Genomic DNA, 51,167 nt, shown 5'->3' on the forward strand with positions numbered 1-51,167 from the left:
TTATCTGCAGCTCCTGTGGATGTCGGGTATCGCTGAGACGAACGCGCGTTGATTGGATAGCTCAAATATGAGCTTTGAGGTACGCCCTCACCTTTGGAACGGTGGTTTAGTCGATGAGCTGCCCCATCAAGGTCTGGTTGCCGGGGGAGCTATGCGGACGATGCTCGTTGTAATCGCGCCGCCACGCCTCACATTTTACTTGTGCATCGTCCAAGCTCAAGAACCAGTATGCGTTGAGGCATTCGGCCCGCACCCGGCCATTGAACGCCTCCGCGAACGCATTATCGGTCGGCTTTCCGGGCCTACTGAAGTCCAGCACCACATCATGCTGATAGGCCCATAGGTCGAGATCCTTGGAGATGATTTCCGGGCCATTATCCAGGCGAATGCGCTTGGGACGACCGTGTACCGCGGCAATGCGGACGAGCAGTCAGAGCCGCGGTAGCTCGTCCGTACGTCGGGCGCTGGAGAAAGCCGCGTGCGGAAGATGTTCATGACCACGTCCATGCCGATCCCCGAACGATCGCATGGATCCAGCATGTCGCGAACCGCAAGCGGGAGCACGGAGTCACTCACCGTCATGGTAAAACCGGCATTCATTATCGTTGGCTATGTCCATGGCGAGGTATTCCTCAACACTCCAAGAGATGACGGCGAGCCTATCGTTCGATCAGTCGCGCATGCCGACCTGAAACCAGAAGATAGAAACCGGCCGATCGATGATGGTCATTTCGAACGTAGGTCGTCCGCCGGCTTGGTCGCGTGCAGCATCGCCAATCCTGCTTCGGTCATCTGAAAGCTGCTTCCTGCTCGGGAGGCGACATGCCCCGCTTGAATCAGCGTTGCCAACTCCCGCTGGATCTTCGATCCCGTGATCGGCTTGCCATAGGTGCGAGAGATGTCACCTATCACGAAGGTACCCGCACCGTCGGGGCCGGATAGTGCTCGAAGGCAATCGCGCAAACGCTTTCCCCCCGATCCTGGTGGACGCCCCCCTGCGTGCTTGCGCTTGGGGGCAGGTTCGGGTGCACCGATGGACGCTGCGAGATCGGCTAGCGCGCGGTTAAAATTCAACAGCAGGTTACGCATACGACAATCGCAGTGGCCTGAGCTGAGCGGACGAGGTTCATCAAAGCTTCGGCGCAGCTAGGGCAATCGCCTTCACCTTCCTCAGTACGTCGAGCAGCAGGTTCAGGTCCTGACTGGTAAGACCGCTGGTGTCGTCGATCACATCATCGTGCCCGTGAAGGATGGCGAAGGTATGCAGCCGTCCCATGGCGTCGCCGAGTTTTACGATAGTGTGCTCATCGTCTTGCCCCCCGAACATAGCCCTCTTCCCTCCCCTCACTAAGCAGCTTGTTTAGCTGGGCCTTGATGCTCCCACCCCCGAGATGTGACTGGACCATCTCGAACCCCTCCCGGTTCAGTTGCCGGCTGATCTCACTGATCGTTTGGCATGTACCGGACCTGGCAAGCTGGAAGGCTCGCTCTGCCGTGGTCACTCCATCGTTTCTGCTCATGATCTGCCTCTTGCCGTTCTCCCGGTTCGTCAGCCGATTCGAATCGGGCGGGGTTAGAGAAGGTGGTCCGTTCGGCGGTGCAAGAGCAAGGCCTAGGTTGCGTGTTCGCAGGCTGCCACCAAGTTTGCTTTTGCGAGCCATGATGGAAGCCTTCGATCTGTCGAGCGCAGTCGCGATAGCAGGCACCTTGTAGCCTTCATCGATCATAGCGCAAAGGCGCGCATCGTCATGATCGGTCCAACGACGGCTGGAGTTCAATCCTGGATGGTATGCATCAGCCCCGCTGGACGCGTCAGGCGGGATTATTATCTCAGTTGCGCTGCGTAAACTTGCCAGCCGGCCATTCCAGCAAGGTATCGGTAGACCGGTGATCCTGCCTATCCCCGCGGCCCGTTCAGTTTCTCATGCATTCTGATGCTCTGCCTGAAACGAGGTACACGCTTCTGAGCAGCCTGCATCCGCTCCCCCGTTGCCGGGTTTATCGAGTGCCTGGCGTCGAGAACCTTGGTTTGAAATGAGCCGAAGCCACGAAGCTCTACCCGGCCGCCTTGCGCAAGCTGCGTTGAGATTGATTCGAAGAAGGCATCGACGAACTGCTGCAACACTGCATCAGGAAGATCGGGGTGCCTCGCTGCTAAGCTGCTGATGAGTTCCGATTTTACCACGAACGGTCGGTAGGCTATGCGATCTGCAACGCAACCCGCTGGAGCGTTCGACGCGCATTCGATTGTAACATGTAGGATGCTGCAAGTTAGCGTTTTTGTTTAGCGGTACATCAGACATCCCATTCGCTTGGAGACATCCTGGACAGGCAAAGCGAGCAACTGACCGGCACCTCGGCGACCATCCCGGTGGCGACATTGGACGCAGCTTGCGATCAACACGCTTGCCGGTAAGCACCCGCCAATGGGTGAGATCGAACGGCTGGTGCCGTCCAGCGTTGTTGAACAATGGGTGTACCATCTGCGCCGCCAGCGAGCGCGGGCGCGAGATACACTGTGGCTGCTGGATCAGGGGTTCACCGTCCACGATGGCAGAAACGGCGTACCCACCGCTGACGCTAGCGCGCGCTGCCGGACTGAGCAGGAAGTCATCATCTCCGAGGTCAATGCACTGCTCGAGCTATATGACAGCATCAACCTCCACCGACCAGCAGCGGGGGTGGAAGGGGCGTCATTGTGACGAAAGAACCAGCATGGTTGTCTGCCGCCCGGACGAAGCTTGGCACCCACGAGGCACCCGGCGCGGCCAACAGCTCGACGATCTTGGGCTGGGCCAAACGCCTCGGCACCAAGGTGCTTGGCATGATCTACAATGCTGACAGCGTGCCTTGGTGCGGTGTCTTCGTTGCCACCTGCCTGGCGGAGGACGGCATCGAAGCGCCCCCGATCGCCGTGCGGGCGACATCCTGGGCAACATGGGGCCAGCTGCTTCGTCCCGAACGCCTCGCTCCCGGCGCAGTGCTCGTGTTCGAGCGTATGGGTGGCGGGCATGTGGGCTTCTACGTCGGCGAGGACCTGGCCGCTTATCACGTGCTTGGCGGCAATCAGGCAGATGCCGTCACCATCGCCCGTATCGCCAAAAGTAGATGCATCGCACGCCGGTGGCCAGCCGATCGTGCGGTGATCGGTCGGCCGGTACAGATGGCTGTAAAGGGTAAGCCGATCTCCAGCGCAGAGGCCTAACGACCGGCTCAACGGCTCCTGGCTAGACTAGTCGTTCTCGATCAAAGCGGCAGCCCCTCCCGAAAGGCCGCCAGGCCGCGGGTTTGCCGGGCAAGGAAGCGGGTCGGCGCTCGGCGGACTGTCTGGCCCCCGCTTACGCGATATTCGCAGCGCGCCCGTCTTGGACAAAGCCAAACGGATGCGCTCTCGCGAAGAACGACGAGCAGCTGAATCATGGAACGGCATGCGGCGCCTCCTGACTAGGTGTCTTATGTAAGCGAAGCACTGGCCACATTCCACCCAAGCCAAAAGCCAACATCGGGAATTTCTCAGAAAAGCTCATCGAGCATCAGGTGGAAGTGCAGCTTGCGCCGATCGGGATCGGCAATGCCATATTGCTTGAACAGCCTGGTTTGTAACGACGGACCGAACTCGCCAAGGCTGTTCCATAAAATTGCCAGATCCTGATAGCGATCGGCGATACCGACCCGTCCGGTGTCGATGAAGCCGACGACCTTTCCCTCATGGATCAGGAGATTGTCGAGCGAGAAGTCTCCGTGCGTCACCACCGGATCTGGCGTGAGCGGCAAAAGCTCTTGTATGGCGTTCCAGACCTGTTCGGCGGTCCAGCCCTGCCGCTCCTCATCGAACTCATCGACCTCGACGAGGCCGGCATCGATCCGCATCGCTGCGCGGTAGAGCCTGAGCGCATGATCGCTGTTGAAGGGACATTCGCCGATCGGAATGGCGTGTAAGCGGCGCAGGAAGGCCGCCAGCGCATCGACAACGGCAAAGCGGTTATCAGGGGTGGAGAGAGCGCCTGATGCGCTGTGCGACCCTGTAGCGCCGTGGTCAGCAGCCATGCCTGATCGGAGTGCGGACGAACTGTATCATGGCGGGCACCGACACATAGCCGACGAGCCAACGCAGCCTTACCATTTCGTCGGTTATATCCTCGGCAACGGCACCCTCACCGTGCTTGAGAAACAGATCGAGGGCGCCGGGCTTGCCGTGGAGGCGATAGACTGTTCCGCCAGACTGGCAGACAGCATCGCGTGCCCACCGATAGCCTGCCACTTCGGCGGCCATGGTTGCAGGAACCGATGCGGCATCACAGACCCGTTCCCGCTTGCCATCAGCCATGAAATTGCCTGTGCGCCATGTGGCATGATCCCCGCTGCCCAAAAGAGTGCCGGCAAAGCCGACCCGATAAGTTGGGGAGAAGTTGCCCGAAGGCCCAGCTTCGCTCTACCGATCGGTCCGATCGAGCAAACGTATTGCGGGCTGCAGAAGGGTTTAGGCGGAAGTTCGTGCTATCAAAGATGAATAGGCAGCACGTCCCTGCCGCGCCTCGGCGCCCGCGCGGGTTCGTTCGGCCTGACCTGCCAGTTCATCCCACCTTGCTGCGCAATGCAGCGCTCTGTTTCTCACATTGGGCAGGATCGAACCCGCCGCAATCGCCCGCTCGGCGTCAGCCCGTTCCCGGTACAATTTCGCTTCGTCTGCCATCAGATCCTCCTATACCGCGTCATCGGCGGCTTTGCCCAGCAAAGGGTACAGCACGCGCTTTTCAAGCGCGATCCGGGTGTCCATCATCGCCAGGATGGTTGCCGCGTCGCGTCGGAAACCCTGCCAATCCTGCGCAATAGCCGAGGAGTTCCATTTGCCGACGTGCGCGGACGATCGCGCCCGATCGTCGGAACCGTCAAACCGTAACTGGCGCACTCGGGCAGCCTCGGTGCCGGCCAGCGTATTGAGCAGCGCAGGGTAGACCGCCTCTGTCAAAAACCTGGTGCGGGCGGTGCTTGCCTTACCCAGTCCCAACCGCGTTCGTGTCACGGCGTCGCGATCGATCTCATTGCTCACGATCAGTTCGCGCATCGTCGCCATCAGTGCCAGCAGTTCGCTATGCCGCTGCTCTAGGGTCTTAAGCACCTCTCCCCCCTATCGTTCACCAAACTCAAGTGTTCTGCCAAGCTGCCGCTCGCATCGGGCGCAGTCTGTGCGGTATTTCGACGTCCCGCCTGGCCCCCGCCAGCGCCGCGGCACAGGCTGTCCTGGCCGCATAGAGGGTCCGCTGGAATCAGCCGCTTGCTGGAACTCGTCACATTGCGATGCAGTTTCCTTTCCAACCCCACGAAAGATCGCACCAGTCAACCGTTTGATCAAACGCTTAATTGCCGACCTTGGTCGTGCAGCGCACCGTCCTGGATTTCACCTCGGCAGCAGCCGCACGGCATCCGTCGATCGTCTCGCGATTGCCCTTCGCCAGATTAGCGGCGCTGACGATCGCGTCCCAACTAGCCGGTGAGGCACGTCGCATGAGATGTTTGCCGGCCTCCCAGGGCGTACGCTCATCAACGATGCGCGCCGCCATACGCTCGGGCCACACCCAGCCTGACGGCGCGAGCCGCGCGATCGGCCCAGCCATCATCGCGTAGAGGAACACGCCCAGCATTAGACCGCCCAGACCAGTCCACAGCACCAAGCGGTTCTGCTTATCGCCACGCCGCTCCGATCCCAGGCGGTCGCCCAGGCGACGGTGGTATTCGACACGATGAACCGAGCGCTCGACACGCAAGGGTCGAGGATCTCGCTTGGGCAATAGCATGTCGGCCGCCCACTGCTCACGCCTGACGAGGTTCGCACCCTCTCGCCCGATCGCCAACTCCTGTTCCTTGCGGGGCAGCGGCCGGTAATCGCCGCCAAACTGCGCTACTACGCCGATCGCGAGTTCGCCGGTCGGTATGATCAAGTCTGATCCCACACACCGGCAAGGCCGAACGGTGAGCTTTGGGGTATCAGCTCACCCTCCCCTGCCTTCTCAGCAGGCGTGCCGGCTGCGGGCACACACCGCCGGATCGGTTGGGCTTCTTCCGGAAGCCTGCGGCCGTAAGGCCGCTCCTGTGACGGCGATAGCTGGCACCTAATGAAGGCATATTGCCCTAAGGGGCAATTCCGTTTTGTCCTTTTTATGTCAGAGGCCATACGATGGGGTTAAGAGATTCTGTTAAATAGGAATTGTTAAGAAGGTTAAGGGCTGCGAAACGCGGAATATTCGGCGTGTTTTCAACATCCTGCTGGGAGGCTCGGTGGGTGAAACCCCGTGGTTCGGTGTGTGAAACCCCGATAGTGTGGTGGGTGAAACCCCGAAGCAATGGTGGGTGAAACCCCGAGTCAGACGCGTCTGAAAACTGGGTGTTCGGATCGGTTATCCACAGATGGAGGGACTGTTCGACATCCGCAGCAGCGCGCCGGGGGCCGCTGATCGACTTTGGCGGGTGGGCGAAACCCCGATAGTTGCGCCGGCGGTGGGTGAAACCCCGATAATCACCGTCGGCCGGTGAGCCGATCCATCCGGGCATCCACCTCCTCAGTGCGCCGGCGATCGGCGTCGAAGCGTGCGCGCCGCTCTTCTTCTGCCCGCATCTTCTCTGCCAAGACCAGTGTCTCCGCCTCGCCGCGACGCCTGAACTGGACGGCCGGACTCCTGTCGGTCGTCTCCGCCAGCTCCATCGCATAGTCGGGGAGCTGATCGGCCTCGATCACGCGCCGGAGCATCCGGTTGAACTCCTTGGGCTGGGCGTCGCTGCCCGTCTTGTCGCGCAGCACCTCGACCCGGCACAGCCACCCACCCTGCTGCGAACCGACGTGCTTGCGCGCGATGCGATAAAGCGCCCGCTCCAGCCCCCCGGACAGGAGGAAATAGTCGGGGTGCATGGTAAGCAGCGACTTCTCGTTAACGATGCCCTCATAGACCCAATCGGAGAGGGTCAGCGTCATCCCGCGGGGCTGTTCGGTGTCGGCGTCGGTATCGAACGTCCAGCTATCCAGCCAGTTGAAGCCCGCCTTCTGCCGTCGCTTCGTCGCCCGGATCGAGGTCGTGATAGAGGTGGTCTGGAGCCGGAGCAGCGCGGCTTGCAGCTCCTGGTAGTCCCGCCCCCCGGTGCTACGCTTGATCGCCCGCAACAGGTCGTAAGGCGTCGTCGTCAGCGTGCGCGGCAGGTCGTTCAGGCCCTGCTGCTTCATGCGGTTGAGCGTAGATGCCGCCCAGATCAGGATATCGGCGTCCCAGATCGTCGCCATGCCATAGTCGGGGATCGCCTGCACGCGCACCCACGCCTCGCCGTCCGGGCTCGTATACTCGATCGGCTTCAACCGCTTGCGCTTCTGGAGCGAGAAGAACGGTCGCTCCATGACCTCGCGCTGGTCGCGGAGCGGAAGGTCGCCCAGCGCCGGGATGAACAGGTCAAACTCGGGATTGGGATCGCGCCGCTTGCTCATGGCGCGAACCTGGTGTGCCCCCGCTTGACCAGATACTGGCGGAGCAGGCGTTCGGTGATGACGGTGAGGGGTTCCCCGCCCTCCTCGACACTGAGCTGGCGCAACGCGCGGTGCATGTCCTCTGGGATATGAATCAGCACCGGCTTCTTGCCGGGATGGCTGCTTCGCTTGGCTGGTGCCGATGTGTCAGCATCGCGTCGCGATCGGCGCGGTGATGCCGCCTGCTGCGACACGGGGACAGGCACCGCGGCGGGCGCCGGTGCCGGTGCCGGTGCTGGCTCTTCGGGCTGGTCATCGAAGATGCCGGCCAGCGCGGAAGGCTTCCTCGCCATCATGCCACCTCGCTTACTTGCTTAGTCGTATATCCGCTTAGTCGCTTAGCCTCTTCATAGGCGCTTCTCAACTCGGCCGCCGCCTTGCTGTCCGGCTCCGTCTCGGCCGCTGTCCGTCCAAGCGGCGTCGCCTTGTAATAGTCCTTGCGGAAATGGAGGCGGCTGTCGAACATTGTCACGCCCTTTGCTGCGAAACCGGCGTGAGCCTCCCGCCCCTCCCCGCCCTGGTGGGGCACCTGGGTCAGGATGACCGCAAACGGCGTGCCCGCCTGCTGGACCTGCTTCACGGTCTGCAACACCGAATGAACATCCAGCCCGCGCGGCGCGACGGGGATGATGACGAAATCCGCCTGCTCGGCCGCAAGCATGGCGATGTCCTTGGAATTCGCCGGCGTGTCGATGATGATGAGGTCGATCTTGCCGCTGCTTCGCCCGCGCGAGACGTGGAGCGGCAGGCCGGCGACGCTGCTGTCCTTCACTGTCACGTCGTCATCGTCGCGACGTTCCGACCAGTAGAGGGCCGACCCCTGCCGGTCGTCGGCATCGAGGATCACGACGGACGCCCCCTCGTGCGCCGCTTCGACGGCGAAGCCGGTAGAGAGGGTCGTCTTGGATTGACCGCCCTTCTGCGCGATCACGGCCCATACCTGCATGACTGCTACTCCCACTAAGCGGTTAAGCGACTCATACAGCTTAACCGCTTAGTCGTAAAGATAATTAGTCGCTGAGCCTTATAGGCCGGCTTGCCGCCTTCGCCACCGTCCTGCGGACATGGCGCATCGGTCCATGATCCTCGACCCGACAAAACAACGCGCCAACCGTCTATAGCCATTTGCACGCGGTCCGCACTGGGTAGCCGCACGCCTCGCACTCGCATTGAGCAGGCACGTTGCCTGCTTCTTCGGCGCATCGTCTCGCCGCCGGTATCGAGCCGGGCGTAGGGCAGGGGACCGACTGCGGCAAGGACGCACCAGCCCGCCTTATGCGATTAACCTACTAAGCGACTAAGCCGAATGCCGTTCCCATTTGGGGGATGGTTGGTCGGGAATCTAAAAGGCTACTCTAAACCCGTCCAAATCGGGTTGCGGGAAGGGCGCTACGAGCTTCTAGCCACTCGATCGCGAACGCGAGCATTGGTTGAGCATCCACCAGCAAGGAAGGGGCAAGGCCGATCGTGCCTTCGCGACCGCTCCCCCCTGCGACATAGGCGGTGACGATCTGCTCAATATAGTTTTCAGGCAGGCCCTCGACCACGGGCTCGGTGGTATCGAACTCCTCCATGAAGCGCCAGGTCGTGTCCGCCCCGGTGGCGAAAGGCACCTCGTACCGAACCACTCGCTTGGCGGGCAGGTTCGAAAGATGATCGGCGTGGTGAATCAGCGTCATGGTGTCCCGAGGTGCGCCGACCATCAGGATGCGACCGTTTGCCTCGATCAGTTTGGCGAGCGGCGAGCCTTCGCCATAGCCGTAATCCTGGGGGTGATCGGCGGTGATCCAATCCGCGAGCCTGCCGATCGCCGCGACGGAAGCACCGGGATTGCCGCTGCGCCTGGCACCGGGCATCGTACGAACGAACTCGGCGATGACGCCGTTCATCCGCACCGCCCTCGACGCTTGCGGATCGAACCCCGGCACATGATCCCGCCATTCAGCAAGTACACGTCCGTCATCGTCCAGCAAGTCGTCATGCAAGCTATCCCAGCTCGTATAGACCAGCAGCGTACCTTCGGGACCGATCACGTCGAGCAAGGCCGCGGAAAGGGCATCGGGGCCGTTGAGCATCGGCCCAACCTTGCTCATCGCGGCATGGACCATGACGGTATCGCCCGCGATCAAACCCATCCGGGTTAGATCGTCGCGGAGCGAGGATCGGGTGTTGTAGCTGGGTGCCTTACTCGTCATGCGGTCGATTATGAGCGACGCAGGCAGCACGGCCAAGCCTCACGACCGGCTTCGCCGCAAGGATGGTGAAATGGGAATTAACAAGGCTGCTTCAGTCTGCTGGCCTTCCCATAAAACGTTCGACGGCCTCACGTCCCTGAGATGACGATAGAGCCTTGCCGTGACCGCCCGGCACTTCGACGAACGTCACCTTGGCGCCGGCCTTTTTCAGATCAGCAGCGAAACGCCCTGCTGTTTTTGCGCTGACCGTTTTGTCTGCATCGCCTGCGAAAACGAGAATTGGCGTATGGGAGGCGACGGCATAGCCCCCATAGTCGAACCGCTTGAGATCGTCGGACACCTTCACCCGGATGAATGGCTTGAGCATGGTCGGGATCATGTTGCGAGCGACCGCCGGCATATCTGCCGCCGTCGCTTCCAGTATCAGCCCTGCAAAACCACCGGTGCTGGCGACGTTCGACGCGGTCGCGCCGCCCAGCGAGAAGCCGTAGGAGTATAGCGGCCCGGACACTATCCAGCCCTCCTGCCGCAGTCCCGTCATCAACGCGGGACCAAAGTCAATCAGTGCATCTGTCGTCTTCGGCACAGTCGTACCGCCTCGACCGGGATAATCGAACGTCACGATGTCGGCACCGGTCACGCTCGCAAGTTCGTTCAGCCGGTTTCCGGAGTTTGAGATAAATGATCCGTTACCTCCGCTGTAGATCACCGTAGCCCGGTTACCCGGCTTCGTAAGTCGCGCGACATGCACGTTGCCAAGGTTTGCTAGGCTGATGATCCGGTCCTGCCGAGAGTAGCCCGCCAGCACCTGCACCGCAGACGTTACGGGTTCCTGCATGGTGGGCAGTAGGGACGATTGTTCTATGGTGGCGGTGCAACCGCCCAATGCGAACATCAGGCCAATGGCGGAGGTAAAGCGCAAAGGGTACGTCTCCGAAGTATCGTTGCGCTAACGTTTCATAAGTACGCACACCGTGCCAGCAATTTTGGACGGGAGGGCGTTCCCGATTGGGAACCTTACCCGGGATCGCAGAAGGTGAGGGGAGGGCACTTCACCTCCCGGGCGGCGCCAGTTCCCGAAACCTGTTCCCAATTGCGTTTTCTCGAAATGGACACCTAGCGACGGAGTTATGGGACTGGGGTCGTGTCGCCAAAATGCTGACTTTCTAGGCGCGCAAATAGTCGCTGCTTATGCGAGCGCTGCGTAGCCGGGTGCTAGCGCCGGCTCAGTCGCGCAAGATCGTTCGGGCCCGAAGTGCATCCGGGCACGTTAATCCAGATTGCCGCGGAGTTGGTTCCATCTGTCACGTGCTCATCATTGAAGACGACCCATTTGTGGCAATGCATCTTTCGATGCTGGCCGAGGATGCAGGGGCTACGTCGATCGGGACGGCCGACACCGAGGCGGAGGCCGTCACCGCAGCTCAGGACCAGCGCCCTGATGTGATCTTGTCGGACGTGCGGCTGATCGAAGGAACCGGGCCCAAGGCCGTTGCGCGCATCTATACGGACTGCGGCCCCATACCGGTCATCTTTGTTACCGGTACGCCTGAAGAATGCGAACCGTGCCACTACGCTGCCGCCATCCTTGGCAAGCCGGTGAACGATCGGGAGCTGGTTGCGGCTTTCGCCAAGGTCGCTCCTTAGGCACCTGCAAGACGCGGTCTAACCGCACCCAATGGGTTTCGGCGTGCCACTCACAACCTGTTCCCGTTTCCTCCCGCGCCGCTCTCGCGCGTCACGACAGTGCCTGCTATTCAAAGCCCGCATGTCCGAAGATTTGAAGCCGAGCTACGAGGAACTAAAAGCCGAATTGGCACATGCCAATGAGCGTTTGCGCCATACGGGGCTTTATGCGCAAAGCGCACAGAACACGGGCAAAGTGCGCGCCGACCAGCTTGAGGAGCGTCTCCAGCAAGCATACCGACGCAATGCCGAGCAACGGAGCGATCAGCTCGCCGAAATGAGCGAGGTCCATCGGTCGGCCGCTAACGTCGCCCAAAGCGAAGCGCTGCACCGTGCGATCCTCGACAGTTCGACCGAATACGCGATCATCTCGCTCGATCGAGACGGCATGATCACGAGCTGGAACGAGGGCGCGGTCCAGACCATGGGCTGGACGGAGGAAGAAATGCTGGGCAAGCCGGCTCACGTCTTCTTCACCCCTGAGCAGATCGACGCTGGCATTCCCGAACAGGAGATGCGGGAAGCGATCGAGACCGGCCGCGGCGAGGACGAGCGCTATCACCTGCGCAAGGATGGCTCGCGTTTCTGGGCCAATGGCTTGATGATGCCGTTGGAAGCCGACGGTGTGCACATCGGCTTTGTCAAGATCCTGCGCGACCGCAGCGTCCAGCATCACGCACAGGAAGAGCTGAAGAAGGTGGCGGCCGAGCTGGCCTTCGATCGAGCCACGCTACGCGCCGTGTTCGAAAATGCGCCGGTAGGCCTGTCTCTAGCGGCCGCCCCCACGGGCGCATCCATTCTCATCAACGAGCAGATGCGGCGTCTGGCCGGTCGCGACTTCTCCGCTGGCGGCATGGACCGTTACCTTGGGGCAGGCGCCATCCATGAGGACGGCAGCCCCTATGCACTCGACGACTATCCCCAGGTGCAAGCGATCCGACATGGCATCGAGACGCATGCAGCGCCGTTCCTGATCGAGCGACCTGACGGCACCCGGCTCAAGACCGAGGTCAGTTCCGTTCCGCTGCGTGACGAAAGCGGCAAGATGACAGGTGCCGTCAGCGTCGTCGTTGATGTGCATGAGCGCGAGCAGGCGATTGAGCATCAGAAGCTTCTGACCGGCGAGCTCGCTCATCGCATGAAGAACACCATGGCGATGGTACAGGCGATCGTACACCAGTCGCTGCGCTCGGCCGCTACGCTCGACGAGGCGCGCGAAAGCGTGACGGAGCGTTTCGAGGCGCTGGCCCGTGCGCAGGACCTGCTCACTGCCAGCAACTGGCAGGCGTCCAACCTCAGCGGGGTGGTGCAGACTGCCCTGGCCTCGGTCAACGATGGCGAGCGTATCGGTATCAACGGCGAGCCGGTCGAGGTGGGGGCCAGAGCCGCGCTGTCGTTCACGCTGGTGCTGCACGAACTCGCGACCAATGCCGTCAAATATGGCGCGTTGTCGGTTCCTGACGGGCAGGTGACCGTCCATTGGCGGCGGCAGGAATGTGCCGGTGCCGAGCGCTTGGTCTTCAGCTGGGAAGAGCAGGGCGGCCCTCGCGTCGCGGCGCCCACCCGCAAGGGTTTCGGCACCCGACTGATCGACAGCATGGGCCGGTCGTTCGGTGGTCGCAGCGAGCTGCGTTATCCGCCCGAAGGTGTGTGCTGGCTGGTCGAGGCCGACCCAGCTCGGCTCCTGATTGCCTGAGTTGCTGGAACAGCTGCCGCGCTCAAAGCTTTAGCACCGTCCATGCTCGATCGTACCAAAACCGTCGTGCTCGTCGTTGAGGACGAGCCCCTCATCCTTATGGATGCCATGCAGGCCTTCGAGGATGCAGGGTTCGAGGTGGTTGACGCCTACGACGCCGAGCATGCGCTTATCCGGCTAACCGAACGTCCCGACATCAATGCCATGTTTACCGACGTCAACATGCCAGGCCGGTTCGACGGGGTAGAGCTTGCCCGGATGGTCCATGAGCGCCGGCCCGATGTTGTCATCATTGTCACCTCCGGTGCTGTAGCGGTGCAGCGGGATGACCTGCCCGAGCGCGGGCAATTCATACCCAAGCCCTATCGTGGCGAACGGGTAGTAGGCCTGATAGACGAGCTACTTGGCTAGCCGAGAGCATCGGCTTGCCGAACGGCGTGATCGGTCCAGCCTATCTTCGCTGCGGAACCGGCGCGGACGAGCAGCAGGGATGGGGCAGAGGACGTGGTTCGGTGTCGCTGGATGCGCCGAGGCTCTACTGAGCCGACTAGGACAAGCGGTTTCAACGCCGGGACGAACACCCTCTTGCCGGGGCGAGCAGCCGGCGAACTCATGTTAGGTGAGCAGGCCTTCCCTACCCGGAGAGCCGAAAAAGCATGACCAATCACTCATTTGGCCGCCGGGACCTTCTCGGCGGTGGTGCTGCCGCACTGGTGATGGCCGCGTTGTCGCAACGTGTATCCGCCCGCACACCGGAGCGACGCCTGGCCTTTGCCAATCCGCACAATGGCGAGCGTTATGAGGCCTGCTACTTCGCCAACGGGCGCTACCAGGCCGATGGCTTGGCCGAGTTGAACCACGCGCTGCGCGACTGGCGCACCGGCGAAGTCAGGCACATGGACCCCAAGCTCCTGGACCTGCTGGTCCGGGTTCGCGACAGGCTCGACGTATCACCGCACCAGCAACTCAAACTCGTGTCCGGCTACCGCTGCCCCAGGACGAACCGTGCGCTTCACGCACGCTCGCACGCCGTGGCGAGCAAGAGCCAGCACATGTTGGGCAAGGCAACCGACATCGCTATTCCCGGCGTGGGTCTGCACCGTTTGCGAGACGCAGCACTGTCTCTGCGGGGTGGCGGGGTCGGCTACTACCCGCACGACGGTTTCGTCCATGTCGATACGGGGGCCGTGCGCCACTGGAGCTGATCAAGCGAACATAACAGTAGCCTCATCGCGAAAGTGCTAAGTTTCGGACGTCGCGTATATCCTGAGTTTGGAGCGTCTCATATGTCCCGCGTTTTGCGACAACGGCATGTCCGTTGTCGGGTGGCGAGCCGACCGACTACTTTCGTTCAAACGGATGTCTGAAACGACGGTCTCCGCCGCGCACCCGCTTAATCGCCTCAAATTTGGCCGGCGTCCTGCGCTGCAATTCGCTCGTATCCGCCCACCTCATACCCGGCTAAGGCTATGCAGGTCCGGGGGGACGGCCAGGCTATTGAAAGGGGCGGGGATTGCCACAGAGTCAGGCCGCGCGTCGTGCAGGCGCGCTAAGAGAATTGGCGGTGCTCGACACTCCTGAAGAGCAGGCGTTCGACGACATCGTGTTCATTGCGTCGCGGACGTGTGACACGCCGATCGCGCTTATCAGTCTCCTCGATCATGACCGGCAATGGTTCAAGGCGCGCGTAGGCCTGGACGTGGGAGAAACAGAAATCGCCCAGTCGGTGTGCCAGATCGACATCGATGAAGCCGATATGCTCGTCATACCCGATCTGACCTGCGATCCCCGCACTGCGGAAAATCCGCTGGTGACCGGCGAGCGGGCGTTCCGCTTCTACGCCGGCGCGCCGCTGGTTCTGCGCTCCGGTGTTGTCGTCGGACGTCTATGCGTGATCGATACGGTACCGCGCCCGGAAGGCCTGACGCCCGAACAGTTGACGCTCCTGCGCGCGCTCGGACGGCAGGTGTCCGACCAGCTTGACCTTCGACGCGCCGGACAGATCAGCGCCCGCCTGCTGGAACTGCAATCGGCATTGATCGAAATCGGCGAGTGCATCCGCGCCAGCGAGGAGGCAGTCGAAATGACCTCCGCAGCGGCTGCCGTCGTCGGTCGCGTCCTTCAGGTGGAGCGAGCGAGCTTCGGCCTAGTCGATCCTGACGTGGAAATCGTCGATGTCGAAGCGGACTGGACCGCGCCGGGCGTCGCCAGCATCGCCGGGCGTCACCGCTTCGCGGATTACGGCGCTTTGCGCGCCGATCTGGTAGCCGGCGAACCACTGGTCATCGAGGACGTGGCTACCGATCACCGCACGTCGGCCAATACAGCTGCGATGCACGCACTGGATATCGGCGCGCTGGTGAACATGCCGGTTCGGGAACGCGGGCGCACGGTCGCCATCTTCATCGTCAATGCCGCACGACCACGGACATGGACGCCCGACGAGCTGCTGTTCCTCCGCAGCGTTGCGGACCGTCTCGAAGCCGGTGTTGCCCGCCTGCGTGCCGAGCAGCAGCAAAGCATCCTCAACGGCGAAATCAACCATCGGCTCAAGAACATGCTCGCGATGGTGCAGGCGATCGCCAGCCAGACCCTGCGCGCTGTGTCCGAGCGCGAGCCGGTAGAGTCTTTCGAGCGTCGCCTTGTCGCGCTGAGCGCCGCGCATGACGTGCTGTTGCAGAAAAGCTGGAAGGACGCGGACCTGCGGACCGTGGCCGAAGCAGTGGTGGAGACGGTCGGCTTCGGCGACCGCGTGAACCTCGATGGTCCTTCGGTGCCGTTGGGCGCGCGCGCCGCGCTCTCCTTTTCGCTCGTCATTCACGAGCTGATGACGAATGCGTGCAAATATGGCTCGCTCTGTATGGAGGGCGGACACGTCGAACTCACATGGATCATCGAGGGCAGCGGCCCGACCGCATCGCTGATCGTTCGCTGGCGCGAGCGTGGCGGTCCGCCGGTCGTCGCGCCGAGCCGGAAAGGCTTCGGCTCCAAGCTGATACGGCTCGGCCTGACCGGAACGGGCGGAACCGAACTTCGTTATGAACCGGATGGATTCGAGGCCGACCTGCGGGCCTCCGTCGAGCATTTGGCACAGGCGTAGCAGGAACCGATGACCATCTCCCATCAAGGCTCCGTACCGATCGTCCTCGTCGTCGAGGACGAGCCCCTGTTGCGGCTGTTCGCAGCGCAGGTGGTCGAGGATGCCGGCTACGAACCGCTGGAAGCGGCGAATGCTGCCGAGGCTATCGCGATCCTGGAGAGCAGACCGGACATCCGGATCGTCTTTACCGATATCGACATGCCCGGTGGGCTGGACGGCATCAAACTGGCCGCGTGCATCCGCGACCGTTGGCCGCCGATCAAGATCATCATGACATCGGGGAAGCCCTTGCCGCCGCGGACGGTCATGCCAGCGGAGACGGTGTTCTTCCCTAAGCCGTACCGGCAGGACCGCGTGATCGCCTCGCTCCATAAGTTGGCCGCATAAGGCTTCTTCAGATTAGGAGTTCCAGTTGACGGTCGGGGATCAGGGCGACTGGAGCATTCCCACAGCACGGTTGAATGACGATCATTGAGAGCTGGCAAGTCATGGTCGGATCGAGAGGAATGCACTACGCATCGTAAATGACTGATCCGCTTTCGTTCGCCGGAGATGGCAAGGCGTCATGCCAGTTGCGCGCGTTCGATTGGGGTGCGTCCCCGCTCGGTTCGCAGGAACAATGGCCGGCGACCTTCCGCTTCCTGCTGTCGCTGATCCTCGCATCGCCGGAAGCGATGTGGTTCGCATGGGGACCGGAGCGGCTGTTCTTCTTCAACGACGCTTACGTGCCGCAGCTCGGCAACAAGCTGACTGGTGCGATCGGACGTCGTTTCGCGGATGTGTGGGCCGACGTGTACGAGGACGTGCGCGACGCGATCAACCAGACGTTCGCGGGCACCGCATCGAAGTTCACCGAACGGCCGCTGCTCATGGATCGCGACGGCCGCGGCATGGTCGAGACCTTCTGGACCTTCTCCTTCTCGCCCGTGCGCGGCGATCAGGGCGAGATCGTGGCGCTGCTGTGCACCGCTATGGAGGAAACTCAGCGCAAGGAACGCGAGCGGGAGGGGTCGACAGCCTTGCGGCTGTATCAAGATATCGTTCGATCAGATCCCAACCCGGTATGCGCGTTCGACGCGCGCCATGCCGTGATCGCCTTCAACCAGGCATTCAGCGACGAGTTCTTCCGGGTGTACGGGCATCGCGCCCGGCTTGGCGACACCTTCCCTGAGCTGTTCCTGCCCGACCAGGGCGTGCTTATCGGAAGCTATCTGGATCGCGCACTGGCGGGCGAGGACTTCACCGTCACCCAGCGGTTCGGTCACCCGGATCACGCGGTGCCGATGTGGGAGATATCCTACAATCCGTTACGCGATGCGGAGGGGCACATTGTCGGTGCGGTCCAGCATGGCGTCGATATCAACGATCGAGTCCGCGCTGAGGAGGAACTGGCCGAAGCGCAGGAACAGCTTCGCCAGAGCCAGAAGCTGGAAGCGATCGGCCAGCTGACGGGCGGGGTGGCGCACGACTTCAACAATCTGCTGACCGTTATCCGGGGCTCGGTTGATCTGCTTCGTCGCGACAACCTGCCGGCAGAGAAGCGGGGCCGATACATTGACGCGATCGGCGATACGGCGGAGCGAGCGGCCAAGTTGACCAGTCAGCTTCTTGCCTTCGCGCGTCGCCAGTCGCTCCGGTCGGAGGTGTTCGACGCCGGCAGCTCGCTGGAGGAAGTTGCCACCATGGTGCGGACCATGACCGGGTCGCGCATCGTCCTCGACATCAAGGTACCTGAAGCGGCCTTCTTCATCGATGCGGACCGCAGCCAGTTCGACACGGCGATCATCAACATGGGCATCAACGCCCGTGATGCGATGAATGGCGAAGGGCATCTCACGATCGCGACGGGACCTGTGTCCGGCATCCCGGCGCTTCGGGGGCATGCCGCCCAGATTGGCGACTTCGTGGCCTTTACGATCGCCGACACGGGCAGTGGCATCTCCGCCGATGTGGTCGAGCGCATCTTCGAGCCGTTTTTCACGACGAAGGGCGTCGGCGAAGGCACTGGCTTAGGCCTTAGTCAGGTCATTGGTTTTGCCAAGCAGTCGGGCGGCGATATCAAAGTGGATAGCGTGCCAGGCAAGGGCACGACCTTCACCCTCTATCTCCCACGCGCGTATCCGGACGGCAGCGAGGCGATCGATCTTGAAGCGATCGAGCGGGTCGATGGTGAAGGCGTGTGCGTCCTCGTGGTGGAGGATAACGCGCAGGTCGGCGAGTTCGCGACGGCTGCGCTGGCGGAGCTGGGCTACGACAGCGTCCTGGCGACGGACGGTCGTGCAGCGCTCGGCCTGCTACAAGAGAATTGCGACCGCTTCCACGTCATCTTCTCTGATGTAGTGATGCCCGGCATGGGTGGGATCGAGCTGGGCGGCGAGGTCCGCCGCCTTTATCCCGACGTGCCGATCATCCTGACCAGCGGCTATAGTCACGTGCTTGCGCAAAATGGGCAGCACGGGTTCGAGCTGCTGCACAAGCCCTACTCGGTCGAGCAGCTATCCCACGTGCTGCGCAAGGCGATCACTTGGCAAGTTCGCAAGCGAGTTGTCCCGATAGTCTAACCCTCCATCCATTCTTTAAAACGAACTTCCGCCGGGATCGCAGAGGCGAGGGGAGGGCACAATCACCTCGCCAGCAGGGTCATTTCCCAGAACCCGTTCCCGATCGCGCTTTCCCGAAACAGGCACATGGCGACGGAGCTATGGGAAAGGAGTGATGTCGCAGATGTCTGAGTTTCTGGGACATTGGACATCCGGCTTCAGCGGCAGCGCCGCCTACTGCTTCCCCCGACCGATCACATCCAGCAAGGCATCTGCGGCTAGGGCGCGATAGCGTTCCTTATGGCGCAGCCCGAAAAAGGGGCGGGGATCGAACACCATCGGGGCAGCGTGCAACGTTCCCGCCCTTATCGCTGGCGTCACCACCAGCGAGGATAGGGCTGCGATGCCGGCGCCGGCCTCCACGGCGGTACGGACGCCCTCATTAGACGGAAGAACGAGCGCCACGTCGAGCGCAGCGGGATCGATACTCAAGGCGAGCAGATAGCGGTCCAACGTCGAACGCGTGCCCGATCCCGGCTCACGCTGCACCCACCGCGCTTGTGCCAGCCAAGCCGCATCGACGCAGCCCCTTCCGAACGGCTCGGCGCTGACCAGCAGCAGCCGATCCTCGCCGATCGGCCAGTGCGCGAGCACCGGGTCGTCGGTCTCGCCTTCGACAATGCCAAGATCCGCCTCGCCGTCATGGACACGCGCCGCAGCCTGGGCGGTGTTGCCGATCGCCAGCTCGATGCCTAGGGCCGGGTGACGTTCCCGGAACGCGGCCAGGATCGGCGGCAGCCAGTAGGCGGCGATGGTCTGGCTGGCGACGACGCGTAGGGTGCCGCGTTTCAGGCCACCCAGCTCCTCCAGCACCGTCTCGGCCGCGTCGGCACGCTTGAGCACGCCGCGTGCCTCGATCAGGAACAGTCGGCCTGCTTCGGTCAGCGTGATGCCGCGGCCGACGCGGTGGAAGAGCTTAATAGCGTGCCGCTCCTCCAGCGCAGCGATCGCTGCGGATGCCGCCGACTGGGTGACGTTCAGCGCACGCGCCGCGGCTGTCATGTGCTCACGTTCGGCGACGCCGACGAAGATGCGAAGCTGCTCCAGCGTCATACCGCGTCGATAGCACGACCGATCACGATTGACGATCGGAACAACAACAAGACTGCGTTGGAACGATCAATGGGAGGAGCATAGATCGACCGGCGGAAGGAAACCGCCGTGGCCAGTCTTGCCCATCATCACTTCGCATCCGAACCGCAGAGCAGCAAGTATGCCGGTGTGCTACCCGGCGTCGGCCTGTGCCTTGCCGTGACCGGCGCCGCCTACATTCTGGAGGCGGGTGAGCGTGCGCTGGCGGGCAAGGCTTGGCTGGAGGCGCTGGTGCTCGCCATCCTGATCGGCACAGCGGTGCGGAGTCTGTGGACTTCTGGTGACCGTTGGCACGACGGCATCGCCTTCAGCGCCAAGTATCTGCTGGAGGTGGCGGTGGTCCTGCTCGGCGCGTCGGTCAGCGCCGCCACTATCCTGTCGGCCGGCGCGGGCCTGCTGGCAGGCATCGCTGGCGTGGTGGCCTGCGCTATCCTGCTGAGCTTCGGCATCGGCCGACTGCTCGGCCTACCGACGCGCATGGCGCTGCTGGTCGCGTGCGGCAATTCGATCTGCGGCAACTCGGCGATCGCGGCGGTGGCCCCGGTGATCGGCGCCAACAGTGATGACGTGGCGGCATCTATTGCGTTCACAGCGGTGCTGGGCGTCGTGGTGGTGCTCGGTCTGCCGCTGCTAGGGATCGCATTGGGCATGAGCGGGCTAGCGTTCGGCACCCTCGCCGGTCTCACCGTCTACGCGGTGCCGCAGGTGATCGCCGCCGCCTCGCCACTGGGGGCCGCGGCCGTGCAGATGGGCACGCTGGTCAAGCTGGTGCGGGTGCTGATGCTCGGGCCGGTGTGCCTGGTCCTGTCGCTGGTGGCGCCGCGGCTTGGCCCCCAGCATGTGCCTGCCGGCGAGTTCGTCACCGGCGAGCCGGCCCACAAGAGGCTAGACCTCGCCCATCTGGTGCCGTGGTTCATCATCGGCTTCCTGGCGCTGGTCGGCTGCCGCTCGCTAGGGCTGGTGCCTACCGCCGCCATCGCTCCGATCGGCCGCATCGCCACACTGCTGACCGTCGTGTCGATGGCCGCGCTCGGGCTCGGCGTGGACGTACGCACCGTCGCCAAGGCGGGTGGTCGGGTCACGGCTGCGGTGGTGCTCTCGCTGCTCGGCCTGGGTGCGATCAGCTTCACCCTGCTTGCCGTGCTGCACATCGCGTGATCCATGGGGAGTTGAGGCAGTCCCGGCTTCCATGCGTTCTTGCTGAATGAGCAAGCCTATGATCGTCCGCAGCCCCGACCCCTACAATGCCGAGCCAAAGCCCGGCGCGCTGATGGAGCAGTTCCTGACGCCGCAGGCGCTGTTCTATGTGCGCAGCCACGGGCAGGTGCCTGATCTGCCCGCCGATCACCGGATCGAGGTGAGCGGGATGGGCGTGGAAAGCCGCTCCTTCTCGGCGGAGGAACTGAAAAGCGCGTTCCCCCCGCGCACGGTAACAGCCGTGCTCCAGTGCGCGGGCAACCGGCGTACCGACCTCCAACAGGTCGGCAAGACCTCGGGCGACCCGTGGGACGTGGGCGCGATCGGCAACGCGGAGTGGACCGGGGTGCGACTGGCCGACGTGCTCGACGCGGTCGGCGCTCCCGATGCGTCCGACCTGTTCGTGGCGTTCACCGGCGCGGACGAGGTGGCCGTGGAAGACGAGGAGGCAGCCTTCGGCGTGTCGATTGCCATGGCCAAGGCGCGAGCGCCCGACGTGCTCATCGCCTGGGCTATAAACGGCGAGCCGCTGGCGCCGGAGCATGGCGCGCCCCTGCGGATGGTGGTGCCGGGCTATGCCGGTGTGCGTAGCGCCAAGTGGCTGACGCGCATCGAGGTGCGCGACACCCCATCCGACGCACCGATCCAGGCGCACGACTACAAGCTGTTTTCGGCCGACGTGACGAGCGAAACCGTCGACTGGTCACAGGGGCTGACCATCAATGCCATGCCGCTCAACGCCGCGATCTGCTCGCCCAGCTCGGGTGGGAGCCTGCCGGCGGGAGAGATGCGTATCGAGGGGTACGCCATCGCCTATGATCGCGGCATCTCCCGCGTCGAGGTCTCGATAAATGGTGGCCGTGATTGGCAGCAGGCGACGTTCGCCGACGATCCAGAGGCGCGCTGGGGCTGGCGGCGCTGGTCACTCGACGCCACGCTGGCCAAGGGTCGCCAGCATCTGGTGGTGCGCGCGTTCGACGAAGCGGGGCAAGGGCAGCCTGAGCGGCCGGACACGATGTGGAACTTCGCCGGCTATCTGTGCACCGCCTGGCACCACGTCCATGTGCTAGTCGAGTGACCACGACGTTGGCGGCGTCGGATCTCGCCTTCTGGGCCGACGCGATCGGCCGGCTGATGGTAGCGACGTCAGCCGGCATGGTGCTGGGTTGGGAGCGCTCGCGCGAGAACCGGCAGATCATGGGTCTGCGCACACTCGGGCTAGTCGGCTTGGCGAGCTGCATTGCGGTGCAGGCGATCGTGCACAGTGGCCTCCCCAACGTGAACGCGGACGCGGCAGGCCGGGCGATGCAGGGTATCCTATCTGGCGTTGGCTTCATCGGTGCCGGTGCCGTGCTGCGCGTCGGCCAGGGTCAGGAGGTGCACGGGCTGGCCACCGCCGCATGCATCTGGGTGACGGCGACGATCGGTGCCGCAGCGGGACTGGCGGTGTGGCCGCTGATCGTCGGTGGGCTGGCCCTGGCCATGCTGGTGCTGTTCGTCGGCGCCCCGCTCGAACGCCGCATCCGCGATCGTGCGCGGCTTACCCCAGCCGAGGCCGACAGGAAGGACGCAGAGCGCAAGCCCTGATTGCCGACTTGCGTCGCTAATACCCTGAGTTTCGAACGTCGCGCATGTCACCGCTTTTGCGACAGTGGAATGTCCGTACCTGGTGGTCAGCGGTCGGGCCGCTTTCAGGAAACCGCATGATAGCGGAACGTCCGGTTCTAGGGGGTCGCGGTTAGCGGGACAGTCGATGCCTAGCTTAACTGAACTTTGTATATGTCCGAGATCATCAGTAATTGACGAATGGCGCGTAGTTCCGCGTCGACGTTCGTCATCATCATTTCGGTGGTCACGAACATATCCTGCTTATAGGACGCCCAGTCTCCTTTTGTTAGACCAAGCCAGCGATTGTGATAGGCGGAGAATGTATCGCCAAGCGCGATGCAATCCACCTTCATCGATCGGGCTACGATCCTGCTTGACGCGGGAGCATGCACTACAATCGGGTCGAATATCTGGGAGTGCTTGAACCGTTGATAGAGATTAAGGTGATCACAGAAGCTTGTGCGCCTTGCTTTCAAAAGTGCGATTGCGTCTACCCGATCATCTTGCACAATCATCCGAGCACGCTGCATCATCAGCTTTGCGCGTATGGCAAAGTTCTCTGCTTCTAAGCTGAGCGCCCCGCGCGCACTGGCCGATCCAAAGAGCGCGTGGAACCCCACGGACTGCTCGCTTGGCTGATTCACGGCCGCTGGGTCACTCATGCCGCAAAGCTGCTCCGAGCAGCGCTCCTTGCGGCAACGATCATATGATCTGACAGCAATTCATAAGCGACAGACCAAGCAGTCTCAACCTCTTCATTGAATTCAAAACCAAGGCATTCGCGTAATGTATCAAGCAACGCGATGCCGACATAACGATAGTGTTCATCCTGAACACCATAGCTGACGTGTCGAATAGCCAATGCACCAGCGACGGGCAGGACGTCGTCAAGCCTGTCAAGAGCATCGACAACAAGCGCGAGCGTTTGAAAGAGCTTCCGCCCCTGGTCAGTTATATCTCCACGGAAAAGACAGCGGGTATCCGGAGCTAACTCGAATAAGCGATTATAAAAGACAGGTGCCGCCGCTTGCGCGTACGGCAATACCCTCTGAAAGCTGCTCTGAACCAGAAAAATATGCGGCCCGCTAATCACGCCACATCGGTACCGCAAAGTTTTCACCAATAGGTTAAGAACTCGAGAGCCGAAGCTTCGAGCCCCTTCGAGAAGGGGGCTTTTCTAAGCCGTTGACGGCTTTGGCTAACTGAGTGGCGCGGCTCAATGACGGGGAACGAACGCCTTCTAGTGGGCCGCTTCGGCCTGCGGATGTCGCGACCTGGTGGAGAGCGGAATGGCGGCTTTCAGGATCAATGTGTGGAATGCGGACAGCGGGCGTGGCATTGTCCCCCCATGTCAGATCAACCCGACCTGCGCTTTCGTGGCTTCTCGCTCTGGGTTGATCAACGTCAGGTTTTAAAGGCGTCCGATGACTTGGACGGCAATTGGCTGGTAGTTCGCGCGCGCATGGAAGCGAGCGGTGCGCGTGTAGAGTGTGAAGGACCGGTTTTAGAAACCACGGACATCAAGCGGTTCCGCGAGCAACTGGCCGCAATGGTCGCGGCGTTATCGGGCAAAGCCACGCTTGCGGGTTCGGAACCGGAAATCAACGTCGTTCTAGCACTGGGAAAGATGGGCCGCGTAGAGGGGGACATCGAACTTACTGCCGACCACCTGAACCAAGAGCATCGCTTCTCAGTCGAGGCTGACCAGTCCTACCTGCCCAGGCTTATCCAATCATGCGACTCAATCCTCGAAAGATTTCCGGTGGTTGAAGCGAGGGAGAATGGCCGACCAAATTGATGTTAGGAGAATAGGTCTGCCGGGTATCGGAGGGCTGTAAATGGCGGCCGCGGCCAAGCCGCTTCCGTGGTCTGCTTTCAGCCTTGCAGATGTCGCGCAGTGGTAATCAGCGGACGTTCAATGGACTCGAAACAAGCTTCGGTCCTCGTCGTCCGGGTATCGACCGACCGGTGGGAACAATCGAAGATCGAACAGCGACCAGAGCCGCACTTGCAAACAATCCGGCGGCGGTGGGCGAGCCCGTCCATCTGATTGATATTGGCACATCTGCGGGCATGGCGTTGATCGCGTCCACACTGAACGCTGAAACAATTTTGCCAGTCTCCTCCTTCGTCATGTCTAAAAGGTAGAAGTAAGCGGTATCATCTTCTCGCTCGAAGACGGCTCCAAACTTCCCGGTTTCATCCACGGCGCTCTCGTACACGTCGATCATGGTACCGTCATGCACTCACGTCTGAACGGCCGGAAGTAGGCGGCTCAAGCCTATCGGCTTTTGCGCCGGCAAACGTTGCCCCCTACCAAGGATCGTTCAGTCGCCCGGTGACGCTTACGAGCGCGTCTAGCATGGGCAAAATGTCTCCGGTGTCATAGTCGGACCAGACGCTCGAGCCATCAGTATACTGAGCAAGGAACGGAACAAGCTCGTCCAATGTATCCTGATACGTGTCGCCATTCGGCCATTCGTCATGCTCAAACCCATAGACATCCATCTTCCAGCCAAGGCTGTCCCGCCCCACGACGACGAAGTCCACGCCCGGTGTTGGCGACGTAATCTTGAACCACCGTTCGTTGAAGAGCTGATGCATGATCCCTGTTTATAGCCCACCAAGGTGCCTGCAAGCTGGCGAAAAGCGCTATTCGCCTGAGATGAACCCCTCGCACCAGTGATCCCGATCGAGCGGATAGGCGTCGGCGTGAAAGCCCGTAGGATGATCTCGGAAGCCCGGTTGGTTCATCAACCGAGCGGCGGCGGCGGCAGCCGCTTTGGCGGAGCGATAAACGCCGATTAGCTTGGCATCGTCGCCAAACTCATCGTCTGAACGGACGTGATGCAGCACGTATACCGTGTCCATGGCCGCATGTTGCCAGCATGAACGAACGCCCGCAACCAGGAGCGTAGGTCAGCGCTCGGGCGGCCGCCTTTGGGCGCTTCCAGCCGGGCTGCTTTCGGGGTTCGCTTCATTATTCGGACGTCGCGACGTTGTGATGAGCGGAATGACTGCTGTCAGCAAACAGACGTCGAAACCGCAGTTACGTGGCTGTAAGCGCTCGACGGGTGCCGCTCAACCTAAGTCGACGGGTAACGTCAAGTCTGGCCGCTTCAGCCGCAGGCGCTTTGTAAAGGCCCCGTACCCTGGATAAAGATAGCTCCAATAAACTCTACGCCCATCGTTTGACTGGACGAACCAATAGCTCGTGATTGTGGCACCCACGGCGTCTATGTGATCCCAATTTATCGAGGTCCTACTCAACCCGAGACCAGGGCCGAACAAGCGAGATGGTCCTTCAACTCCCGCGTCTGTCCAGCTCACATCGTGCATATGGGTTAACGAGGGCGCCATAAAGAGAGCCAGGGCGAATCCAACCGTTGCGCAGGGGACTCCTTCGGCCAAGTTGTCATTGAAGGACATCGTTATGCCCAGCCCGAGCACTCCGATCGCAGCTACGGTGACAAACAAGGCACTTACCTTGCCGGGAGAGATGGTGCCGGTAGCACCCCAGGCGCGATGCGGAGGCCGTCTATGATTTACGAAGGACCACCCGACACTAACTGCCCCAACTATTCCGATCACGATTAACGAACGCACTTGCGGGCTCCACCTTAGGCAAGAGCAAGCTGAACCAACGACCGCTTACAGGCAACCGGCCTCAAGCCTGCAACGTCTGCAATTGGGCGTTAGCTGAACGGCAGCTTTCCCGCTTGGGATCGAGTTTCGGGAAAACGTGCGGTGGGCTAGGGCTTTGTCGTTCATGCTTGTAGATGTCGGAGCTAATTGGCACGGTTCTGTCAGCGCTCAATGTCCCCAACAGCGAGGTTTGCTCCGAGTGGGATCGAGAAATGCGTATGTCTGACTGCAGGGCACGAGCGGGATGGACGTTGACCAACGCGTCCGCCTGTCGCAACTTTCGTTTTCCATTCGGAGATGTAATTTGCTGGCTGCTGCCTTTCTGATGCTGGCTGCAGCTGGTGATCAACCGCACGTCGTCGCCACGTTCAGCATCACGATAACAAATCCCGATGGAACGGTCGCAGAGCAGATCAAGAAGCCAGATCATGTTACGCCAGAGGCATTTGCCGACAAGCTGGTTGCGGCAGAGGGGCTAACTTCTTGGAGCCTCGTAGACCCGGTTAGCTCCGCCCCTGGTGCCACATTGGCATACAAGGGGCGTCATGCTGGAAACGGCCGTGAAGTCATCGTCTATTATTCTCCTGCCGCGAAAACAGTTTGCAGGATTCGCCGACAGCGGGGAGGTCTTTCCGACGCCCACCAAGCAGCGGTTCGGTGGTGCGCAGCTTCACTTGGCATTACACTTCCTGCCAAACCATCGCCGGTTGCAGGCAGAAACTGACGACAGCTTTGCGGCCAGCGCTATAGAGGCGCTGGCGGCGTGAGATGAGCGCTATTCCGGCGATCTTTGCAGCCGCAATCGATAGGTTGTTCGAAGATAATCGAGATGGCGGCGGGTCTCGCCGTCAATGCAGGCCATTTTAGCTGGGGGTCCACCGGATCCACCATTCCAGAGTCGGTATTCGGCCTCGCAAGCGGCGTCGCGATACGTGATCCAGAATGTCTCCGCCTTCTGCAAGCGCTGACGATCACCGGCGTCCAGCACGCTCATGATTTTAGCATAGGTGAGATTCAGATCGGCATCTGATCTCTTACCCGACTCCACGAAACAGCGCTCGACGTTCACTGTTGTGCCGGCTTTCCAACAAGGCGCGTCTGAGCCGATGCCACTCGTCGGCGCTGTTGGAGCAAATGCCGATGCTGCTATCGCTAAGGTGGTCGAAAGAATCATGCTGCTAGCGTACATCGTGCCTTCAACCCTTAGCTACCCGGTATTACCCTCCGACAGATGCCAAAAATTGTTACCGATTTCTTCCATGAAAGTCGAAGAAACGCGGATACCTTGTTTTTAAGAATAGTAGCGCAGCCAGAAACGGAACCAGGCCGATTAGCGAGGCACATGCGAACCCAAATCGCGGCCCAAGATAAGCGACTGACGTGTACTGACATGTTTTGCCTAGCACTGTGCCCAGCATGACGAATACAGCCGCGTAAAGCAATCGTTCCATTCTCACCTGCCGCTACAGGAAGTCTTCCAACCGCAATGTCACGCCTCTGCGCGTTCCCGCCCGGTCAACGGTGACCGCAATCTCGGTTCCATCAGACTCGAACATTCGGTCGATCAGCTTGCCGAAATCAACTCCAATCAGCCTATCTCCCGCCTTTAGCCCGGCTTTATCTGCCGGGCTTCCAGCGCCCACGACCTCGATCTTCGCATCAGCACCGTCCCGCTCGATCCACAGGCCAGCGCGGTTATAGCGTTCAGGCGGTGCAGCGAGCGCATTACGCTTCAGATATAGCGCTTTGTCGCTTGCGGAAGTTGCGATGTTAAAGCGGCGTAGGATCGGCAGTCCAATGACCCCAACAGGAAACACGCCCCATTCCGGGCTTTCGATCATGGTAATGACAACATCGGAAATCGTCTCGCCCGCGAGGGTTAGCGGCGCACGGACCATGCGGCTTTTGCCCCCCGGCGCGGCTGGCGACCAGCGCTGCGCATTCCATAGGCCGGCCGCCTCCGCAGTTTCGCGATAGATGTGCATAGCCGAAGGCATGCCGGTATCGAGCCCCAACCGAAATGACTTCCCACCTAGCATAGCGTCCGCCGCGATGAAGGCTGATCCGTTAACGTTTCCGTAGTGAAAGATCGCCTTTTCGTAACGGGTCCAGCCGTTCATGTCCGGCAAACCCTCGCGATAGATACGCCATTCGCGAGCGTCGAAATCGAGCTCGCAATCACCTGCGGTTAGTGCGCCGGCAGCTATTGACCCGACCGCGCCCTCGCGAAAATTGACCACATCAACGCCAGCTATCGACGACAGCGGCTGTCGCACCTGCCCTCCAAACGCAAAATCACGCACGGCGAAGATTGGATACGCCTTGGCGCCCTGTTTGAGTCCAAGGTTAGTAGTTCCGAGTTGCTTCAGCCCAAGCTCCTTGGCGAGCTTCAGCTCGATCAGGCCGATTGTGCCACCCGTATCAAATACGAACTGGTAAGGACCGTGTTCGCCAATCGTGCAATCGACCATCACGCGCGTGTCAGTAAGGGAGATGGGAATGCGTAGTGGCGGCAAAACCGCTCCCGCGTTGCCAGTTAGCACAGTAGCCGTGCCCGCGCCGATGATGAAGGTGCGACGATCGACCAACACAGTGTGACCCCACTCGGCTGAACGGTAATCCGCTGTTGCAGCGTTATTGCGCGAAGTCCAGCGCGCCGGTCCCGGTTAATTCGTGCCGGAAGGCGTTCGAAACATCGATCAGCCGATATGAACGAGCGTCGGCTTCTGAGGTGGCCCCTCAAATAAACTGACAGGTTCTCGCTCTTAGATAAGAGTGAGGCATATGACTGACGGTACGACCAGGCGTTACAACGAGGGCGAGGTCCTCTCCGGTGTTCAGCGCCGGAGGCGGTGGACACCGGAGGAGAAGGTCCGGATTGTCGAAGAGACGTATCTGCCGGGGATGAGCGTATCACTTGTTGCCCGCCAGCACGGCATCAGCGGCAGCCAGGTTTTCATCTGGCGTCGGCTGATGAGCCAGGGAGCGCTGACCGCTGCGGCAGCCGGCGAGGAGGTGGTGCCGGCGTCCGAGTACCGAGCGCTGGAGGCGCAGGTCCGTGAGTTGCATCGGCTGCTGGGCAAGAAGGCCATGGAGAACGAACTGCTCCGCGAGGCCGTGTCCCGGGCTGCAGGCCCAAAAAAACTCCTGTTGCGCTCGACCTCGTTGCCCGGGGATGGTCTGTGAGTGCGGTCGCCGATGGCCTTGGCATCGCTCGCGCGCATCTGTCTGCAATGCGCAACCGACCTCCGCCACGACCGCGTGGACGGCCGCCACTGCCCGACGCGGAGCTGGTGGCCGACATCCGCATGCTCATCGCCGAGCTGCCTACCTACGGCTATCGCCGGGTCCATGCCCTGCTGCGCCGCCAGGCAGAAAAGAACGCGCGCGAAAGCCCCAATGTCAAACGCGTCTACCGCGTCATGAAGATCCACGGGCTGCTGCTCCAGCGGGACGGCGAACGGCACGAAGAACGCCGTCACGACGGCAGGGTCGCTGTCGACCAGCGCAACACCCGCTGGTGCTCCGACGGATTGGAGATCGCCTGCGACAACGGCGAAAAGGTGCGTGTCGCCTTTGCGCTCGACTGCTGCGACCGCGAGGCGATGGGACATGTGGCAACCACAGGCGGCATCACCGCCGAGGACGTTCAGGACCTGATGGTCGCTACCGTCGAGCACCGCTACGGACAGGTAAACCGCGTGCCTCAGCCGATCGAATGGCTGACCGACAACGGCAGCTGCTACACTGCTCGCGATACTCGTACCTTCGCCCGCGGCATCGGATTGGTCCCGCGCACGACCCCGGTCAGCAGCCCACAGTCGAACGGCATGGCCGAGGCGTTCGTCCGCACGCTCAAGCGCGACTACGTCCGCGTGAACCCCAGGCCTGATGCGCAGACCGTCATCGCGCAGCTGCCCGGCTGGCTCGCCCACTATAACGAGGCGCAGCTGCCCGGCTGGCTCGCCCACTATAACGAGGCGCATCCGCACCGCGCCCTCGGCTATAGGTCACCCCGCGAGTTCATCGCGACAACACGCGAGGCCCTGTCAGCCATTTAAGGGGCAACAACAGCTTCTGTGTAAATGTCAGCGCTAAATGTGACGCTTGAATGACCGGGTTTGGTGGAAAGCCGACATTGCTACCTGGCGATCCTGTGGCAATATGCAGGGATGCCATCTGTCACCTTCCAGCCGACCGCCAGTGATCTGATTGCTGCAAACCGAGCCTACTTTTGGTCATCTTTTCGAACGCGGCGTATGCTGAGGAGCTACATGCTTGGAAGCTTCGTGTTCGGGGCAATGGCTGTTGGACTTGTGTGGCAAGAGCCGACAGGCGTAAAGATGGCCACCTTTTTGGGCGGCATTCTGTTTTGGACGCTACTTTTAGGTTTGATCTTGTTGTTGAACTACGCCCTTATTCCTCAACGTGCTCGGCGAAACTTTATACAGCAAAAATCTTTACAGGCTGAGGTAGATTTCAAATGGGATGACCAAGGCGTCTCGCTTGAAACCTCTAAAGGCTCCTCAAGGCTCCTTTGGAGCGACTTCGTGCAAATAGCCGATAATCAAGAAGCCATCGTGCTGCTTCAGAGCGACGTATTGTTTAACTTCATCCCAAAACGAGTCTTATCGGCGAGCCAAGTAGCTGAAATTATGGCTTATCGCGCCTGACTTTTCCAGGTGGCAAAGCCCCCTTATGGGCGGACTTGACCGGAGGCCGATACTCACGCGACACCATGGCATTTCGCTGCAGCCACCTTCCGCGAGGGGATGTCGTATACGACATCGACATAGTTGCAGCCTCCGTCATAAACAGTGGGCAGGTACACATCATCGCCAAACCAGCGGCGTTCGCCAGGCTTCATACCATCCGGCGGTGAGCAGGCCAAAGCGATCTGCCCGTTCGTGCGCCCCCCGCGTTTCGCCCCTCCGCAGAACCGCTCGTCCTGCTGGACATCTGGAACGAAATAGAAGGCTTCCACTCGATCCGGTGAGCCAAATTTGTAGACGCGGGCAAATCTCTGGATCTTCCCTGCGGCCGGCGGAAGCCGCACATTGTTCTCAATCGCATCCATGAGGGCGGTGTGCTGACGCTCTTCAGGCGATGAGCAGGCAGCCATCAGGAAGGCAGCGGGGAGAACCAAGGAGGGCTTCATTGGCACGAATGTCGCATTTGGTTTTAACGTCCGCAATCGAGGAAGCTGAAGACGGCGCTCTATGACTGCCATTGGGCGCTTTCAGCCCTCACCAAGATAGGTCGTCGGAGTCATACTGGCTGAACCTCTTACCTGCTCTACGATCTCTCCACGCAATAAACCTCAGCGCCATATAGGTGAGAAGGGCAGGTAGGGCGGCAAGCGGCGTGTAGTCGAAGGGCACGTCGAAGTGGCGTAGCGCCCCGAAGCTCAAGATGGTCATTGGAACGGCAATTCGCCCCCACATTCTCCACTGGTGCAGATCATTGTCGGAGCGGAAGCGTCGGTGATTTGTCATCCCGAGGTTGGCCGACGCAGGCTCGATTGGTTGACGACGACGCAGCCATTGATGACGCTGGTGCTCCATGCCCTGAGGCTAATGCCGACCCGCTAGGTTCGCTAGTGGGCGCCGACACGACTTGCCTGAACGGCGAAATTTGGGCGTTGGCGGACATGGCGGAGGCTCCGGCAATCTTGATTGAAGACGGTCGACCGTTATGCGGCTCTTGCCCGCAGACATCCTGCGGGCCGGTGCCTCGGCTTGATCTTGACCACCTGTCGGGGCACCGATCCAGCCAGCGCTGATGAATACCGCTGCGCACCTCCACCCTGAACCATGAACCCTGATCGCGACGATTAACTCGCCCTGTCGCGAAAGTGCTGAGTTTCGCGACATCGCTTCCGGCGCCTGTGTTCCCTCGTATGCCAATGTCGCAAAAGTCAGTTGCTAAACGATAGCTTTTCGGTACATATTTGCGACATGCTTATCGGCTACGCACGTGTATCCACCGACGACCAGGATCTCCGGCTGCAACGCGCCGCGTTGAAGGAGGCTGGATGTAAGCGGATGTTCGAGGAGAAGATCTCGGGCGCAAAGCGCGACCGGCCCGAGTTGGCCAAGATGATCGAGCAGCTGCGCGACGATGACACCGTCGTGGTGACGCGGCTTGACCGACTGGCGCGCTCCACTCGCGACCTGCTCGACATCGCCGAGAAGCTGAAGGAGGTAGGGGCAGGGCTCCGTTCGTTGGCGGAACCTTGGGCGGACACGACCTCACCGGCAGGGCGCATGGTGCTGACCGTGTTCGCCGGCATCGCCGAGTTCGAGCGCGAGCTGATCCACCAGCGCACCAGCAGCGGGCGGGTAGCAGCCAAGGCGAGGGGAGTCCGCTTCGGCCGTCCGCCCAAGCTGACCCCCGATCAGATCGCACTCGGCGAGCGCTTGGTGAGCGAAGGCACATCGGTGCGCGAAGCCGCCAAGCTGCTTAAGTGCCACCATGCCACGCTCTACCGAGCACTGACCGCTGCGGCATTGGTGCCGTGATGCCGGTCGCTTCGCAACTTGGCGTGCCGGAAAGGAAGGCCTGATGCCAATCCGTCCCGAGCATGTGTTCCTGTACCCAATAGACTGGCCGCAGCTCTCTCACCATGTTCGCTTCGTGCGGGCAGGGGGCTGTTGCGAGCATTGCGGACGCCCGCATGGGCAGAGGGTATTTCATCTGCGAGATGGACGATGGTGGGACCGGAACCGGCGCTGCTGGCGCAACGGGCAGGGCCGGCGCGTTAGACGGCCGACGGAGAACATTCTGGCCCACGGTGCCTGGACACCGGTAGTGCTGGCCTGCGCTCATCTCAACCATGACCCCAGCGATAGCGCGCTCCATCAATTGGCGGCATTGTGCCAGCGCTGCCACATGATCCATGACGGTCCCGAGCATCGACGCAGACGCTGGATGAACGCTCACTATCGTCGCGCTCTTGGCGACCTGTTTTATGGTCCTTACCCGATGCTAGGCGCCGTCTGGATCACACCCACCCCGCTAAGCATGCTCGACGATGCCCGATCGCTGTACGCTCCTGTGTAATTACTGCGGCGCAGCAGCTCGTTCCCACCAAACGTGGGGTGAGGAAGCACAATACGAGTGAAACAACATCGGCGCTATACAACAATGGCTAAGGATGGCCATCAAATCGCTCATTCTTATTGTTAATATCGTCTAGGTAAGACCGTGCTGTCTTAAGGCAGGGCTCAGTGAAAAGCCAATCTTCAGCAGCTTCGGATGACATGAAGTAGCGCACACCAGCGCTGGCAGTTGCGCGCTTGATCTGCATCAACGCATCCGACCTGGTCACGACATAAGCGGTACGCCTTGCTGCCAGCTCTTTGATAGCAAGCAATTTGATGAACAGCGCCAGCACGTCAGGACTATGGGGATGCATCCGGCGCACGTCGATCAGCGCCTGGTGCTGATTGGCATCACAGCGCAGCTTCTGGTGTGCGTCTGCGCGCGCCGCCTCCAAGCAGATAATGTCCTGCGGCAAGAAGAAGCCCGAAAGGATGACGCTGATCAGATCGCGATCAGGATGCACTTCAAACGAGAAGACTGGGGTCACTGTACGATGCTCATGCCTCTGAGATCTGATCCGCCAGGAGCCATGCTTCGGCAGCTGCGGGGTCGTCGGTGAAGAAGCCGGCACCTCGCCCGGCAGCCGCCCTTTGTATCTGCATTCTCGCAAGCGACTGGGTGACTACGGAGGCGATACACCTCGATGCAAATTGTGGGTTTGCAAGTAGCTTTGCGAATTGACCTCCGCTCTCCTGGGACTGGATGTGCATTCCCCATATGTCGACCAGCGTCAGGTGTTGATTACGGCCGCAGGTGAGTTGACGATGTGCCAAATCACGGGCTGCCACGAAGCGCCTAATGTCTTCTGGTTCAAAGAAGCCGGACATGGTGATACGTACCAAGCTGCGCGGGATATCAACATCAATGGAAAACTCGGGCTTCACAGAGGCTTACTGGCCTCGATCTGGTTACCAGCGGGTTGACACCAAGAAGCGAAACGCTCCGTAGCGCGTGGTCAAAGGCACGCTACGGAGCGCTGGCTGCCCATTGCCGCCACCAAGAGCCCTACGTTGGCAATTCGCACCGCTCAACGTTGTCAGAGGCGAACAATTTAGATGACATAGATCGAGCATATAACCTGCCCCGCACAAGCAATGTTGGTGCACCTTGCTATCCGCGCGGTGATGATCCGCAACCGGGAGACGAGCGACGGCAAGCTTGCCGCCATCTTCAGATCTAAGTGGCGATGGTCAGGGCTGGCGGTGGCATGCACCCACCGCTTTGCTCGGGCAGCAGCACAGCCACGGACGCGCGCCGCTCATACTCCATATGAGCCTTTATCCTATAGATGAAGGCAAGCAGCGCTGGTCGGTAAGCATCCCAGCTTTTAGCGATACCCCGGTCAGTCCATCGGTGAACATGATCGCGCACTTCCTCGCCAAGGCTAACGCATTCGGCCTTCAACCGCCGCCCGATCCTAGCTTGCTCGGTTGGCCCCTCGGAGATGATCACGTCGAAGATCTCATGATGCTTGAAATGCTGGTAGACGGTCAGCAGCGACATCAGGTCACCGCGCAGCCGAACCAGGGCGGCGACGTTTACAGGCATGCCATCAGCTACCAACCGTTCAGTTGCAGCGAAGTTGTCCATGATCTTGCCTTGATGCTCGCTCAAGCGGGCGATCAGCGAATACGTATCCATGCATCGACTATGCAGCAGCGCCGTAAGCAAGCAGTTAGGATTTGCACCCGTATTGAGATTGATTTACAACCACTATGGCAAGCAATCCCACAGCGGAGCTGTTGTTTAAATTTTAACAGGCTCAACGCCGTCTTTGACCCAGGCCAGCGCCTCCTCGTGCGTCGAGACGATACGGGCGTAAGGCTGTGTGAAGAGCCGTCGCACCTGCATCCGGGCAAGCGAGCTACCTGTCACGATCGCGATGGCCCTGGCCTTCGGCATGGCTGCCATATGTTCGCCCATCGCCTTGATCATGTCCTGCGCCTGGATGTTGCAGGCGCTGACATCGATCACCATGGCATAATTCGGCTGCAACTTGTTGACCACGAACGAGCGGCGAAGGTCATTGATGTATGTTGCCGTCTCATCCAGGCTCAGCATGCCGTTGAGGACAACTTCGACTAACCCTCGGCGGGCATCCACGGCAATTCGATACATCTACCTACTCCTGGTCATCTGCTCGGCCAGCAGCACGTTGTGGCTTGATCTATGATGAACAACCCAAATAACTGGAGTTGGCACACTGCTAACCACGTATAGTTTGGACTCTGCTAATAGGACTGGACTACGGACGTATCGTTCGGGGAGCGGTCCAGCATGAATGGCGTAAATACCAGCCGTATCGGCCACAGCACGGATTGCGAGGGGATTACCTATTCCCTGAAGCCCGCCCAGGTGGTGCAGGACGGCATAGCCACCTCCGTTCACCTCGTTGCCACAGCTCAGAATGCAGCCCTGACCTATGGAGACGCGTACTTGCCGTTAGGCGCCCTCGTGTTGCTGGTCGCCGACGAGATTCCGCTCCCTGCGCGGGTAAGCTGGTCCGACGGACGCCGCGCACGGCTCGAAAACAGGTGAGCGCTCGAGGGGCGCCCCAGGATCGAGCCCGCAGGCTGAAGGCGTTCCAGCTGTGCTCCATCCGACGAGGCTGCACAGAAACTCGAGCGCACGTGCTCAACATCTCGCGATCCGGCGCACTGGTCCATACTTCCGGCATCTTGGGGATAGGCTCGGCAATCACCCTGATCTGCGGCTCGCTCCAGATACTGGCTCAGGTCGCATGGATCGACGGGCCTCGAGCGGGCCTCGCGTTCGACCGGCTCATCACAGACGCTCAGCTGGAGCGGATCCTCACCGGTGACCGCCTTCGGCTTGGCCATCCCGCCTTACGGAGCAGCTAAGAAGGCCGCGCAGAGTGAACAACGTTCATCCTATTGAAGTGTACGCCAAAGAGGCGTACATGCATACGCAGGCTCAATGAGGGTTCTATGCTAGACTTTCAGGATCAGGTCAGCGCTGTTGAGGAGCGCAGCAGCGAGCGGATGAACTTCCGGACCAAGCCGCGCATCAAGCGTGCCATCCAGCAGGCTGCTGCTTTGTCGGGAGTAGACGATTCCGTCTTCACGATGAACGCGGCTTACCGATTGGCGATGAAGACGATAGCGGCGCACGAACGCACCAGCTTGGAGCCGGTCGACCATGAAGGCTTCTTTGCGGCACTCGACACACCACCGGCACCGAACGATCGGCTGCGGGCCGCCTTCGCGCGCCATCGCGAGACGATCACCAGCCGGTGACCGCGCCCAAAGACGCAAAGCCTACCGTCATAGAGCCACTCGATCCTGCCAGGCACGATCGAGTGGCATTCTCCTGTGGCATTGACCAGGTCGACAACTTCTTTCGCCGCACCGCCAACAAGCTCACCAAGGCCGGGAACGTCCGCACCTTCGTGATGGTCAAGCCTGAAGGCGAGGTGATCGGCTTCTACGCCACCAACGCCCACGCGATTGATTATACTCAGCTGCCCGATCAGTTCGCCCGCAATCGGCCTTCCCACGGCAGCATCCCAGCTGCCTACATTTCGATGATCGGCGTCGATCGCCGCTTCCAAAGGCAAGGCTATGGTGGCGATCTGCTGGTTGATTGCCTGGCGCGCCTGGCCAGCGCGGCCGATGCACTGGGTATCGCCGTTGTCGTGCTGGACGTACTCGACTGCGGCAATTCGGAGACGGTAGCCAAACGTCGGGCGCTGTACACCAGCTATGGGTTCGAGCCGCTGCCCTCCAACGAGTTGCGGCTCTTCCTGCCAATGGCAACAGTTCGAACGCTTACCGCAGGCATTCAGCACTAATAACCACCAAGGCTAAAAGATTTTCGGCACAGGTTTTTGACACCTGCAAAGCCCCTGGAACCATGGGGCGGCCTAGCTGGTCGGGACCCTCCGGTTATGACACCTAGGAGACTGGCCGCTAACCGATCGGCAGATCGCAAGACCGGACATTGTTGTAGGCTGCTGGAGCGGCGGCTGGATTTGGGCCGGATACGGACTCGCCCGCCAATGCTGTGCTGGCCTTATGAAGCTGTTATTCGTCTGCTGACCTGACCCAGCCAAGCCTGAATACGATTCAGCGCATAAGGTCCCGCGCAATTGAGATGTAGCTTTACGGGATGGCAGGCCATGAACTCTATGCAGCAATCTCGGTCGCAACCGATGAGAAATATGACGGATAGGCCGCCAGTGCCGGGAGCATCGCCTCATGCCGACAGGCTGTGCGCACCGCGTCTCGGTCACGCACGTTGTTCCACAAAACCGATAAGAAGTTTGCCACCACGCGGTCGGCGAAACCCGACTCCATGAAGGCGATAGCGGCTGGATCGCTGTGCCCGTATTTGATCTGCTTCTGGAGCCTGGAGAAGCCGTTGAAAAGTGTTCCGTCCATCGGCTCGGCGAGGTCGGAGAGGGAGGCGGTGATCATCGCCAAGTCATAAGCAAAGGCCCCCTCGCAGAGGGCTACAGCGTCCTCGACGGTTGCATGATCGCCGCTGACCCGGATGCCCAGTGCCGCCATTTTCGCATGGATATGGTAGAAGGGGCGGCCTGCGATCCAATCCGCCAGTGCCTCGGGTAAAAAGCCATTGTCGGACAACGATTGGATGGAGGGGGCCGAGTTCCAGGATATGATCTTCTCGCCCGCCACTTGCAGTAACTGGTCTGCCTCGATCGCCGCGCGAAGCTCCGCCGCATTCTCGGCAAGCCAAGCCTGTAGCTCGGCGATGATCGCTGGCGGCAGCGGCGACTTCCGTATCACCGCTCGCCGGTCGCCGTCCGTATTCGCGGCGATAGCGTCAGCGATCATTTTGAAGACATCGACAAGGGCAGGACGAACCCCCTCGGGTGCCAGGTGATAGGCCAGCGTATGCGAGGCGAGGTCTGAAACTCGATCCTGACCTTCCTCTTCCAGAAATGTCATATTCGCGACGAGAAAAGCCGCGATGGCCTGGATCGCCCGTGCCCGGCGTTCGATAAATTTCCGAAATTCAGCCGCGCTTATGAGCGGCTGCATGTTGAGCGCTTCCTGCACCACCGCCTCGATCCTGGCCTGGTCCGCGAAAGCCAAGTCGAGCCATTGGGGTTGAATTGGCTGGACCACCGGCGGCGCGTCCTTCTGCCGCTGCTCGTAATCGTCAAACAGGTTGAGGATGCTGCTTCTCGTCGGTTCTGACTTGGAGGCGTCCAGCAGCTCCTTCGCCTCGTTCCAGCGCCACCGGTTTCTATAGTCGTTGCGCTGATCGAATATCGACGGGGTTGCAAAGATCACACTCCCCTCGGTGTGCATTCCGGCGCGGCCCGCGCGACCCATCAGATTTTGGAAGTCGCGCACCATGATGCTCTCCGCACTTTGGCGTGTGGAGGTGACGATCAGGTACTTTAGAGGAAAATTAACGCCCTGTGCAAGCGTGGAGGTGCAGACTACAAATTTGGCCAGACCCACCTTCATGGCATGCTCGATTGATAGCCGAAGGCCTTGGGGCGTAGCCGCGTGATGGGCGAATATCCCGAGGACCGCCGCTTTTGTCGCCACAGCATCGGGTCCAAGATGTGCTTCGGACAGATGTCTGAGTTTCTCGACTTCCGCCGCGTCCGACACATCTACGGGCTTCGGCAAATTTGCGCCGCGATCAAAAATGTCGACGGCCCGCCGACAGACGGTCGTCACGCTATCCTTCTTGCCGCAGAAGACCGCGACGCTGCCGTTGCCGACAACATAGAGCCCGAGAAATAAGCCGACTTCGCCGCCCTTCGTTTTGGCAGGAAACCGTTGAACATTCCGTTCGCGCCCGCGAAGGTTCAGGGGAAAGTCGTCAATGATGCGAGGAACCCAGAATTCGCCTTCTTCGGGATCAGCGGGGCTTACATATTCAAGGCGTCCTCTGGCATCCTGCCAGCTCGCGAATGCTATGCTTTTCGACGTGGGGAGCAGGCCTGCGCCATCAATGACGGCTTCCGGGTCTCCAACCAGCCATTCCGCAACCGTGCTGGCATTTCCGATCACGGCTGAAATCAAAATGACCTGCGTCCCCTCGGGCAGGGTCAATTTCAGGGACGTAAGGAGAAGCTCATACGTCGGCCCGCGCGTGAGACCATCAAATTGATGGCCTTCGTCGTAGATGACGAGGCCGATGCGATCGACCAGCTCCGGCGCGCGTCGCAGCATGTAAAGCAGCTTCTCCGGCGTCACGATCAGGACCGTATTCACCGCAAGGATTTGCTCTAGCTGAATATCGAATTGAAAAGAGTCCGAAGCCTCGTCCAGACGGATGGGTTCTCCGGCAAATGCCGTCACCAGATCGCCTCTGATGTCGTGACAGAGCGAGCGATAGGGGGCGACGATCACGGCCAACGACGCCCGTTGCGACAAGAAAGCCGAGCGGATGATCAATTCTGTTGCACGAGTTTTACCCGCGCTCGTCGGCATTTGAATTACGGCGGAGCGGCCTTGCAGCAGGCCAGCGGATGCTATTCGTTGTTGAGCAGGCCACAGTTCGATCGGGAAATGAGATTTTCCGAGCGCGGGTTGCCACGCGGCGGCATCGAGACCCGACGCTTTAGGAAGGACCGTGCGCGACGCGTTTCGGAGCTTGGTTGCACAAGCTGCGGCTACCAAATCCGCATAGAGCAGCTCTCGGGGCGAGCCGTTTTGATAAGCGACTTCCCGGAGGGCGTCGCAGGCAGCAGACACCTCTGGTACGCCTGACGCAAAGGTCATGAAACCGTTCATGCCGGCGAGGACGGCATTCACCCGATCGGAGCCCACGTCGATCGGTGAAAAGTCGTTGAGCAAAATCTTGTAGACCAGGCGAGCCAACCCAGCGGCAAAGTCCGGCGGTGGTGCGTCCATCTTTTTGACGATGACAGTCGCGTTGCCGACGCTGTTGTTGAGATAATAGGCGCTTGCGCAAAGCAGCGAGAATTCGACCGAAATGGTTTCGTCGAGCCTGGCGCTGAGATAGGCGTCGAAGAAGGTTGAAGCGAAGCGAAGACCTTCTGATACGGAAAGCTCTTCGCCGTCCCAGCTCACCGGCTCGACATCCGGATTGAACCCTTCCAGACCGTCGGCTTCGCGAAACTGATCTGCGGTGACGGCGGCCACGTCACCGAGGATGCCGACTGCCAGATCAAATAGCGTCGATGGGTCCCGGTATAGCTCAATGAAGTCCTCGGGGGCGACGCGGAACTCGTGCATTTTCGCCCGCGCCCGCGTGGTGGAAAGCACTCTGGTCGCAGTTGCTCTAGGCTTCATTGGCCGCCCTTTCGTAAAGGGCTTGGACAAGCTGCATCAGGGAGGGTCCCTTAATGACGAGCAGCCGCAGGTTTGCCGCGTTCTTGTGGCCGGTCGTGTCGGTCTCCTCCAGCTTCGTGGTGGCGAGGACATCGATGTCCAATACAGCGGCTGCCCCGTTGATCCGACGGAAAGGGCGCTCGGTTTCGTTCTGGAACCGCTGAACCGCTTGAACCTGCGCGGTCTCCCCGCGCACCAGAAGACGCTGCTTCATCGCATTCAGCGTCATGGCTTCACGAAGGTGGTCCTTCATCGAGTCCGTGACCGCGTCTTGAAGCCGGTTGCTTTTTGTCGCTGACAGCCCGGATTTTGACTCGAAGATGTAAAGCTCGTCGTTCGCATTTTCGGCTTGATTGTTCACAAATTTGAAGCCGACGATGTCACAGCCCTTGGTCGAGTCCTGTCGGTTCCAGCGATCCTGATACCGAAGCTCCCGAGGGCACCAATATCCCAACATGAACTCGATGAAATCAGCGACCAGTATTTCGCCAAAGTCACCCGACCGAAGGCTCGGCCCGGGTGCCACCTTCGCATCGGGGAACAGTATCGTATTGAGAAATTCGGCCTTGCTCTTGCCCGTGCCGCCCACCAATGCCGGAAGATCGGCGTCAGCGCAGTAATGATGACGGAAATGTGCTGCCCAGGCCGAGAGGACGGCTTGGTCGTCAACGGGATTGATTTCCCAGATTTGGATTTCTTGCCCGCATGCCGTCTGACGACGTTCACCGGTGTCCTTGATCCAACCTATGTGCGGCGGCGCAGCCACTTCCTTCAAACCTCAAATCTAGATGCCGAGTCACAGCCATATGCTATACAGCGGGGCCGTGGCCAACAGACCGAGTTCCGGCCGTTCGGGCGCGCGTTTGGGGGTTCCGGAAGTGGACGTTCGCCTACGCCAGATTCCACGGCCGCGTTTGAGAGGACTTTCCCGGTCGATCTAGGCGGACCAATACCGCAGCTTGCCGAGCAGCTTTGACTCCGTCCCCGATCGGAGTCAGCTATTCGTTTATGTTCAAGAAGATCGTCATCCGCAATGTGGGGGTATTGAAGGCGTTCGACGCTGGGACATCTCCGCCGCTCTCGCAGCTCACGATGTTCTACGCCCGCAATGGACGGGGCAAATCTACCCTCACCGCCGTGATGCGCGCGGCCCGGGACGGCTGCTCGAACACTGTCATGGCGCGCCGCTCCTTGGGCAACAATGCCGCTGACCCCGAGATCACCCTCGTCTCCGATGCTGGCAATCGGCAGTTCAAGGGCAGCAAGTGGCAACACAAACGGGCGCCGATTGAGGTGTTCGACGCGACCTTCATCGCCGACAACGTGTTCGCTGGCGAGATGATCGAGCTTCCCCAGGACCGGGGGCTGTTTTCGATCATCATCGGTGAGGAAGGCGTACGGCTCGCCAATCTGCTCGAGCGTTTCAATGCCCATGCGAAGGCGGCGGCCTTGAAGCTCAAGGACACTGAGGCCGCGCTGGCGGATGACTTGCCCTCCGACATCAGCCGTGAAGCCTTCTTCGCGCTTGCGGCCAATCCCGCGTATGCCGACCGCCTCGACAAGGCCGAGAAGGCGCTGAAGTCTGTTCAACAGGCCGACAAGATCGCTGCGCTCAAGCAGCTCGAGACCGTCACCGCGCCAGCGCAGCCCGCCGATATGCCGTCCACCCTCAGCGCCACCGTGCCGGATATCGACGCAGCTGCTCGAGATCGGCTGGCCAATCACTTCCGGCAATTTAAGCTCGGTAAGCAGGGAGAGGCGTGGGTCAATTATGGCGTGGAGCACATGCACGACGATGCCTGTCCGTTCTGCGCTCGGCCGGACGCTGATGAGCTCGGCATGGTCACGCTCTACGGGCAGATATTCGGAGAGCAGTACAAGACGCACCTGGCGACAATCACCGACGCCGCGACCGCCTTGAACGATGCGTTGGGCGAGGTCGCACGGACCGCGATCGCGGCGACACTGGCCGCAAATGTCGCCTCCGCCAAGGCGTGGGAGCAGTATGTTCAGCTCGGTGCCGAGTTGCCCGACTGCGTTGACCTCGGGACTGACCTTGCGGAGGCTCACTCCGCTGCGAAGGACATGCTCGATCGCAAGCGACAGTCACCGCTCGAGGTTGTCGATGACCCAGACCTGACGGCAAAAGCGAGCGCGGCGTTGTCCCGGGTCGCTGCCACGCTGACGGCCTACAACACCGCCGTCGAGACGATCAATGCGGCCACTAAGGCCGCTCAATCGGCATCAACGATGACCCAGGACGATGCGAAGCTGGCGGTCGCCAACGCCAAGCGCCGAATTGCTCGGACCGAGGACCCTGGCGTCCAGCGCCGCATTGAGGAATATCTCGCTGCCGCTCGACGGGATGAGCGCGCCAAGAATGTCCGCAAGTTCACGCAGAAGAAGCTCAAGGACGTCAACGACGCGGCAGCGGACCACTACCACCTCAGGGTGAACCACTACCTCCAGCGCTTCAGTGTCTCCGCTCGAATCACGCGGCCAACGAACAGCATGGCGGGCAACGCCGGGTCCTCTGATTACTCGCTGGTCATCCGGGGTGAGTCGGTGCCGCGCGGCCGTGGGCCCGGAGCCGCCCCCATTCCCAATTTCCGCAACACCCTATCGACGGGCGACAAGACCACGCTTGCCCTCGCATTCTTCCTCGCCAAGCTCGACCACGATGGCGCCCTGAACCAGAAGGTCGTTGTCTTTGACGACCCGCTCGCCAGCCACGACAGCCATCGTCGCGGCAAGACCGTTGAGGCCATCAAGGAGCTGTGCGGCCGGTGCCTTCAGCTCATCGTCCTGTCCCATGACGAGTATTTCCTCCGGGATGTCGAGAAGCTCTGCGCCAGCATCACCAAGGCCTCGTACCAGATGGAGTACAGCGACGGGGACGAGTGGTCAGCCGCGAAGCATGTGCGGTTTACCGACCTGTGCCGCTCCGATCACACCAAGCGCCTCGACAAGCTCGCCGCCTATGCCGACCACCGTCAGGGCGATCCTGACGATATTGTACTACACGTGCGGCAGGTAATCGAGACGCACTTCCGGCGCTCGTACACGGCATACTTCCCGCACAACCGGAACCTCGGTCAGATGGTGTGGGACATCGACCATCACGCGGGCACCCACCCATGCGACGGGGTGCGAGACCGCATGGACGCGCTCAATTCATCGACCTGCGACAATCACCACGGTGATGACGCGGGAGTGATGCCCAGGAAAGGTGTTGATCCCGATGCCTTGAAGGTGATCGTCTTAGATGCACTGGAATTGATCGGAGCTCGGCGCCCGACGGGCTCTCCCGCCAACGCCGCTCCGGGTCTGGCCTCTGCCCCTCCCGCGGTGATTGGCGCTTAGCGGTCGATAGCCAGCGGCTGAACGGAGGGCAGCTTTCGCCACTCACACCTCCGGAAGCGGTCGTTGCCCTCTCCATCCAGAAATTACGGCCTGCTGGTGTCAAAACCGAGGGGTTTAGACGCTCAGCCGTCGATCGCTCTCGAAGCCTCGTGTAGAATTTTCATCCTGGGTCGACGAGAAGCCCGCGATAGCCCCGTCGCGGTTTTTCTATGCATGGCCGACACTTGGGGGCATGACCGTCATTGTCCATGAACCCGGCCGCAGCCCCCTCCCTCGTCGCCTGTTTTGACTGCGGCACCCGTCAGGAGGTCGAGGCACCTAGTCCCAGCTCCGTGACCTCGTGCGTGACGTGTGGAAACACGCTCGAACGCACTCACGGTCGCTCGGTGACGGCAGCACTGGCATGCTCAGCCGCAACGTTAATCTTCCTTATCCCAGGCAACCTTGCGACGTTTCTGACAACGCGAGCACTTGGCATCTCACGCCACAGCGTCGTGGCGTCGGCTGCAACGGCGATGCTGAAGGATGGGTGGCCCTTCTTAGCACTCGCCATTTTCCTGTTCGCGGTTGTGTTCCCCCTGATGCGTTTTGGCCTGCTCACCGCCGTACTCGTCGAAGTGCAGCGGGGACAACGTCAGGCTTGGCTCGGCCCCGCCTTTCGCCGAGCAGTCAGCCTTGAGACATGGGCTATGCCCGATGTCTATATATTGGGTCTGGCTGTAGCCTATTTTCGGCTGGCCGCTGCAATTAACGTCAGCTTGGGTTCAGGCGCGATATGCTACATCATTGCCGGTACGCTGTCGCTGTTCGTCCGGGCTACCCTCGACAAAGCAGAGATCTGGCGCCGTATTGCACCCGACCACGAACTTGTAGAGGGCAAAGCGACGATTGCCTGCTTCGAGTGTGAACAAGTCCATCCAATTGCTTGTGAATGCCACCCGTGTTCGCGATGCGGTTATACGCTCCATCACCGCAAACGCTTTGCTATACCGCGCACGATAGCGCTGACTATTGCGGCAGTGTTGCTTTACATTCCTGCCAATACCTTCCCAATCGCGACACTGCCAATCAACTATCAACCGCTGAAATATACGGTTCTTCAGGGTGTTCTCGACCTGTTTGAGGTTGGATTGTACGGCCTCGCCGCGCTCGTTTTTACCGCCAGCTTTGCCATCCCTGTTCTCAAACTTGTTGGGCTGAGTTGGTGCATCCAGTCAGTAACGTTTCGCTCAACTAAGCGGTTGAAGGTTAAGACGCGTGTCTACCGTATCGTCGAAGAGGTTGGACGCTGGTCGATGGTCGACCCGTTTGTGATCGGGTGCTTCGTTCCCGTTATGCATTATAACTCGTTGATCTATGGGCGAGCGGAGGCTGCTGCATCGCCATTTACGGCGGTGGTGATCCTGACCGTGATCAGCGCCAAGACATTCGACCCCCGCCTAATGTGGGATATAGTCCGCTCGCGTAGAAAGACTGCCGCATGACCGATCATCGCGAGGTAGCAAACCAGGAAGAAGGCCGCTGGCCCTCCGCACAAAGCGTTCGCCGACGTTGGCCTGGGATCGTCTGGGCAATCCCGTTAGCGGCGCTCATCGTGGTTCTTTACCTCGGCGTCCGCTGGGCGGCGACGCGAGGCACCGAGGTGAAGGTGACCTTTGCGAGCGCCGAGGGGGTAACTCCTGGCGACACCAAGGTGCTTCAGAATGGGGTGGAGGTCGGACACGTTACCGACGTCAGGATCACACCAGACGGCAAACGGGTCGAATTGACGCTGTCGATGAGCAGACTGGCGGAGCCATCTCTCAACACCGCGTCGCAATTCTGGCTGCTCGGCGCCACGCCGTCGGTGACCGACCTGCAGTCAGTTCGCGCCGCGCTTGCAGGGCTGATCGTGGAACTCGCGCCCGGGACGGGCGGTACACCTACCCGTGAGTTCAGGGGCCTGGAGAGCGCGCCCCTGGTTATGCCAAACGAGCGTGGCACCTACTACAATCTTGCCACGACTAATGCTGGTGTGCAGCCCGGCGCTGCCCTGCTCAACGATGGACAAAGCATCGGCGTGGTTGCAGGCGCCCAGATGCAATCACTCGGCCACTTCCGGCTGCGCCTGTTTGTACGCGCGCCGTACGACCGGTTCGTGCGGGAAGGAGCGACTTTCTGGCGAGGCAGCCCGCTTAAAGTCCAACTGACGGGTAGCGGTATCCAGACGCAGATTGCGCCTCCTAGCAGTGTACTCCAAGGGTCGGTCCAATTCGACCTACCGATCGATGCACGTAATAACCCGCGCGCTAGGGCCAACACCGTCTTCCAACTCTATGAGGATCAGGCCAGCGCGCAACAGGGGCCAACCGGACCTGAGCAGCGCTATGATCTCGTGCTTCAAGGACAGGCCGGGGATCTTGTCGCCGGTGCACCGGTGTCGCTACTGGGCTACAAGGTTGGCGAGGTGCGATCATCCCGGCTCGTTTATGACCCTGGTCCGCGCGGGCCTTATACGGCTGCGACGATCGGCCTCTACCCATTAAAACTGAACGTCGCGCAAGGCGCCACTGCTGATCCGCTAGCCTGGCGGCAAGGCACTGACGCAGCCGTGGGTCGGCTGCTACGACAGGGCTATCGAGCAGCCCTTGTCCAACCTATTCCGCTGGTGGGCGGACACGCCATTGCTTTCACGCGATCGGGAAGCGGACCTGCCACCCTTGGAAGCGGCACCAATCCGGTCATCCCCTCAGATCCAAGCGGCGGAGACATCAACGGTCTGATCGATAAGGCCAATACGCTGATAACCCGCATCAACCGGATTCCTCTCGAGCAAATCGGTGCAAACGTGCGAGCACTCACCGGCAACCTGTCAAAGCTGAGCGGCTCGCCAGAGGTCTCGAGTTCGTTGCGGCACCTCAATGCAACGCTGACGCAGGTCGATGCGATCACGCGTGAGGTACAGCCCCAAGTCGGCCCATTGCTCACCAAACTGAACGCGACAGCTGATCAATTACAAGCAACCGCCACTGCGGCACGTGGCACGCTGACCGGCGAGGGCGTTAACCAGGATTCAAGCCTGCCTGACGCCGTGCGCCAGCTGACGGAAGCCGCGAGGTCCATCCGGTCGTTGACCGACTATCTCGGGCGCCATCCCGAAGCGCTGCTGCGCGGTAAGGCAAAGGAGAAGTGATGCGCCGATCCCTTGTAGCGGCGTTCACCGCCTCCCTTGCTTTAACTGGTTGCGGCCGTAGCCCTGCCACGACTTTCCTTACGCTCGAGCCAATCCCGACTTTGGCAACCGCCAACTATCAAGGACCGGCGCTGCGCGTGCCCTTCCTTCGCGTACCGGTGACGCTCGATCGACCCGAGTTCGTCCAACAGCTCGCAAACACAGTGACCGTCTCTGACTTCGATCGCTGGGCCGCGCCGTTGGGTAGGCTGGCCCGAGACACGTTGATCCAGGATCTTCAGGCGCGCCTGCCCGCGGGCAAAGTATTGCCGCCTGATGCTGCCCCGTCATCGCCTGAGGTACGTGTGGAAGCGACCGTGCTGTCATTCACTGCAACCCAGGCGCAGGCGGTGATGTCGGTTTCGTACCGGATCGTTTGGGCTTCTCCTGCGATGAATAAGGTCAACAATTCGGCACCACGGCCCGTTGAGTTACGCATGCCTCTCATGGCCGATGATGCTGTTTCTCAGGCGAAGGCTTGGAGCGCCCTTATCGCTCAATTATCAGATCGCATCGCGGCGGATGTTATGGTGCGGTGATGTATGCGAATAGCGTATTGAAGGGCTGTCGGACCTAAACGCATGTGCGCCTAAACCAGGTGTGAGATAGCTCTTCCCCCTCGGCTTGCCTCGTAAAAGCCGATGCTAATTCAGCGGATACGGCACCGAGCCTTGGAAGAGAGGCAGGTCAATGCCTTCCAACCCGAACCGGGCTAATGCGCTTTCTGCAAATAGCCGGTAATCAGATGCGATGCGGGTGGGACTGGAAGCACTAAGCGAACGAGAGAAGGACACGCTACGGCTGCTTCTAGCGGGGCATGACGCCAAATCGATCGCCCGCGATTGCGGTCTGTCGGTCCACACCGTCAATGAGCGGCTGCGCGACGCGCGTAGGAAGCTGGATGTGACGAGTAGCCGCGAGGCAGCAAGGCTGCTCCGCGAAGCCGAACGGGGTACCCCCGATAATTTGGGGGACAAACAATCGCGGGTCGCCGTGCCTTCTCTCAGCATCAAGGAAGAGCTGCCGGGTCAACGGTTTGGCATGGGATATCCCCTCGCCTGGCTCGGCGGAGGAATGCTCATCATGTCCCTGATCATCGCTATCGCCGCGCTACTGCCTCTTGTTCGTGCAAACGGCGAGCCGCAGTCGGCCCCGCCCACGTCATCTGCCCAAACAGTGATACAGAACGAAGGAGGTGCCGCAGGCGCGGGCATGGCACGTGCATGGGTGTCCCTGCTGGATAACCGGCAGTGGGCTGATACGTGGCGGTCGGCGGGATCCATCTTCAAAGCGCAGATGCCCGAGGCGCGCTGGCCATCGGTGATTGAGCCTGTTCGTCAGCCCCTAGGGAGTGTCTCATCTCGGTCGTTCCTTAGCGCGACCGCAACAACCTCGCTTCCTGGCGCGCCCACCGGTGAGTATCAGATCATCCAGTTTGCGACCACTTTCGCCACCAAGCCGGGCGCGATCGAAACCGTCGTCATGGCTCACGAACCCTCAGGCTGGAAAGTCGATGGGTACTTCATACGGTAGCTACGGAAACTAAGATCCCATGCCGGGCAGCGCCCTTGCCCAGCATGGCTGCCTATGTCCCCGGGTTCCTGTTCTGGCACTGACACGGCAAGGTCATGTCACACCAGCTCCGTCTTCCGTTCAGCTTTGTCAGCGAGACACGTGCCGACCATACCGGTCCATGTTCAGCTTCCAAGGCGGACGATGACAACGGAGCGTCCAGCCATCAGCTGTGACGGGTCATACTGATCCCTCATGGCTGATCCCTTAACTCGATATTCTGCAGCTCGGTCACACCTTGATCGGACCGCTGGCGGGACCATCTTACCGGTAACGTCAACAACTGGAAGGAGGTGATCGAATGTCTCATTGTCACACGCCGAATACGGCAGCAGGTATGGGCATGATCGCTTCTGCGGGACATGCCTGCGCCTGAATGATTTGCCGGCTTCGGTCGACAATGGAAAGGCCGTCCCGACGGGGGCGGCCTTTCGCTTGTTAGCCGCACCTGGAATGCGTGATTGGCATCAGCGGCTCTGCTTTAGAGCTTGTCTTTCAGCGCCTTGGCGACGGTAAACGCGAGCTTCTTGGACGCTGAAATCGTCATAGATTCCCCGGTCTTGGGGTTGCGCCCCTGGCGCTCGGGGCGGTCTTTGACGGTGAATTTGCCAAAGCCCAGGATCGACACCTCCTCGCCTCTGATGGCGGCGCTGGCGATGTTGTCGAACACAGCCATCAGCGCTGCCCTTGCCTCGGCCTCGCTCATGCTGGTTGCCGATGCGACGCTCTTGGTCAGCTCACCAATGTTCATGCCATTCTCATCCTCATAGACTGGTGAGCGGACATTAACGGTGGCCGAGCACAGCGCCAATCGGCGCAGCAGGTCGCATGCGAGCAAGGGGAATGACTCGAGGCCGGCTCGGTGCTCTGAGTTCTTGTCTGACCGGCTGCGGTTATCGCCGCCCTGTATACAAGATAGCGGTTGAAAGCCTGCCGCTCGCGGCAAATGATGAGCCATGACCAAGGACCGAGACGAGTTTGTTGGGCCGCCGCGTCAAGTTCGTTTTGCGCATCGGCATAACGACATCATCCAACGCCGGGTAGATGCCGGCGAAACGGCTTCCGACGTCATTCGCCAGCTGGTCGCAGCAGGCATCTTCCACGGTGCCGCCTATCAGTATGGCATCCCAGCCATCGAGCTGGAAATCCACGAACAGCTTTTGCTCGCTCGCGCCATGGCCCTGTCCGGCAACGATCTTACCAAGCTCATCAAATCGCTTGTCCTCAATGAAGCACATAGGACGCTCAATGCACACGATGAACGCCTCCTCACCGCCGCCCTCCCCTCAGGCAAAGCTCAACCCTGACTATCATCCCGACTGGGAGCAGCTCCACGACGAGGCAAACGCGCGCCGGGAAGCAGCATGGGCGGTAAAAGCCAGGCTGATGGGCCGCTTACCGGACCTTTCAGACACAGAGCGGGGTGACTTGGCCAAGGCCGAGGTGGAATGGGAATCCGCACACCAGCTTTGCATGCTCTGCCTAGATACCTACCAGCACCGCACCTTTGAGGATGCGATGGCATGGCTGAATCAAACCTTCTGTTCAGCGCAACCGGTCAGCCTTCCCGACCTCCATGCATTCAGCGACGTTCGTCAGCTGATCAAAGCGGCCTATCGGATCCACAGCAAACGGCAGGAGCTGAAGGCTCTCGAGCGCAACATGCTCGATCTGTCACAAGCCAATAGTTTTTCGCCGTTCTTCGATGTCGCGACCTGCACAACGTGGAACGTCATTATTCCCTCGCACCATTATCGGACGGCATCCGACATCCATGCGCACTACACCGCGTATAAAATGAACGATGGCATGCATGTCGCCGTGCAAACCGCTCCGCGTTCAATCGGCGCAATCAACGCCTGCGAGATCCTCATCGAAGAGTTTCTGCGCAAACGAGTTAGCCAGTGGACGCAGCGGCGCTGGTTATTTACCAAGAAACGGCCGGCGATCACCTTCTATACGTACATGCCGCCATCCGAATATAGCAAAGAGATGTTCGACCGCGTCGAACTGAGCGCACCGCTTGCGCGCGGCAAGCGGATCTCCGTGGCGCAGTGGCAAAGCGTTGGATGCGTGCCGGCAGCAGTAAGACCCAATTGGCTGCCCGGCGGTCTCGCCGACTGGGGCACGTTCGACGACGACGCTGACACATGACCAGGGGCCAAAAGATCGGCGTGGCCTGCTTCGCGCTCGTCGCGCTGCTTGGCACCCCAACCCTCATCTTTCCGCTGGTCTGCGGCATATCCCGGCTCGGTTATGCGCCGGCGAACCCAGTGCCACCCTGGTGGTG

Annotated in this window: 57 protein-coding genes and 2 pseudogenes; 30 read left to right on the forward strand and 29 right to left on the reverse strand. The window is 60.8% G+C overall.

The features are described from left to right. Positions 1–106: 106 nt before the first annotated feature. Positions 107–406 (reverse strand): annotated as a pseudogene (locus AC07M8_RS18015) (integrase core domain-containing protein); the annotation flags it as partial. A gap of 87 nt (positions 407–493) precedes the next feature. Between AC07M8_RS18015 and AC07M8_RS18020 the strand changes: the two are divergent. Beyond that, positions 494–796 carry a hypothetical protein gene (locus AC07M8_RS18020; RefSeq protein WP_495175612.1) on the forward strand — a complete coding sequence of 101 codons (303 nt, stop codon included), beginning with the start codon at positions 494–496 and terminating at the stop codon, positions 794–796. 333 nt (positions 797–1,129) lie between these two features. Here AC07M8_RS18020 and AC07M8_RS18025 read toward each other — a convergent pair whose 3' ends face one another. Continuing rightward, entirely contained in the window at positions 1,130–1,327 is a 198-nt protein-coding gene (locus tag AC07M8_RS18025) for a hypothetical protein (RefSeq protein WP_495175613.1), read from the reverse strand. 570 nt (positions 1,328–1,897) lie between these two features. Continuing rightward, positions 1,898–2,185 carry an HU family DNA-binding protein gene (locus AC07M8_RS18030; RefSeq protein WP_495175614.1) on the reverse strand — a complete coding sequence of 96 codons (288 nt, stop codon included), beginning with the start codon at positions 2,183–2,185 and terminating at the stop codon, positions 1,898–1,900. Between the two features lie 241 nt (positions 2,186–2,426). Between AC07M8_RS18030 and AC07M8_RS18035 the strand changes: the two genes are divergently transcribed. Both AC07M8_RS18035 and AC07M8_RS18040 read left to right on the forward strand, forming a co-directional pair. Continuing rightward, complete coding sequence (locus tag AC07M8_RS18035; RefSeq protein ID WP_495175615.1) at positions 2,427–2,702, forward strand: hypothetical protein; 276 nt, start codon at positions 2,427–2,429, stop codon at positions 2,700–2,702. Next, positions 2,699–3,205: a TIGR02594 family protein gene (locus AC07M8_RS18040; protein ID WP_495175616.1), complete on the forward strand. Its 507-nt coding sequence runs from the start codon at positions 2,699–2,701 to the stop codon at positions 3,203–3,205. The genes AC07M8_RS18035 and AC07M8_RS18040 overlap by 4 nt, the downstream gene beginning before the upstream one ends. A gap of 308 nt (positions 3,206–3,513) precedes the next feature. Here the strand turns inward: AC07M8_RS18040 and AC07M8_RS18045 are convergent. From AC07M8_RS18045 to AC07M8_RS18060, 4 genes and pseudogenes are all read right to left on the reverse strand, one after another. After that, a pseudogene (locus tag AC07M8_RS18045) lies at positions 3,514–4,327 on the reverse strand (APH(3')-I family aminoglycoside O-phosphotransferase). Positions 4,328–4,480: 153 nt separating this feature from the next. Continuing rightward, the gene (locus AC07M8_RS18050) at positions 4,481–4,693 is read right to left on the reverse strand and encodes a hypothetical protein (RefSeq protein ID WP_495175617.1); all 213 of its coding nucleotides are present in this window, start codon (positions 4,691–4,693) and stop codon (positions 4,481–4,483) included. A gap of 9 nt (positions 4,694–4,702) precedes the next feature. Further along, a complete protein-coding gene (locus AC07M8_RS18055) occupies positions 4,703–5,119 on the reverse strand; it encodes a hypothetical protein (RefSeq protein WP_495175618.1) in 417 nt (138 codons plus the stop codon). 238 nt (positions 5,120–5,357) lie between these two features. Further along, the gene (locus AC07M8_RS18060) at positions 5,358–5,795 is read right to left on the reverse strand and encodes a DUF6118 family protein (RefSeq protein ID WP_495175665.1); all 438 of its coding nucleotides are present in this window, start codon (positions 5,793–5,795) and stop codon (positions 5,358–5,360) included. A gap of 60 nt (positions 5,796–5,855) precedes the next feature. Here AC07M8_RS18060 and AC07M8_RS18065 point away from each other — a divergent pair, with 60 nt between their 5' ends. Then, positions 5,856–5,945 (forward strand): hypothetical protein, encoded by a 90-nt coding sequence (locus AC07M8_RS18065; RefSeq protein ID WP_495175666.1) that lies wholly within the window; start codon positions 5,856–5,858, stop codon positions 5,943–5,945. Positions 5,946–6,514: 569 nt separating this feature from the next. On the opposite strand, the gene AC07M8_RS18070 is transcribed toward AC07M8_RS18065, so the two are convergent. From AC07M8_RS18070 to AC07M8_RS18090, 5 genes are all read right to left on the reverse strand, one after another. After that, complete coding sequence (locus tag AC07M8_RS18070) at positions 6,515–7,468, reverse strand: replication initiator protein A (protein WP_495175619.1); 954 nt, start codon at positions 7,466–7,468, stop codon at positions 6,515–6,517. Further along, positions 7,465–7,800, reverse strand: a complete 336-nt coding sequence (locus tag AC07M8_RS18075) for a hypothetical protein (RefSeq protein ID WP_495175620.1) — start codon at positions 7,798–7,800, stop codon at positions 7,465–7,467. Before AC07M8_RS18075 ends, AC07M8_RS18070 begins: the two co-directional genes overlap by 4 nt. Next, a complete protein-coding gene (locus AC07M8_RS18080; RefSeq protein ID WP_495175621.1) occupies positions 7,800–8,453 on the reverse strand; it encodes a nucleotide-binding protein in 654 nt (217 codons plus the stop codon). The genes AC07M8_RS18075 and AC07M8_RS18080 overlap by 1 nt, the downstream gene beginning before the upstream one ends. 409 nt (positions 8,454–8,862) lie before the next feature. Then, positions 8,863–9,732, reverse strand: a complete 870-nt coding sequence (gene aac(3), locus AC07M8_RS18085) for an aminoglycoside 3-N-acetyltransferase (protein WP_495175667.1) — start codon at positions 9,730–9,732, stop codon at positions 8,863–8,865. Positions 9,733–9,793: 61 nt separating this feature from the next. Continuing rightward, complete coding sequence (locus AC07M8_RS18090; protein WP_495175622.1) at positions 9,794–10,624, reverse strand: alpha/beta hydrolase family protein; 831 nt, start codon at positions 10,622–10,624, stop codon at positions 9,794–9,796. A 386-nt stretch (positions 10,625–11,010) separates the two neighbouring features. On the opposite strand from AC07M8_RS18090, the gene AC07M8_RS18095 reads away from it, so the two are divergent. From AC07M8_RS18095 to AC07M8_RS18125, 7 genes are all read left to right on the forward strand, one after another. Next, positions 11,011–11,349, forward strand: coding sequence for a response regulator (locus AC07M8_RS18095; protein ID WP_495175623.1), 339 nt, complete (start codon positions 11,011–11,013; stop codon positions 11,347–11,349). 121 nt (positions 11,350–11,470) lie between these two features. Then, positions 11,471–13,084 carry a sensor histidine kinase gene (locus tag AC07M8_RS18100; protein ID WP_495175624.1) on the forward strand — a complete coding sequence of 538 codons (1,614 nt, stop codon included), beginning with the start codon at positions 11,471–11,473 and terminating at the stop codon, positions 13,082–13,084. Between the two features lie 42 nt (positions 13,085–13,126). Next, positions 13,127–13,495 carry a response regulator gene (locus AC07M8_RS18105; protein WP_495175625.1) on the forward strand — a complete coding sequence of 123 codons (369 nt, stop codon included), beginning with the start codon at positions 13,127–13,129 and terminating at the stop codon, positions 13,493–13,495. Between the two features lie 245 nt (positions 13,496–13,740). After that, positions 13,741–14,289 carry a peptidoglycan L,D-endopeptidase MepK gene (gene mepK, locus AC07M8_RS18110; protein ID WP_495175626.1) on the forward strand — a complete coding sequence of 183 codons (549 nt, stop codon included), beginning with the start codon at positions 13,741–13,743 and terminating at the stop codon, positions 14,287–14,289. Positions 14,290–14,648: 359 nt separating this feature from the next. Further along, positions 14,649–16,184: a sensor histidine kinase gene (locus AC07M8_RS18115; RefSeq protein WP_495175627.1), complete on the forward strand. Its 1,536-nt coding sequence runs from the start codon at positions 14,649–14,651 to the stop codon at positions 16,182–16,184. 9 nt (positions 16,185–16,193) lie between these two features. Continuing rightward, entirely contained in the window at positions 16,194–16,571 is a 378-nt protein-coding gene (locus tag AC07M8_RS18120) for a response regulator (protein ID WP_458635525.1), read from the forward strand. 137 nt (positions 16,572–16,708) lie between these two features. Continuing rightward, positions 16,709–18,745 (forward strand): PAS domain-containing protein, encoded by a 2,037-nt coding sequence (locus tag AC07M8_RS18125; protein ID WP_495175628.1) that lies wholly within the window; start codon positions 16,709–16,711, stop codon positions 18,743–18,745. 213 nt (positions 18,746–18,958) lie between these two features. On the opposite strand, the gene AC07M8_RS18130 is transcribed toward AC07M8_RS18125, so the two are convergent. Beyond that, complete coding sequence (locus AC07M8_RS18130) at positions 18,959–19,837, reverse strand: LysR family transcriptional regulator (protein WP_495175629.1); 879 nt, start codon at positions 19,835–19,837, stop codon at positions 18,959–18,961. A gap of 108 nt (positions 19,838–19,945) precedes the next feature. On the opposite strand from AC07M8_RS18130, the gene AC07M8_RS18135 reads away from it, so the two are divergent. Genes AC07M8_RS18135 through AC07M8_RS18145 form a run of 3 tightly spaced genes read left to right on the forward strand, consistent with a single transcriptional unit; the run spans position 19,946 to position 22,660 of the window. After that, positions 19,946–21,034 carry a YeiH family protein gene (locus AC07M8_RS18135; protein ID WP_495175630.1) on the forward strand — a complete coding sequence of 363 codons (1,089 nt, stop codon included), beginning with the start codon at positions 19,946–19,948 and terminating at the stop codon, positions 21,032–21,034. A gap of 46 nt (positions 21,035–21,080) precedes the next feature. Beyond that, complete coding sequence (locus tag AC07M8_RS18140) at positions 21,081–22,151, forward strand: sulfite oxidase (protein ID WP_495175631.1); 1,071 nt, start codon at positions 21,081–21,083, stop codon at positions 22,149–22,151. Next, positions 22,148–22,660 carry an MgtC/SapB family protein gene (locus AC07M8_RS18145; protein WP_495175632.1) on the forward strand — a complete coding sequence of 171 codons (513 nt, stop codon included), beginning with the start codon at positions 22,148–22,150 and terminating at the stop codon, positions 22,658–22,660. Before AC07M8_RS18140 ends, AC07M8_RS18145 begins: the two co-directional genes overlap by 4 nt. Before the next feature lie 170 nt (positions 22,661–22,830). Here AC07M8_RS18145 and AC07M8_RS18150 read toward each other — a convergent pair whose 3' ends face one another. Both AC07M8_RS18150 and AC07M8_RS18155 read right to left on the reverse strand, forming a co-directional pair. Further along, on the reverse strand, positions 22,831–23,343 hold the full coding sequence (locus tag AC07M8_RS18150; RefSeq protein WP_495175633.1) for a hypothetical protein: 513 nt from the start codon (positions 23,341–23,343) through the stop codon (positions 22,831–22,833). Further along, a complete protein-coding gene (locus AC07M8_RS18155) occupies positions 23,340–23,774 on the reverse strand; it encodes a globin family protein (RefSeq protein WP_495175634.1) in 435 nt (144 codons plus the stop codon). The genes AC07M8_RS18150 and AC07M8_RS18155 overlap by 4 nt, the downstream gene beginning before the upstream one ends. Before the next feature lie 255 nt (positions 23,775–24,029). Here AC07M8_RS18155 and AC07M8_RS18160 point away from each other — a divergent pair, with 255 nt between their 5' ends. Next, positions 24,030–24,479: a WapI family immunity protein gene (locus AC07M8_RS18160; protein ID WP_495175635.1), complete on the forward strand. Its 450-nt coding sequence runs from the start codon at positions 24,030–24,032 to the stop codon at positions 24,477–24,479. Between the two features lie 106 nt (positions 24,480–24,585). Here the strand turns inward: AC07M8_RS18160 and AC07M8_RS18165 are convergent, their stop codons facing one another. The 4 genes from AC07M8_RS18165 to AC07M8_RS18180 form a co-directional block, all read right to left on the reverse strand. Further along, complete coding sequence (locus AC07M8_RS18165) at positions 24,586–24,912, reverse strand: DUF2251 domain-containing protein (RefSeq protein WP_495175636.1); 327 nt, start codon at positions 24,910–24,912, stop codon at positions 24,586–24,588. Between the two features lie 82 nt (positions 24,913–24,994). Beyond that, positions 24,995–25,285 carry a hypothetical protein gene (locus AC07M8_RS18170; protein ID WP_495175637.1) on the reverse strand — a complete coding sequence of 97 codons (291 nt, stop codon included), beginning with the start codon at positions 25,283–25,285 and terminating at the stop codon, positions 24,995–24,997. 48 nt (positions 25,286–25,333) lie between these two features. After that, positions 25,334–25,552 carry a DUF7336 domain-containing protein gene (locus AC07M8_RS18175; RefSeq protein WP_495175638.1) on the reverse strand — a complete coding sequence of 73 codons (219 nt, stop codon included), beginning with the start codon at positions 25,550–25,552 and terminating at the stop codon, positions 25,334–25,336. A gap of 796 nt (positions 25,553–26,348) precedes the next feature. After that, complete coding sequence (locus AC07M8_RS18180; RefSeq protein WP_495175639.1) at positions 26,349–26,756, reverse strand: hypothetical protein; 408 nt, start codon at positions 26,754–26,756, stop codon at positions 26,349–26,351. 115 nt (positions 26,757–26,871) lie between these two features. Between AC07M8_RS18180 and AC07M8_RS18185 the strand changes: the two genes are divergently transcribed. Then, complete coding sequence (locus AC07M8_RS18185; RefSeq protein WP_495175640.1) at positions 26,872–27,093, forward strand: hypothetical protein; 222 nt, start codon at positions 26,872–26,874, stop codon at positions 27,091–27,093. 8 nt (positions 27,094–27,101) lie between these two features. Here the strand turns inward: AC07M8_RS18185 and AC07M8_RS18190 are convergent, their stop codons facing one another. Both AC07M8_RS18190 and AC07M8_RS18195 read right to left on the reverse strand, forming a co-directional pair. Next, a complete protein-coding gene (locus tag AC07M8_RS18190) occupies positions 27,102–27,500 on the reverse strand; it encodes a lysozyme inhibitor LprI family protein (protein ID WP_495175641.1) in 399 nt (132 codons plus the stop codon). Between the two features lie 289 nt (positions 27,501–27,789). Further along, entirely contained in the window at positions 27,790–28,914 is a 1,125-nt protein-coding gene (locus AC07M8_RS18195) for an aspartyl protease family protein (protein WP_495175642.1), read from the reverse strand. A gap of 196 nt (positions 28,915–29,110) precedes the next feature. On the opposite strand from AC07M8_RS18195, the gene AC07M8_RS18200 reads away from it, so the two are divergent. Beyond that, a protein-coding gene (locus tag AC07M8_RS18200) for an IS3 family transposase (protein WP_495175643.1) occupies positions 29,111–30,387 on the forward strand; the annotation gives its coding sequence in 2 pieces (ribosomal slippage) (positions 29,111–29,455 and positions 29,458–30,387; 1,275 coding nt in all). Between the two features lie 111 nt (positions 30,388–30,498). Then, on the forward strand, positions 30,499–30,999 hold the full coding sequence (locus AC07M8_RS18205; protein ID WP_495175644.1) for a YcxB family protein: 501 nt from the start codon (positions 30,499–30,501) through the stop codon (positions 30,997–30,999). Between the two features lie 53 nt (positions 31,000–31,052). Here AC07M8_RS18205 and AC07M8_RS18210 read toward each other — a convergent pair whose 3' ends face one another. Beyond that, positions 31,053–31,484: a hypothetical protein gene (locus AC07M8_RS18210; protein ID WP_495175645.1), complete on the reverse strand. Its 432-nt coding sequence runs from the start codon at positions 31,482–31,484 to the stop codon at positions 31,053–31,055. Positions 31,485–32,283: 799 nt separating this feature from the next. Here AC07M8_RS18210 and AC07M8_RS18215 point away from each other — a divergent pair. Beyond that, positions 32,284–32,847, forward strand: coding sequence for a recombinase family protein (locus AC07M8_RS18215; RefSeq protein ID WP_495175646.1), 564 nt, complete (start codon positions 32,284–32,286; stop codon positions 32,845–32,847). A 629-nt stretch (positions 32,848–33,476) separates the two neighbouring features. On the opposite strand, the gene AC07M8_RS18220 is transcribed toward AC07M8_RS18215, so the two are convergent. The 4 genes from AC07M8_RS18220 to AC07M8_RS18235 form a co-directional block, all read right to left on the reverse strand. Next, positions 33,477–33,917 carry a hypothetical protein gene (locus tag AC07M8_RS18220; RefSeq protein WP_495175647.1) on the reverse strand — a complete coding sequence of 147 codons (441 nt, stop codon included), beginning with the start codon at positions 33,915–33,917 and terminating at the stop codon, positions 33,477–33,479. A gap of 10 nt (positions 33,918–33,927) precedes the next feature. Beyond that, positions 33,928–34,314, reverse strand: coding sequence for a hypothetical protein (locus tag AC07M8_RS18225; protein WP_495175648.1), 387 nt, complete (start codon positions 34,312–34,314; stop codon positions 33,928–33,930). 292 nt (positions 34,315–34,606) lie between these two features. Then, the gene (locus AC07M8_RS18230) at positions 34,607–35,071 is read right to left on the reverse strand and encodes a hypothetical protein (protein ID WP_495175649.1); all 465 of its coding nucleotides are present in this window, start codon (positions 35,069–35,071) and stop codon (positions 34,607–34,609) included. Positions 35,072–35,176: 105 nt separating this feature from the next. Next, on the reverse strand, positions 35,177–35,548 hold the full coding sequence (locus tag AC07M8_RS18235) for a hypothetical protein (RefSeq protein ID WP_495175650.1): 372 nt from the start codon (positions 35,546–35,548) through the stop codon (positions 35,177–35,179). Between the two features lie 159 nt (positions 35,549–35,707). Here AC07M8_RS18235 and AC07M8_RS18240 point away from each other — a divergent pair, with 159 nt between their 5' ends. The 4 genes from AC07M8_RS18240 to AC07M8_RS18255 all read left to right on the forward strand — a co-directional run bounded on the left by AC07M8_RS18240 (position 35,708) and on the right by AC07M8_RS18255 (position 37,241). After that, positions 35,708–35,968 (forward strand): hypothetical protein, encoded by a 261-nt coding sequence (locus AC07M8_RS18240; RefSeq protein WP_495175651.1) that lies wholly within the window; start codon positions 35,708–35,710, stop codon positions 35,966–35,968. Next, positions 35,965–36,291: a PilZ domain-containing protein gene (locus tag AC07M8_RS18245; RefSeq protein ID WP_495175652.1), complete on the forward strand. Its 327-nt coding sequence runs from the start codon at positions 35,965–35,967 to the stop codon at positions 36,289–36,291. Before AC07M8_RS18240 ends, AC07M8_RS18245 begins: the two co-directional genes overlap by 4 nt. A gap of 87 nt (positions 36,292–36,378) precedes the next feature. Beyond that, positions 36,379–36,687 carry a type II toxin-antitoxin system TacA family antitoxin gene (locus AC07M8_RS18250; RefSeq protein ID WP_495175653.1) on the forward strand — a complete coding sequence of 103 codons (309 nt, stop codon included), beginning with the start codon at positions 36,379–36,381 and terminating at the stop codon, positions 36,685–36,687. Next, the gene (locus AC07M8_RS18255; protein ID WP_495175654.1) at positions 36,684–37,241 is read left to right on the forward strand and encodes a GNAT family N-acetyltransferase; all 558 of its coding nucleotides are present in this window, start codon (positions 36,684–36,686) and stop codon (positions 37,239–37,241) included. The genes AC07M8_RS18250 and AC07M8_RS18255 overlap by 4 nt, the downstream gene beginning before the upstream one ends. A gap of 334 nt (positions 37,242–37,575) precedes the next feature. Here the strand turns inward: AC07M8_RS18255 and AC07M8_RS18260 are convergent, their stop codons facing one another. After that, the gene (locus AC07M8_RS18260) at positions 37,576–40,635 is read right to left on the reverse strand and encodes a DEAD/DEAH box helicase (protein WP_495175655.1); all 3,060 of its coding nucleotides are present in this window, start codon (positions 40,633–40,635) and stop codon (positions 37,576–37,578) included. A gap of 46 nt (positions 40,636–40,681) precedes the next feature. After that, the gene (locus tag AC07M8_RS18265) at positions 40,682–41,497 is read right to left on the reverse strand and encodes a Hachiman antiphage defense system protein HamA (protein ID WP_495175656.1); all 816 of its coding nucleotides are present in this window, start codon (positions 41,495–41,497) and stop codon (positions 40,682–40,684) included. A 242-nt stretch (positions 41,498–41,739) separates the two neighbouring features. Between AC07M8_RS18265 and AC07M8_RS18270 the strand changes: the two genes are divergently transcribed. The 5 genes from AC07M8_RS18270 (at position 41,740) to AC07M8_RS18290 (ending at position 48,838) form a co-directional block, all read left to right on the forward strand. Continuing rightward, on the forward strand, positions 41,740–44,094 hold the full coding sequence (locus AC07M8_RS18270) for an AAA family ATPase (protein ID WP_495175657.1): 2,355 nt from the start codon (positions 41,740–41,742) through the stop codon (positions 44,092–44,094). A 386-nt stretch (positions 44,095–44,480) separates the two neighbouring features. Continuing rightward, the gene (locus AC07M8_RS18275; RefSeq protein ID WP_495175658.1) at positions 44,481–45,578 is read left to right on the forward strand and encodes a paraquat-inducible protein A; all 1,098 of its coding nucleotides are present in this window, start codon (positions 44,481–44,483) and stop codon (positions 45,576–45,578) included. Continuing rightward, positions 45,575–47,266 carry a PqiB family protein gene (locus AC07M8_RS18280; RefSeq protein WP_495175659.1) on the forward strand — a complete coding sequence of 564 codons (1,692 nt, stop codon included), beginning with the start codon at positions 45,575–45,577 and terminating at the stop codon, positions 47,264–47,266. Before AC07M8_RS18275 ends, AC07M8_RS18280 begins: the two co-directional genes overlap by 4 nt. After that, the gene (locus AC07M8_RS18285; protein ID WP_495175660.1) at positions 47,266–47,844 is read left to right on the forward strand and encodes a PqiC family protein; all 579 of its coding nucleotides are present in this window, start codon (positions 47,266–47,268) and stop codon (positions 47,842–47,844) included. Before AC07M8_RS18280 ends, AC07M8_RS18285 begins: the two co-directional genes overlap by 1 nt. Before the next feature lie 211 nt (positions 47,845–48,055). Then, positions 48,056–48,838 (forward strand): helix-turn-helix domain-containing protein, encoded by a 783-nt coding sequence (locus AC07M8_RS18290; RefSeq protein ID WP_495175661.1) that lies wholly within the window; start codon positions 48,056–48,058, stop codon positions 48,836–48,838. Positions 48,839–49,358: 520 nt separating this feature from the next. Here AC07M8_RS18290 and AC07M8_RS18295 read toward each other — a convergent pair. Further along, complete coding sequence (locus AC07M8_RS18295) at positions 49,359–49,628, reverse strand: HU family DNA-binding protein (protein WP_495175662.1); 270 nt, start codon at positions 49,626–49,628, stop codon at positions 49,359–49,361. Between the two features lie 205 nt (positions 49,629–49,833). Between AC07M8_RS18295 and AC07M8_RS18300 the strand changes: the two genes are divergently transcribed. Together AC07M8_RS18300 and AC07M8_RS18305 are read left to right on the forward strand one after the other, a co-directional pair. Then, on the forward strand, positions 49,834–50,184 hold the full coding sequence (locus AC07M8_RS18300) for a hypothetical protein (protein ID WP_495175663.1): 351 nt from the start codon (positions 49,834–49,836) through the stop codon (positions 50,182–50,184). Then, the gene (locus AC07M8_RS18305) at positions 50,126–51,031 is read left to right on the forward strand and encodes a hypothetical protein (RefSeq protein WP_495175664.1); all 906 of its coding nucleotides are present in this window, start codon (positions 50,126–50,128) and stop codon (positions 51,029–51,031) included. The genes AC07M8_RS18300 and AC07M8_RS18305 overlap by 59 nt, the downstream gene beginning before the upstream one ends. Positions 51,032–51,167 lie beyond the last annotated feature (136 nt).

It is taken from the genome of Sphingomonas sp. GW821-FHT09E03, assembly GCF_059416225.1.

What these genes read in the sequence shown, in the direction of transcription:
- AC07M8_RS18020 (WP_495175612.1), top strand. Translation starts at nt 494, where the DNA reads ATGACCACGTCCATGCCGATCCCCGAACGATCGCATGGATCCAGCATG.
- AC07M8_RS18025 (WP_495175613.1), bottom strand. Translation starts at nt 1,327, where the DNA reads ATGTTCGGGGGGCAAGACGATGAGCACACTATCGTAAAACTCGGCGAC.
- AC07M8_RS18035 (WP_495175615.1), top strand. Translation starts at nt 2,427, where the DNA reads ATGGGTGAGATCGAACGGCTGGTGCCGTCCAGCGTTGTTGAACAATGG.
- AC07M8_RS18050 (WP_495175617.1), bottom strand. Translation starts at nt 4,693, where the DNA reads ATGGCAGACGAAGCGAAATTGTACCGGGAACGGGCTGACGCCGAGCGG.
- AC07M8_RS18060 (WP_495175665.1), bottom strand. Translation starts at nt 5,795, where the DNA reads ATGCTATTGCCCAAGCGAGATCCTCGACCCTTGCGTGTCGAGCGCTCG.
- AC07M8_RS18070 (WP_495175619.1), bottom strand. Translation starts at nt 7,468, where the DNA reads ATGAGCAAGCGGCGCGATCCCAATCCCGAGTTTGACCTGTTCATCCCG.
- AC07M8_RS18075 (WP_495175620.1), bottom strand. Translation starts at nt 7,800, where the DNA reads ATGGCGAGGAAGCCTTCCGCGCTGGCCGGCATCTTCGATGACCAGCCC.
- AC07M8_RS18080 (WP_495175621.1), bottom strand. Translation starts at nt 8,453, where the DNA reads ATGCAGGTATGGGCCGTGATCGCGCAGAAGGGCGGTCAATCCAAGACG.
- AC07M8_RS18100 (WP_495175624.1), top strand. Translation starts at nt 11,471, where the DNA reads ATGTCCGAAGATTTGAAGCCGAGCTACGAGGAACTAAAAGCCGAATTG.
- AC07M8_RS18105 (WP_495175625.1), top strand. Translation starts at nt 13,127, where the DNA reads ATGCTCGATCGTACCAAAACCGTCGTGCTCGTCGTTGAGGACGAGCCC.
- mepK (WP_495175626.1), top strand. Translation starts at nt 13,741, where the DNA reads ATGACCAATCACTCATTTGGCCGCCGGGACCTTCTCGGCGGTGGTGCT.
- AC07M8_RS18120 (WP_458635525.1), top strand. Translation starts at nt 16,194, where the DNA reads ATGACCATCTCCCATCAAGGCTCCGTACCGATCGTCCTCGTCGTCGAG.
- AC07M8_RS18125 (WP_495175628.1), top strand. Translation starts at nt 16,709, where the DNA reads ATGACTGATCCGCTTTCGTTCGCCGGAGATGGCAAGGCGTCATGCCAG.
- AC07M8_RS18130 (WP_495175629.1), bottom strand. Translation starts at nt 19,837, where the DNA reads ATGACGCTGGAGCAGCTTCGCATCTTCGTCGGCGTCGCCGAACGTGAG.
- AC07M8_RS18140 (WP_495175631.1), top strand. Translation starts at nt 21,081, where the DNA reads ATGAGCAAGCCTATGATCGTCCGCAGCCCCGACCCCTACAATGCCGAG.
- AC07M8_RS18150 (WP_495175633.1), bottom strand. Translation starts at nt 23,343, where the DNA reads ATGAGTGACCCAGCGGCCGTGAATCAGCCAAGCGAGCAGTCCGTGGGG.
- AC07M8_RS18160 (WP_495175635.1), top strand. Translation starts at nt 24,030, where the DNA reads ATGTCAGATCAACCCGACCTGCGCTTTCGTGGCTTCTCGCTCTGGGTT.
- AC07M8_RS18165 (WP_495175636.1), bottom strand. Translation starts at nt 24,912, where the DNA reads ATGATCGACGTGTACGAGAGCGCCGTGGATGAAACCGGGAAGTTTGGA.
- AC07M8_RS18170 (WP_495175637.1), bottom strand. Translation starts at nt 25,285, where the DNA reads ATGCATCAGCTCTTCAACGAACGGTGGTTCAAGATTACGTCGCCAACA.
- AC07M8_RS18175 (WP_495175638.1), bottom strand. Translation starts at nt 25,552, where the DNA reads ATGGACACGGTATACGTGCTGCATCACGTCCGTTCAGACGATGAGTTT.
- AC07M8_RS18180 (WP_495175639.1), bottom strand. Translation starts at nt 26,756, where the DNA reads ATGATCTGGCTTCTTGATCTGCTCTGCGACCGTTCCATCGGGATTTGT.
- AC07M8_RS18185 (WP_495175640.1), top strand. Translation starts at nt 26,872, where the DNA reads ATGCTGGAAACGGCCGTGAAGTCATCGTCTATTATTCTCCTGCCGCGA.
- AC07M8_RS18190 (WP_495175641.1), bottom strand. Translation starts at nt 27,500, where the DNA reads ATGATTCTTTCGACCACCTTAGCGATAGCAGCATCGGCATTTGCTCCA.
- AC07M8_RS18205 (WP_495175644.1), top strand. Translation starts at nt 30,499, where the DNA reads ATGCCATCTGTCACCTTCCAGCCGACCGCCAGTGATCTGATTGCTGCA.
- AC07M8_RS18210 (WP_495175645.1), bottom strand. Translation starts at nt 31,484, where the DNA reads ATGAAGCCCTCCTTGGTTCTCCCCGCTGCCTTCCTGATGGCTGCCTGC.
- AC07M8_RS18215 (WP_495175646.1), top strand. Translation starts at nt 32,284, where the DNA reads ATGCTTATCGGCTACGCACGTGTATCCACCGACGACCAGGATCTCCGG.
- AC07M8_RS18230 (WP_495175649.1), bottom strand. Translation starts at nt 35,071, where the DNA reads ATGGATACGTATTCGCTGATCGCCCGCTTGAGCGAGCATCAAGGCAAG.
- AC07M8_RS18235 (WP_495175650.1), bottom strand. Translation starts at nt 35,548, where the DNA reads ATGTATCGAATTGCCGTGGATGCCCGCCGAGGGTTAGTCGAAGTTGTC.
- AC07M8_RS18240 (WP_495175651.1), top strand. Translation starts at nt 35,708, where the DNA reads ATGAATGGCGTAAATACCAGCCGTATCGGCCACAGCACGGATTGCGAG.
- AC07M8_RS18250 (WP_495175653.1), top strand. Translation starts at nt 36,379, where the DNA reads ATGCTAGACTTTCAGGATCAGGTCAGCGCTGTTGAGGAGCGCAGCAGC.
- AC07M8_RS18260 (WP_495175655.1), bottom strand. Translation starts at nt 40,635, where the DNA reads ATGCACGAGTTCCGCGTCGCCCCCGAGGACTTCATTGAGCTATACCGG.
- AC07M8_RS18270 (WP_495175657.1), top strand. Translation starts at nt 41,740, where the DNA reads ATGTTCAAGAAGATCGTCATCCGCAATGTGGGGGTATTGAAGGCGTTC.
- AC07M8_RS18280 (WP_495175659.1), top strand. Translation starts at nt 45,575, where the DNA reads ATGACCGATCATCGCGAGGTAGCAAACCAGGAAGAAGGCCGCTGGCCC.
- AC07M8_RS18285 (WP_495175660.1), top strand. Translation starts at nt 47,266, where the DNA reads ATGCGCCGATCCCTTGTAGCGGCGTTCACCGCCTCCCTTGCTTTAACT.
- AC07M8_RS18290 (WP_495175661.1), top strand. Translation starts at nt 48,056, where the DNA reads ATGCGGGTGGGACTGGAAGCACTAAGCGAACGAGAGAAGGACACGCTA.
- AC07M8_RS18295 (WP_495175662.1), bottom strand. Translation starts at nt 49,628, where the DNA reads ATGAACATTGGTGAGCTGACCAAGAGCGTCGCATCGGCAACCAGCATG.
- AC07M8_RS18300 (WP_495175663.1), top strand. Translation starts at nt 49,834, where the DNA reads ATGACCAAGGACCGAGACGAGTTTGTTGGGCCGCCGCGTCAAGTTCGT.
- AC07M8_RS18305 (WP_495175664.1), top strand. Translation starts at nt 50,126, where the DNA reads ATGCACACGATGAACGCCTCCTCACCGCCGCCCTCCCCTCAGGCAAAG.